General features: G+C 57.4%; 52 protein-coding genes and 1 tRNA gene. 35 read left to right on the top strand and 18 right to left on the bottom strand.

Annotation, left to right across the window (positions count from 1 at the left end; genetic code table 11):
- Positions 1-4 precede the first annotated feature (4 nt).
- Positions 5-766 (top strand): ParA family protein, encoded by a 762-nt coding sequence (locus JW885_03255; protein ID MBN1881167.1) that lies wholly within the window; start codon positions 5-7, stop codon positions 764-766.
- Positions 767-1,093: 327 nt separating this feature from the next.
- Here JW885_03255 and JW885_03250 read toward each other — a convergent pair whose 3' ends face one another.
- A complete protein-coding gene (locus JW885_03250) occupies positions 1,094-2,959 on the bottom strand; it encodes an acyl-CoA dehydrogenase (GenBank protein ID MBN1881166.1) in 1,866 nt (621 codons plus the stop codon).
- A gap of 313 nt (positions 2,960-3,272) precedes the next feature.
- The gene (locus tag JW885_03245; protein ID MBN1881165.1) at positions 3,273-3,752 is read right to left on the bottom strand and encodes a GNAT family N-acetyltransferase; all 480 of its coding nucleotides are present in this window, start codon (positions 3,750-3,752) and stop codon (positions 3,273-3,275) included.
- 187 nt (positions 3,753-3,939) lie between these two features.
- Here JW885_03245 and JW885_03240 point away from each other — a divergent pair, with 187 nt between their 5' ends.
- Complete coding sequence (locus tag JW885_03240) at positions 3,940-4,704, top strand: MBL fold metallo-hydrolase (protein ID MBN1881164.1); 765 nt, start codon at positions 3,940-3,942, stop codon at positions 4,702-4,704.
- A gap of 193 nt (positions 4,705-4,897) precedes the next feature.
- Here the strand turns inward: JW885_03240 and ptsP are convergent, their stop codons facing one another.
- The 3 genes from ptsP to JW885_03225 all read right to left on the bottom strand — a co-directional run bounded on the left by ptsP (position 4,898) and on the right by JW885_03225 (position 8,553).
- Entirely contained in the window at positions 4,898-6,685 is a 1,788-nt protein-coding gene (ptsP, locus tag JW885_03235; protein ID MBN1881163.1) for a phosphoenolpyruvate--protein phosphotransferase, read from the bottom strand.
- A complete protein-coding gene (locus JW885_03230) occupies positions 6,685-7,668 on the bottom strand; it encodes an ABC transporter substrate-binding protein (protein MBN1881162.1) in 984 nt (327 codons plus the stop codon). Before JW885_03230 ends, ptsP begins: the two co-directional genes overlap by 1 nt.
- A gap of 135 nt (positions 7,669-7,803) precedes the next feature.
- Positions 7,804-8,553, bottom strand: a complete 750-nt coding sequence (locus JW885_03225) for a DUF169 domain-containing protein (protein ID MBN1881161.1) — start codon at positions 8,551-8,553, stop codon at positions 7,804-7,806.
- 1,115 nt (positions 8,554-9,668) lie between these two features.
- On the opposite strand from JW885_03225, the gene JW885_03220 reads away from it, so the two are divergent.
- Positions 9,669-10,760, top strand: a complete 1,092-nt coding sequence (locus JW885_03220; protein ID MBN1881160.1) for a PAS domain S-box protein — start codon at positions 9,669-9,671, stop codon at positions 10,758-10,760.
- Positions 10,757-11,401, top strand: coding sequence for a response regulator transcription factor (locus JW885_03215; protein MBN1881159.1), 645 nt, complete (start codon positions 10,757-10,759; stop codon positions 11,399-11,401). The genes JW885_03220 and JW885_03215 overlap by 4 nt, the downstream gene beginning before the upstream one ends.
- Before the next feature lie 71 nt (positions 11,402-11,472).
- Here the strand turns inward: JW885_03215 and JW885_03210 are convergent, their stop codons facing one another.
- Complete coding sequence (locus JW885_03210) at positions 11,473-12,132, bottom strand: 3-oxoacid CoA-transferase subunit B (protein ID MBN1881158.1); 660 nt, start codon at positions 12,130-12,132, stop codon at positions 11,473-11,475.
- 4 nt (positions 12,133-12,136) lie between these two features.
- Positions 12,137-13,090, bottom strand: a complete 954-nt coding sequence (locus tag JW885_03205) for a 3-oxoacid CoA-transferase subunit A (GenBank protein MBN1881157.1) — start codon at positions 13,088-13,090, stop codon at positions 12,137-12,139.
- A gap of 310 nt (positions 13,091-13,400) precedes the next feature.
- Here JW885_03205 and JW885_03200 point away from each other — a divergent pair.
- The 4 genes from JW885_03200 (at position 13,401) to JW885_03185 (ending at position 14,253) form a co-directional block, all read left to right on the top strand.
- Positions 13,401-13,476, top strand: a tRNA-Arg gene (locus JW885_03200).
- A gap of 24 nt (positions 13,477-13,500) precedes the next feature.
- Positions 13,501-13,794, top strand: coding sequence for a hypothetical protein (locus tag JW885_03195; GenBank protein MBN1881156.1), 294 nt, complete (start codon positions 13,501-13,503; stop codon positions 13,792-13,794).
- A gap of 22 nt (positions 13,795-13,816) precedes the next feature.
- Positions 13,817-14,008 carry a hypothetical protein gene (locus JW885_03190; GenBank protein MBN1881155.1) on the top strand — a complete coding sequence of 64 codons (192 nt, stop codon included), beginning with the start codon at positions 13,817-13,819 and terminating at the stop codon, positions 14,006-14,008.
- Complete coding sequence (locus JW885_03185; GenBank protein MBN1881154.1) at positions 14,008-14,253, top strand: hypothetical protein; 246 nt, start codon at positions 14,008-14,010, stop codon at positions 14,251-14,253. Before JW885_03190 ends, JW885_03185 begins: the two co-directional genes overlap by 1 nt.
- A 79-nt stretch (positions 14,254-14,332) precedes the next feature.
- Here the strand turns inward: JW885_03185 and JW885_03180 are convergent, their stop codons facing one another.
- The 4 genes from JW885_03180 to JW885_03165 all read right to left on the bottom strand — a co-directional run bounded on the left by JW885_03180 (position 14,333) and on the right by JW885_03165 (position 19,291).
- Positions 14,333-16,147, bottom strand: coding sequence for an SIR2 family protein (locus JW885_03180; GenBank protein MBN1881153.1), 1,815 nt, complete (start codon positions 16,145-16,147; stop codon positions 14,333-14,335).
- 45 nt (positions 16,148-16,192) lie between these two features.
- Positions 16,193-17,626 carry a sulfatase gene (locus JW885_03175; protein MBN1881152.1) on the bottom strand — a complete coding sequence of 478 codons (1,434 nt, stop codon included), beginning with the start codon at positions 17,624-17,626 and terminating at the stop codon, positions 16,193-16,195.
- Between the two features lie 61 nt (positions 17,627-17,687).
- The gene (locus JW885_03170; GenBank protein MBN1881151.1) at positions 17,688-18,911 is read right to left on the bottom strand and encodes an aspartate kinase; all 1,224 of its coding nucleotides are present in this window, start codon (positions 18,909-18,911) and stop codon (positions 17,688-17,690) included.
- Positions 18,912-18,940: 29 nt separating this feature from the next.
- Positions 18,941-19,291: a histidine triad nucleotide-binding protein gene (locus JW885_03165; protein ID MBN1881150.1), complete on the bottom strand. Its 351-nt coding sequence runs from the start codon at positions 19,289-19,291 to the stop codon at positions 18,941-18,943.
- 232 nt (positions 19,292-19,523) lie between these two features.
- Here JW885_03165 and JW885_03160 point away from each other — a divergent pair, with 232 nt between their 5' ends.
- Both JW885_03160 and JW885_03155 read left to right on the top strand, forming a co-directional pair.
- Positions 19,524-21,884 (top strand): hypothetical protein, encoded by a 2,361-nt coding sequence (locus JW885_03160; protein ID MBN1881149.1) that lies wholly within the window; start codon positions 19,524-19,526, stop codon positions 21,882-21,884.
- Between the two features lie 6 nt (positions 21,885-21,890).
- Complete coding sequence (locus JW885_03155) at positions 21,891-23,900, top strand: hypothetical protein (protein MBN1881148.1); 2,010 nt, start codon at positions 21,891-21,893, stop codon at positions 23,898-23,900.
- Positions 23,901-24,062: 162 nt separating this feature from the next.
- Here the strand turns inward: JW885_03155 and JW885_03150 are convergent, their stop codons facing one another.
- Entirely contained in the window at positions 24,063-24,827 is a 765-nt protein-coding gene (locus JW885_03150) for an SUMF1/EgtB/PvdO family nonheme iron enzyme (protein ID MBN1881147.1), read from the bottom strand.
- A gap of 127 nt (positions 24,828-24,954) precedes the next feature.
- Positions 24,955-25,884, bottom strand: coding sequence for a PrsW family intramembrane metalloprotease (locus JW885_03145; GenBank protein MBN1881146.1), 930 nt, complete (start codon positions 25,882-25,884; stop codon positions 24,955-24,957).
- 101 nt (positions 25,885-25,985) lie between these two features.
- Between JW885_03145 and JW885_03140 the strand changes: the two genes are divergently transcribed.
- The 9 genes from JW885_03140 (at position 25,986) to mdh (ending at position 33,439) form a co-directional block, all read left to right on the top strand.
- On the top strand, positions 25,986-26,768 hold the full coding sequence (locus JW885_03140; GenBank protein MBN1881145.1) for an MBL fold metallo-hydrolase: 783 nt from the start codon (positions 25,986-25,988) through the stop codon (positions 26,766-26,768).
- 89 nt (positions 26,769-26,857) lie between these two features.
- Positions 26,858-27,448 (top strand): PrsW family intramembrane metalloprotease, encoded by a 591-nt coding sequence (locus JW885_03135; GenBank protein MBN1881144.1) that lies wholly within the window; start codon positions 26,858-26,860, stop codon positions 27,446-27,448.
- 75 nt (positions 27,449-27,523) lie between these two features.
- The gene (locus JW885_03130) at positions 27,524-28,150 is read left to right on the top strand and encodes a hypothetical protein (protein MBN1881143.1); all 627 of its coding nucleotides are present in this window, start codon (positions 27,524-27,526) and stop codon (positions 28,148-28,150) included.
- A 3-nt stretch (positions 28,151-28,153) separates the two neighbouring features.
- Positions 28,154-28,939: an ABC transporter permease gene (locus tag JW885_03125; GenBank protein ID MBN1881142.1), complete on the top strand. Its 786-nt coding sequence runs from the start codon at positions 28,154-28,156 to the stop codon at positions 28,937-28,939.
- Positions 28,940-28,942: 3 nt separating this feature from the next.
- Positions 28,943-29,683: an ABC transporter ATP-binding protein gene (locus JW885_03120; GenBank protein ID MBN1881141.1), complete on the top strand. Its 741-nt coding sequence runs from the start codon at positions 28,943-28,945 to the stop codon at positions 29,681-29,683.
- 12 nt (positions 29,684-29,695) lie between these two features.
- Positions 29,696-30,565, top strand: coding sequence for an MCE family protein (locus JW885_03115; protein ID MBN1881140.1), 870 nt, complete (start codon positions 29,696-29,698; stop codon positions 30,563-30,565).
- 22 nt (positions 30,566-30,587) lie between these two features.
- Positions 30,588-31,097 (top strand): 3-isopropylmalate dehydratase small subunit, encoded by a 510-nt coding sequence (locus tag JW885_03110; protein MBN1881139.1) that lies wholly within the window; start codon positions 30,588-30,590, stop codon positions 31,095-31,097.
- A 159-nt stretch (positions 31,098-31,256) separates the two neighbouring features.
- Positions 31,257-32,495, top strand: a complete 1,239-nt coding sequence (gene icd, locus JW885_03105) for an isocitrate dehydrogenase (NADP(+)) (protein MBN1881138.1) — start codon at positions 31,257-31,259, stop codon at positions 32,493-32,495.
- An 11-nt stretch (positions 32,496-32,506) separates the two neighbouring features.
- On the top strand, positions 32,507-33,439 hold the full coding sequence (mdh, locus tag JW885_03100; protein MBN1881137.1) for a malate dehydrogenase: 933 nt from the start codon (positions 32,507-32,509) through the stop codon (positions 33,437-33,439).
- 289 nt (positions 33,440-33,728) lie between these two features.
- Here mdh and JW885_03095 read toward each other — a convergent pair whose 3' ends face one another.
- Positions 33,729-35,147, bottom strand: a complete 1,419-nt coding sequence (locus tag JW885_03095) for a CoA-binding protein (GenBank protein ID MBN1881136.1) — start codon at positions 35,145-35,147, stop codon at positions 33,729-33,731.
- 304 nt (positions 35,148-35,451) lie between these two features.
- On the opposite strand from JW885_03095, the gene JW885_03090 reads away from it, so the two are divergent.
- The 7 genes from JW885_03090 (at position 35,452) to JW885_03060 (ending at position 42,654) form a co-directional block, all read left to right on the top strand.
- Positions 35,452-37,041, top strand: a complete 1,590-nt coding sequence (locus tag JW885_03090) for a peptide ABC transporter substrate-binding protein (GenBank protein ID MBN1881135.1) — start codon at positions 35,452-35,454, stop codon at positions 37,039-37,041.
- A 72-nt stretch (positions 37,042-37,113) separates the two neighbouring features.
- Positions 37,114-38,160: an ABC transporter permease gene (locus JW885_03085; GenBank protein ID MBN1881134.1), complete on the top strand. Its 1,047-nt coding sequence runs from the start codon at positions 37,114-37,116 to the stop codon at positions 38,158-38,160.
- Positions 38,161-38,172: 12 nt separating this feature from the next.
- Entirely contained in the window at positions 38,173-39,045 is an 873-nt protein-coding gene (locus JW885_03080) for an ABC transporter permease (GenBank protein MBN1881133.1), read from the top strand.
- An 11-nt stretch (positions 39,046-39,056) separates the two neighbouring features.
- Entirely contained in the window at positions 39,057-40,016 is a 960-nt protein-coding gene (locus JW885_03075) for an ABC transporter ATP-binding protein (GenBank protein ID MBN1881132.1), read from the top strand.
- Positions 40,013-41,002, top strand: coding sequence for an ABC transporter ATP-binding protein (locus JW885_03070; protein ID MBN1881131.1), 990 nt, complete (start codon positions 40,013-40,015; stop codon positions 41,000-41,002). The genes JW885_03075 and JW885_03070 overlap by 4 nt, the downstream gene beginning before the upstream one ends.
- A 313-nt stretch (positions 41,003-41,315) precedes the next feature.
- The gene (rph, locus tag JW885_03065; GenBank protein MBN1881130.1) at positions 41,316-42,047 is read left to right on the top strand and encodes a ribonuclease PH; all 732 of its coding nucleotides are present in this window, start codon (positions 41,316-41,318) and stop codon (positions 42,045-42,047) included.
- Complete coding sequence (locus tag JW885_03060) at positions 42,043-42,654, top strand: XTP/dITP diphosphatase (protein MBN1881129.1); 612 nt, start codon at positions 42,043-42,045, stop codon at positions 42,652-42,654. Before rph ends, JW885_03060 begins: the two co-directional genes overlap by 5 nt.
- A gap of 39 nt (positions 42,655-42,693) precedes the next feature.
- Here the strand turns inward: JW885_03060 and JW885_03055 are convergent, their stop codons facing one another.
- Positions 42,694-44,301 (bottom strand): MBL fold metallo-hydrolase, encoded by a 1,608-nt coding sequence (locus tag JW885_03055; GenBank protein ID MBN1881128.1) that lies wholly within the window; start codon positions 44,299-44,301, stop codon positions 42,694-42,696.
- 201 nt (positions 44,302-44,502) lie between these two features.
- Between JW885_03055 and amrB the strand changes: the two genes are divergently transcribed.
- From amrB to JW885_03025, 6 genes are all read left to right on the top strand, one after another.
- Positions 44,503-45,741 carry an AmmeMemoRadiSam system protein B gene (gene amrB, locus JW885_03050; protein ID MBN1881127.1) on the top strand — a complete coding sequence of 413 codons (1,239 nt, stop codon included), beginning with the start codon at positions 44,503-44,505 and terminating at the stop codon, positions 45,739-45,741.
- A 182-nt stretch (positions 45,742-45,923) separates the two neighbouring features.
- Complete coding sequence (locus tag JW885_03045) at positions 45,924-46,991, top strand: acetoin utilization protein AcuC (protein ID MBN1881126.1); 1,068 nt, start codon at positions 45,924-45,926, stop codon at positions 46,989-46,991.
- A 66-nt stretch (positions 46,992-47,057) separates the two neighbouring features.
- Positions 47,058-48,077: an adenosine kinase gene (locus JW885_03040; GenBank protein MBN1881125.1), complete on the top strand. Its 1,020-nt coding sequence runs from the start codon at positions 47,058-47,060 to the stop codon at positions 48,075-48,077.
- A 176-nt stretch (positions 48,078-48,253) separates the two neighbouring features.
- Entirely contained in the window at positions 48,254-49,852 is a 1,599-nt protein-coding gene (locus JW885_03035; protein ID MBN1881124.1) for an AAA family ATPase, read from the top strand.
- A gap of 29 nt (positions 49,853-49,881) precedes the next feature.
- Complete coding sequence (locus JW885_03030) at positions 49,882-50,622, top strand: hypothetical protein (GenBank protein MBN1881123.1); 741 nt, start codon at positions 49,882-49,884, stop codon at positions 50,620-50,622.
- 171 nt (positions 50,623-50,793) lie between these two features.
- Positions 50,794-51,963 (top strand): MFS transporter, encoded by a 1,170-nt coding sequence (locus tag JW885_03025; GenBank protein MBN1881122.1) that lies wholly within the window; start codon positions 50,794-50,796, stop codon positions 51,961-51,963.
- 31 nt (positions 51,964-51,994) lie between these two features.
- Here the strand turns inward: JW885_03025 and JW885_03020 are convergent, their stop codons facing one another.
- Entirely contained in the window at positions 51,995-52,834 is an 840-nt protein-coding gene (locus tag JW885_03020) for a M48 family metalloprotease (protein MBN1881121.1), read from the bottom strand.
- A 57-nt stretch (positions 52,835-52,891) separates the two neighbouring features.
- Positions 52,892-53,995 (bottom strand): hypothetical protein, encoded by a 1,104-nt coding sequence (locus tag JW885_03015; GenBank protein ID MBN1881120.1) that lies wholly within the window; start codon positions 53,993-53,995, stop codon positions 52,892-52,894.
- A 312-nt stretch (positions 53,996-54,307) separates the two neighbouring features.
- On the opposite strand from JW885_03015, the gene ttcA reads away from it, so the two are divergent.
- From ttcA to JW885_03000, 3 genes are read left to right on the top strand one after another with little or no spacing between them, the layout of a single operon-like run.
- Entirely contained in the window at positions 54,308-55,093 is a 786-nt protein-coding gene (ttcA, locus tag JW885_03010) for a tRNA 2-thiocytidine(32) synthetase TtcA (GenBank protein MBN1881119.1), read from the top strand.
- Positions 55,080-55,736, top strand: a complete 657-nt coding sequence (locus JW885_03005; GenBank protein MBN1881118.1) for a threonylcarbamoyl-AMP synthase — start codon at positions 55,080-55,082, stop codon at positions 55,734-55,736. Before ttcA ends, JW885_03005 begins: the two co-directional genes overlap by 14 nt.
- Positions 55,733-57,127 carry a M28 family peptidase gene (locus JW885_03000; protein ID MBN1881117.1) on the top strand — a complete coding sequence of 465 codons (1,395 nt, stop codon included), beginning with the start codon at positions 55,733-55,735 and terminating at the stop codon, positions 57,125-57,127. Before JW885_03005 ends, JW885_03000 begins: the two co-directional genes overlap by 4 nt.
- A gap of 202 nt (positions 57,128-57,329) precedes the next feature.
- Here JW885_03000 and JW885_02995 read toward each other — a convergent pair.
- Positions 57,330-57,671 (bottom strand): hypothetical protein (locus tag JW885_02995; protein ID MBN1881116.1); only part of this gene is annotated, 342 nt, incomplete at its 5' end.

The following is a 57,671-nucleotide window of genomic DNA, read 5'->3' as shown; positions in this document are numbered from 1 at the left end:
ATAGATGGCGCGAATCATCGCCGTAGTCAGTCAAAAGGGCGGGGTGGGCAAAACAACCACGTCGGTCAATCTGGCCGCAAGTCTGGCCGCCCTGGAAAAAAGGGTGCTCGTGGTGGGCATGGATCCCCAGTGCGGCATATCCCTGTCTTTTGGACTCACAAAAAACGATACTCTTTTCGGCATGTATGACGTGCTGTTTCTGAACGCGTCCCTCTCCGATGCCGTAAAACATACCGATATTCGCTTCCTTGACGTCATTCCGTCGAATGTTCGCACGTCCGACGAGGAGGATGTGATTCAGGGGGTGGCCAAAAAGGATAAATTCAGGCTCAAGCAGATATTCGACGACGTCCGATCCTACTATGAATATATTATCCTCGATTGTCCCCCATCTCTGGGAGCGCTTACCATCTCGAGCATGATAGCGGCGGACTCCATTCTTATACCGGTTCAGGCGGAGTATTTTTCCCGAGAGAGTATCGGCCGCTTGATAAAGACCGCCACAAAGGTCGCGAAGGAGAGCAACCCGGAACTCTCCATTGAGGGTGTACTGCTGACGATGGTGGACAGTCGCACCAAACTGGGCAGAAAAATCACCGAGGATATAAAAAACGCCCTGGGGAGCAAGGTCTTCAAAACGATGGTGCCCAGAACCGTGAAGCTCGCGGAGGCGCCCATGGAGAAAAAACCCGCCATCCTTTTGGATATCAACTCCCGGGGGGCCCAGGCCTATCTGAACCTTGCGCTGGAGATCGTGGGCGAATAGAGGCCGGCGGGGCTGACGTATGGTGTGAAGTGAGGGATGGAATGAAGGGGGAAAGGGGGGAGTAGGGAGGAGAGAACGGGCGCCGCGCCGACCGGTCGAACGATGTCACATTGCAGACAGACAATTACACATGAATACATCCATCTCTTCCGTCAGACCCTTCGGGGTTCCCGTGCGCCGGGATTGACCTGACACGCCGGGGAAACCGCCCCGTGCCGGACGCATCCGGTATCGAAAGAGAGCAGACAAAAAAACGCCCCCGTTTCAGATCGTGAAACGGGGGCGCGGTTTTTTAATACGGGCGACGAGTCGTATCGACTCCGCCGCTTAAAAGGCGAAGGAATTCGCGTTGATTTCCATGATGGACATATCTTCGCTCTTGATTGCCTCGGCGATGGCGCCGACCTCCGGCAGGACGTTGTAGATGAAGTACTTCGCCGCGGAGACCTTGCCTGAGTAAAATGCGGCGTCCGTGTTGTCGTTCATGAAGGCCGCCCATGCCCCCCAGTCCGAGGGATCGACGCCCTTATCCTTGGCGAGAGTGTCCAGCTTCTCGGACGCGATGACCGCCTGCCACGCGAGCATCCAGCCTGACAGCACCTTGGCGAAGAGATTCAAGAACGGATATGCATTGCCTACCGGCACCAGGAACTTGCCCTCCTTGCCGCACTTGGCGAAGAAACCTGCGATTTCCGATAATGTATCGACGGAGACCTTCATCTTGGCGACCAGGTCACCCACCTTCTTGTTCTTTTCGTTTTCGGCGATAAATGCGTATATCTCTCCCAGGAGGTTTGCGAAGTTCTGCCCCTTCCTCTGGGCGATCTTTCTGCCCACCAGGTCCAGAGACTGAATGCCGTTGGTGCCCTCGTAGATGGCGGCGATCTTGACATCCCTCAGAATCTGTTCCACCGGATATTCAGTGGTGTATCCGTAGCCGCCGTGCACCATGATGGCCTGATCCGCCACCTTGAAGCCGGTGTCCGAGCCGTAGGCCTTGATGATGGGGGTAAGGACCTCCAGCATACCGTGCCATTTTTCCCGCTCGGCTTCATCGGGAAGACAGAGCGCCTTGTCCTGACACATCGCGGTGTAATAGGACATCGCCCTGAGACCCTCCACATGGGACTTCATCCACAGAAGCATGCGGCGGACGTCCGGGTGATTGATGATGGGGACCCTCGGAGCATCGGGATCCCTGAAATTGGCCAGGTCCGATCCCTGGAGCCGCTCCTTGGCGTACTTCACCGCGTAGAGATAGGCCCGGGAGGCCGCCGCCAGTCCCTGTATCCCCACGCCCAGGCGGGCTTCGTTCATCAAGATGAACATGATTTTCATGCCCTGGTTTTCCTCACCCAGCAGTTCGCCGTAGCACTTCCCGTTGTCGCCGAAGTTTATTACGCATGTGGCGGACGCCTTGATGCCCATCTTCTTCTCGATGTTGCTCACTATCCAGTCGTTTCGTTCGCCCAGGCTGCCGTCGTCGTTGATGATAAACTTCGGAACCAGAAACAGCGAAATTCCCTTGGTGCCCGCCGGCGCCCCCTCGATCCGGGCCAGGACCGGGTGGATGACGTTCTCACCCAGGTTGCAGTCTCCGGCGGTGATAAACATCTTCGTGCCGGTGATGTAGTATGAGCCGTCGGGATTCCTTTTGGCGCTCGTTTTCAGCGCCCCCACGTCCGTGCCGGCTCCCGGCTCCGTCAGGACCATGGAGCCGGAGTATGTCCCGGCGAACATCGGCTCCATGTATTTCTTCTTCTGCTCGTCGGTGCCGGCCGAGGCGATAAGGTGGGCGGCGCCTTCGGTGAGACCCACGTATGACAGAAACGGGAAATTACAGTTGAAGTACTCCCGGGCGGCGGCGTTCAGGGTCTGAGGCATTCCCTGACCCCCCACTTCCGGGGGATGGCCCATGGTCATCCAGCCGCCCTCGTTATAGAGGCGATAGGCCTCCTCGAAACATTTCGGAACAAAGACCTGCCCGTCTTCCAGGCGACATCCCTCTTTTTCCCCCTCGGCTACCGCCGGTTCGAGAATATCGACGGTGTATTTTCTGGCTTCCTCCATCACCATTTCGAAGACGTCTTTTGAAAAATCCGCGTACATTTCGTTTTCGGTCAGTTTCTCGATTTCCAGCTGCTCGTGCAGGACAAACTTCTGGTCTCGTTCGTCAACAACGTAATTGCTCATGTCGTCTCCTCACTTTCAGGTAATAAACGATATATGTTGTTGTTTGTTTCCTGAGTGTTTATTTTGAAATCGAATAAAAGTAAGCCGCCGGGATCAACCTTCCCGAATTAAAGTGAGATTGTAGCAAGTCGCGACGGGGAATTCCAGAAGAAAATAAAAGAAAAAAATATTGATGTTCATTTGTGATATCGCCTGTCTGTGGGGTGAAGAGGTCGGTCGTCACGGCCGTACGGCGTCGTGTCTCGACGTCGAAGGGATCACGGATTCTGTATTTGGCTCATGGTGCACAGATGTGTGGGTGTCGTTTCGGCGGTCACGCTTCGGCGGGGCTCTTTTCCGCCGTGCCGTCGGCGCTCGGTTTCGCCTCTTCCCGTAGATCCCGGGTGAAAAAACAGAGCTCCATGTCCATCTCCCAGACGGTGTCCCTTCGTCGGTCGGTTTCGATGAATCCCTGGTGGCGGTAAAACTCCCGTGCATGCGTTAATCTGTCGACGGTGACAAGGTCCAGGGAGTCATAGCCGGCATGCCGGGAAAATCCGACGGCGCACTCAATAAGGGCCTTCCCCAGGCCGCGGTTTCTGACCTCCCGGGTGACGGTCAGCCACCGAAGGAACGCGATGCGGTCTGATTTTCTCTTCAAAAACATGACACCCACAGGCCCGATGTCTGTTTCCGCCAGCAGGAACAGCTCACGCTTCGGATCGTAGGTCAGGAGCATGTCTCTGAGGGTCTTTACCGCCCCGCGAAGAAAGGCGTATTGCCAGCCAAATTCGTCGATGTACACCCGTTTCATCACAGACAGCACATTATTGCCGTCGCCGGGCGTGTACCGTCGGATGCTGATCGACGAACTGTTCCCCGGGTCTTTTGGGATCTGTGAGAAAACAGTCTTGTCGGGGCGATTGAACATGGTCGTTTTTTAAAAAAAGATTTGTGAAACGTCTTTACATCGTCCGGTCGCTAGTATACCATATTCTATTATGCCGCACGCGTACTTTATTATCACATCGATGCCGATCCTCTTCGAAGGGCGCTCCGTTCGCCTGCCGTGTCTGAGCACCCTCGTCAGGCACCGGGACAACCTGATACTCTTCGATACGGGGCTGTACGGGGGCGACGAACTGGTGGGCGCGCTCGCGCGTCTCGGACATACGCCCTCAGATGTCACCCATGTCTTCAACACCCACTTCCACGGCGACCATGCCGGGGCCAACGACCGATTCCCCGCCGCGGTGAAGATCGCACGGAAGGATGAGTTCCTGTTTTCCCGGGACTGGCTGACCCGCTTCGCCGAGGCGACGGACCGAATGGAATTTGTCAGAGGCGACTTTCCCCATCTGCCCGATGATATCGTCTCCGACCGGACCCGGGGCCTGGAGGATCATGTGGATGACGTGCTGGGTCAATGGTGGAACGATTTCGAGAAGGACTTTACCTGGCTGGAGGATAATCCCGTCCTCCCCGGTGAGATAACCGTGCTGGAGACGCCGGGGCACACGCCGTACCATACGTCATACGTTTTTCACGGCGAGACGACTCGTCTGGTCATCGCCGGAGACGCTCTGAGCCAGAGAAAGGTTATCAACGGGGACGCCGTGGGCTTCGAGCCGCATCTCGATCTCGACGCCCACCGTCGAAGCGTCGACCTCCTCCTCTCGGAGGACGGCGTCATCGTTCCGGGACACGACCGCCCCTTTGCTCACGGAGACATCGGCATCAAGGTGGGTAAACAGGTCGTCTTCTAACATCGACAAGCGTCGGCGTTTTCCCCCACCTTTCCCGCTTCCGACGGCGTTATCGAACGGGGACCGGCGAAGACCCTAAAGAGAAACTGTTGTCGTTCACCCCGAACGCCCCATCCCGTCGTGTCAGAATGAGTATGGTGACCGGTTCTTTTCGAAAGGGGTGTAATGAAGGGCGCCCCGACGGGGCCGTGTGTCAGCGGGGCGCATCGATATCCAACTCCCGTTCGAGATACTCCTGCACCTCCCGGGCGCTATCCAGGGTCATCGCTTCCTCGACGATCCTGCCCGCCTCCGAGAGATCCACGGCCCGCACGGCCCGCTTCACCCCGGCGATCGATATCGGCTCCATGGAGAGAATCGAGATGCCGAAGGATGCGAAGACGACGGCGGAGAGCGGGTCGGCGGCGGCCTCGCCGCATATCGACAGCTCGGTATTGGTCTCCTGTGCCGCCCGCGCCACATCCCGGATCGTTGTGAGCACCGCCGGGTCGAAGGGAGAGTAGAGGTGGCTGACGTCACGGTTTGTCCGGTCGACGGCCAGGAGGTACTGGATGAGATCGTTCGTGCCGATACTGGCGAACTGCACCCGGGAAAAGAGCTTTTCCGAAAGGATAGCGGCGCTCGGCACCTCGATCATCACGCCCATGCGGGGAGTCCTTTCGGGAACGATGCCTTTCCGGGCCAGGTCGTCCGTGACCTGGTGAAAGAATTCCGAGAGTCGATCCATCTCACCCGTGGTCGTCACCATGGGAAACATCACGTCCACCGGACCGAATGCTGCGGCCCGGATGATCGCTCGGAGCTGTGCGGTCAGCAGGGCCGGGTGTTTTAAGGAAAAGCGGACGGAGCGGAGCCCTAAAAACGGGTTTGCCTCGAGCTCGCTAATAGTCCCCGGTATGATTTTATCTCCCCCGATATCCAGGGTGCGAAAGGTCACCGGGAGACCATTCATGCCCTTCACCACCCGTCGGTAGAGTTCATACTGCTCATCCTCCGAGACGAAATGCTCCCCCATCAGGAAGGGAAGCTCCGTGCGGAACAGACCGATGCCCCCGGCGCCCGATTTCAGGACGCTCCTGACGTCGTCGGGTCTTCCGGCGTTGGCGAGGAGCGAAACGGTCACTCCATCTTTACTGACCGCCGGGAGCGTGGCGAACGTTTTTTCATCGTCCCGCCTGGTCCGGTCCCGGACGATTTGCTGTGTATATGTATCGAGCTCATCGCTGTTCGGATGTATCAGCACCCTGCCCCGGGATCCATCGACGACGACCTGATCTCCAGACTGAATGATTTCCATCGCGTTCGGCACCCCCATCACCGCCGGAATTCCCAGGGAGCGGGCCATGATGGCCGCGTGGGAGTAGGGGCCTCCCTTTTCCGTGATCAGGCCGACCACGACGTCCCCATTGATGAGAATCATGTCGGACGGCAAGAGCTCGTCGGCCAGTATCACCGAGTTCTCCTCGAGAATCAGGCAGTGGGGATTGTCGTGAATCAAGGCAAAAGAGATCTGCCGGAGGATATCCGTGATATCCGACATGCCGGGAGGCGGCGATCCGTCGGGCTGTGTGTGGTTTTTTTCCTCGAGGAGCCGTATCTCCTCCCGGATGACGGCTTCTGAGTTTATTCCCTTTTCAAGAATGGTATCCGGGATGCCCGTTTGAAACAGCGTGGCGGATAGCAGCTCCGCCTGGGCATGGTATATTCGGGCCTCGTCGCCGCCGAATCGCGCCTCCGCCTCGGCGGCGGTGGCGCTCAGCTGCTCGCCGACCCGGTTAATCGCCGCCAGGTACCGCTCCCTTTCAGTGGCTCTGTCGTCCACGGAAAAGACGCCGACGGCGGCGGGTTTCCTCTCGAGAAGCCGGGCGGTGCCGATCCCGACGCCGGACGAGGCGGCGAGACCGACGAGCTCGATGTGCGCGGATATGGTCTTCTCCTCCGGTGCTCCCGGCGGGTTCGGGGGGATGTGTGGCCGTTCCATTACGATTCGGGCGCCGTAATCAGGGAAAAATTCATGAAATCCTCCGGGTCGGGATTCCAGGAGAGCTCCCCGCGGTCCTTCCAGTAGTCGATCACGTCGTCCAGGGTGTCCTCGAACGCCCCCGGATCGTCCTCGGTGCCGAAGTATCGGATGTTGTCGTCCCTGCCGTAGAATGAGACGGCGTTGAACGTGTTGTCGAAATCGGCGCGTACCTTATAGTGCTCGCCCAGGTACTTTTTGATGATGGTCTTGGATGCCGTGGGATTGTCCTCCATCCAGCGGACCGCCCGGTACACGCCCCGGACCACCGCCGCCAGGTCGTCCCCCCGCCGCTCGATGGTGTCTGCCTGGGTGAACAGCACGTCCACCACCATCCCGGGGGTCTCATTACTTGTGGCCAGGATCTCCGCATTGAGCTCCCGGCGGGCGCCGGAGAGAAACGGCTCCCTTCCCACCAGCGCCGTGACGTCTCCCCGCCGCATGGCGTCAAGCGCGTCGAGGCCCTCCAGATTGACGAACTCCATCTCGTCTTTCAACTTTTCCAGGTCCCGCTCCTCGAGGAGCATGTCCAGCCAGAACTCGCTGGGAGAAAAAAGCTCCATCGCCACCTTCTTCCCCTCGAGGTTTCTGATGGACCCGCACCCGGGCACCGCGACGATGCCGTCGCCGCCGTTGGATTCGTCGATGACCATGAACGCCCGGAAATCGAGCTCCTTTCTGCTCTTTCTGACCATGGCACCCGCCGGAGCGGCGACGATCTGGGCGTATCGCCCCATGAGCCGGGCGATGCGGGTGTCGGTATCGGCGATGATGGATATCTCCACATCGACGTCGTCGAAAAAGCCCTTTTCTTCGGCGATATACAGCGGTCCGTAGCCGATCCACGGGGACACGACGACGTTGACCGGGTGATGTTCCTGGGCGTGGACGACCGCCGGGAGAAGGACGGCGGCGACGATAAGGCAGAACACGGCCTTTTTCACGGCAAATGCTCCTGATCGGGGTGTTGAGAGGGTGAATCCTTCGGGGATTATCTCTGTCATCCTTCCCCGACGGGTTCGTTTATTCCGATTATTGTAGCACACGGACGTTCGGTGGACAATCGCCTTCGGTATCTACTACCGATCGATCCTCCTTTGTACCTTCCGCCACGAGTCGGTGATCAGAAAGCTCTCGTCCATGTTCGCTATCATGGTCTCAAATTTCTTCATGGGCACCGCGAACGAAAGGGTATCTTTCGGAACCGAGGGCCGGGCCGAAACATCGAACATGCCGATGACCGCCCGGGGGCTCTCCGACTCCGTCTCCAGGTATGGAAAGGACACGATGGAGCCGCAGCCCGCCGCGAAGGGGGTAAACACCCTGTTGTTGTCCACCTCGTCGAAGCCGGTCAGCGTAAACAGCCCCGAGAGCACATCGGGGACCGCGAAAAATACCACCACCGAAGGATTGTCATCATCGTCAACGGCGTCCCACCGTTTAAAGACGATGTACTTCGCCGGGGCGGTGAACTCCCGGGAATTCTCCATTATCTCCCTGACGATCTCCGGCGATTTTTTGTATCGCTCCCCCTCCATCTCTCCGGGAATGCCGCAGGACAGAAAATATTCGAAGTTGGGCATGATCGTGCGGGAGAAGCCGAGATAGCGCTTTGCTCCGTAGCAGACGACGGATTCCTCATCGAACGCCAGGGGCGTGCCCTTCCTGACATTGGCGAGGTCGGAGATGAGGCATCGATGTCCCGAAGAGGTCTTGGCCTTTTTGATATCTTTGATGTCGTCGGTATAGAAGAAGATCATCGGGAGCTCCGCTTTGTTGAAGTACTTCTTCCATCGGGCGGTGAACTCCGCATGCAGGGTCATATCCATGATATTCCTCCATAAAACCAAACGTGAAAAGCGCTGTCCGTCGTCCGCTATTGTAGACCGTTTCTGTTCATTTTGCCATAACTCTTTCGGGCATCGGTGAAGACGTCCGGGGGAGCTGGGAAGGGGGATGGGGGGGGGTAAGGGGGGTGAGGAAACACCTGTCGGGCGATCGGCCGGGTGTAGACCGGGGACACACGACGACGGCGTTCGGGCCTGTGGCGGGAGAACAGTGGGGAAGCACCCTCGACTCGGTATGTCCCGGGAAAAAACGGCGATGACTCTCTCTTTTCGTCGGGATCATTCGTATATTGACACACGGCCTGAAATGTGTTATCAAAATAACGACATGTCTTCGTCGTCGGTACTGAAGGGAACCCCGTTCAAGCCGCTCTAAATGCCTCTTTTCAGGGGCGCACTATCGAACGGGGTTGTGATATTCCAGATCGTGGATGTTTCGTCTCGCATCCAAGCGGGCGGGGCCGCCCCGTCGATGGAAATCGAGAGAGGGAGGAGAAGAAGGGGCGGCGGCGGCCTTATGAAGGTATGCTAATCTATTTATGGCACAAATTCTCGGCAAGACCAGAAGAAGAGAGCGCGAAAAGTTGGTAACGATAATTACCGGATTTAGGTGGTTTTCTGGCTACTGAAGAGGGCGGGAAAATAGAAAAACAGGCTGTTGCATACGTCATAACCGTCTGTTTCCATCAGGGTCGTTGGTAGCGGGAAACCGCTTTTCTCAGACATTCACATATTTTCCGCCACTATTTGAGCAGCGTTCAGGTAATACCTCACTGATACTCCTGAAGCTTGGCAGTTTCGTTCCGATCGTTGATGAACATCCGAAAGAGGACGATCCCTCAATCTTCAGGCGCCCTGACAACGATCGCGTCCTTTCTATCCGGAACCATATCGTCCGGACCGATGAACAACTTCTTTACGAATGAGGCGAGCGCCGGCCGGATTATGTTCGGTGTGACGGATAGGATATATAAAAACTAAAGAGGCAACATCCAAAAAACCAATTGCAACAATGTGATTGACATGACCATACATCTCTCCCAAAAAAGGAAGTTCTTATCACTAACAATCGCTCGTCGATAAAACCAAAATAATCCATGTATATTGAAGAATTAATAAAGGCGCGCAGTGAAATCGCCGAGATGGAGGCATTAGAGGCATCCATCCTGGAAGCGATACCTCACGCCGTCATCGGGTTGCAGGACAGGAGGATTATTTTTGTCAATCAGGGGGTCACGTCTGTATTCGGCTGGATATCCGATGAACTGATCGGCAAAAACACCCGGCTTTTGTACCGAACGGAAAAGGACTATGAAAGGATCGCCGGTAAACTCTATTCCGTTCTCGAAAAGAAGCCTGTTGCCAGCATGGAGTTCCCCTGTGTACGGAAAGACGGTACGAAAATAGAGTGCATGATCAACGCTGCGCGAATCGGCAAAAAATTAAAAGAAAAACGAGTGGTTATTACATATGAGGATATTACGGACCGGAAACGTGCGGTACAAGAACTTGAGCTGTCAAGGCAGCAGCTGCGAAAATTATCGGCGCACCTTCAATCTATCCGGGAAAAAGAAAGAACCCGCATCGCACGTGAGTTGCACGATGAGTTGGGGCAGCTTCTGACGGCGATGAATACGGACATCATCCTGCTGAAAAACAAGCTCCCGGCCGAGCAGACGGTGCTGTCGGACAGAGTTCATAGCCTCTCCTCCCTCGTTGATCTGACAATGAAGACCGTCAAGCAGATTTATATGGGGTTGCGTCCGGGCATGCTCGATCATCTCGGCCTGACAGCGGCCATCGCCTGGCAAGCTGAGGAGTTTTCCAGACGCACCGGCATCGACTGTAAAGTATCCTTCAGTCCGGAAGATATAGAAATCGATCCGGATTTGACGACGACGGTATTTCGCATTTTTCAAGAAACCTTGACGAACGTGCAGCGTCACGCCGAGGCTACGAAAGTAACCGTCCGCCTGAAGACAACCAACGACCGTCTCGAGCTTGTTGTCAAGGATAACGGCAAGGGCATCACACATCATCAGATGGAAAAACCAAATTCATTTGGTTTGCTGGGAATAAAAGAACGGGTCTATCACTGGGGAGGAAAGGAGGCCATTGTCGGGAAAAGCGGACGGGGCACCACCATAACGATCAGCATCCCCTTGCCAAAGACAGGAGAAACATCATGACAGGGAAAAAGATCAAGATTCTTATTGCCGACGATCACCCCATTGTCCGCGCAGGTTTCAAGCAGGTTCTTTCAGAGACGCCCGATCTCGTTGTTGAGGATGAAGTGGGAAACGGGCAGGAAGTCCTCGCATGTATTAAAAAGAAACAATACGATGTTGTACTGCTGGATATTTCAATGCCCGGAAAGAACGGCCTGGAAGTCCTCCGGGAGTTGAAAGCCTACTGTCCAAAACTCCCCGTGCTTATTCTCAGCATCTACCCCGAAGAGCAATATGCCATCCGGGCATTGCGGGCGGGAGCGGCCGGCTATCTGACAAAGGAAAGCGCACCCCATGAATTGATTTCCGCCATTCGGAAGATTTCCGAAGGCGCACGCTACATCACCGCGTCCCTTGGCGAAAAGCTGGCCAACTATCTGGACACGGACATAACGAAGTTGCCCCACGAAACCCTATCCGATCGCGAACATCACGTCATGCAGCTTATCGCATCCGGAAAGACCGTTTCGGAAATCGCCGAGATTCTGCATCTGAGCGTCAAAACCATCAGCACCTACCGCTCCCACATTTTGGAAAAGATGAAGATGAAAAGCAACGCCGAGATTATCCTGTATGCAGTGAAGAACAAACTGATAGAGTAATCGTCGTATGTCCCTTCATCGACATCGGGAATTTCTCCATCCGGAAAAAGAATTTACCGCCGTTTCATCCCTTAGGCAGCCCATTCAATAGCCGCATCTGTAATGAGACGCGGGCCGGTAATCTCCTGGACATCTTCTATTGTCCATCCCGGGGCCGTTTCCCGAAGGAGCAATCCTTTTTCCGTAATTTCGATGACCGCCACATCGGTCACAACCATCGATACGCACCGCCGGGCGGTGAGCGGGTATGTACATTCGGTCACAATCTTCGCTTCTCCTTGCGGGGTCGTGTGTTTCATCATGATGATGACTTTTTTGGCGCCGGAGGCGAGATCCATCCCCCCGCCGTAGCTTCCAACCTTCCTGTTGGGAAGCTTCCAGTTGGCGAGATCTCCTTTTTCAGAGACCTGGAACCCGCCGAGCACTGAAACGTCGAGATGTTCTCCCCGAATCATGGCGAATGATTCCGCGCTGTCGAAAAATGATGCGCCTGGAATCACCATGATGTCTTCGTCCCCTGCATTTCCGAGGTCTTTGTCTTCCATTCCCTGAGGAGCATGAGAGCCGACCCCCAGCACCCCGTTTTCGGCTTGGAAAAGGACCTGTGCTCCGGGAGGTAAATACGATGAAACCAGCATGGGCATTCCGATGCCGAGATTGACACAAAATCCATCTTTCAGCTCCCGCGCCACGCGTCTGGCCATCTGTTCTTTTGACATTCTTTCCTTCATGGTCTTAATTATACCTCCCTTCTCGAACGTGAACAACACGATCTACGTATACACATGGTGTTATAATATTATCCGGGTCAAGGGCAGCCGGTTCGACGAGGTTCTCGGTTTCCACTACGGTCGTCTGTGCCGCCATGGCCATTATCGGGTTGAAATTGCGTGCTGATTTTCTGTATACGAGGTTTCCCAGCGTATCGGAAGTATATGCCTTGATCAGTGCAAAATCCGCTTTGAGCGGATATTCGAGCAGCATTTCACGACCGTTAATTTCACGGGTTTCCTTTTCTACGGAAGCTTCCGTACCGACCCCCGTAGGAGTATAAAACGCGCCGATGCCGGCACCGCCTGCCCGGATTCGTTCCGCGAGAGTTCCCTGGGGCACGAGATCGACAATGACTTGGCCCTCCATTGCCGCGCTCTCAAGCACGCTCACTTTTTTGGGCGACCCGAACACGGCGAAGCAGGTGACAACCTTTTTGACCATCCCCGCCTGAATGAGAATACCCACGTCTATGGGGTTTTTCCATCCTCCGCTTGCGTCGTTTAGGATGACGGTAAGATCCTTCGGCCCCATATCACGCAGGGCAAGGAGAAGATTTGACGGCATCCCCCTTCCTGTGAATCCTCCGATCATGATAATTGCGCCGTCACGTATCCCGGCCAGCGCATCTTTGCACGTTGCATATAATTTTTTTCCGTTGCTTCGCGCCTTTTCCCTTTCAACGTATACCCGTTTGTTTGAGACAGCCGTTTTCTTGCTGTCCGTGTTACTGAAAGCCCCCCACGGATTGACATCCGGATCCTCTTTGCAGGTCGGACAAAAATAGCGGGCGGTCAAATCTTCTGCACCGCAGCCCCATACCTCCAGCTTGCAGCAGTCGCCGCATATTTCCGCTCCGCAGTTGTCACATACCGTTCTTGCCTGTTTTTTTCCACAGACTGTACATTTTGTTTTCATAATCCCACTCCTTATTTGGTCGTCAGAGGAGACAATTTGTCTCCAATCCCTATACTTTTTCGCGCTCATACTCTACTCTCTGACGCCTTTTTCGACAATCAGGCGGGGTCTGATTTTTCTTTGAGAAATTGGATGATATTTATATCAGACAAAAGGTAACTTTATGATAGGTGTTTGTCTGATAGTAACAGGCTGGTTTTATCAAAATCAAAACGGCATGCACTCACGGATCGCTTGATAAATATCAAAGAAAGTTTGACTAACCGAAAAGGGTATGATAATTTAAGTACCTTAAAGGGAGTTTTGTATTGCGCCCGTAGCTCAGGGGATAGAGCACAGCGCTCCGGACGCTGGTGCCGCAGGTTCAAGTCCTGCCGGGCGCACCATTTCCTTGACCGGCACATCTGACTATGAGCACGAAAGCCGTCGTAGACGATTCAAACGTTCCCCTCAATCCCTTCATCGAAGAGTATATCGCGGCGGTCTTTTACGCGGCGGCCTCAACTCTTAGGGGTGTGGACGATCCAAAAAGGCTGGAATTCATCATACACAAGGACGATCTCCAGATCATATCGGACGGCGCGCCGGTGGAGTTTACCGGATTCGCGAAAGTAATTGTCGCCGATACACTGAAAGCGACCCTCAAGCACCTCAAGGGTGTCGACACCGACCGAGAAACAAGGGTCGTGGTGACGAGATCATAGAACACTTCTTCGGGACAAAAACATGGAAATGTACAAGTTATTGGGCATTGTTCTTGTGTGTACCGGCGTGTTCGATATGGTGGTGCTGCCGCGCATCATCGCACAGCGCATGACCGAAAACACACAGATCGTCAAAGCGGCCATCTGGGTTGCTGCGCTCCTGACGATGGCGGCGGGGGCTGCCTGTTTTTTCGGCGTGTTTGGTGAGTTCTGATGACCTACCGAGAAGAGGAAAAGAGGGCGTGTCCCGCATGCGGCGGCGCCGTGGAGGAGGGAATGAGCCGCTGTCCGTACTGCGGCGAAAACCTGGTGTTTGCCGGTGAAAGATCCGAAGACGTGGACCCCCCGGCCATGAACCCGATCGGGGTGGGCCCCCGGGCCTGCGCGATCATCATCATCCTGATGGGGGTGGTGCTGCTCTTGTATTTTCTGCTGGGGAATGGAAACGTGCAGCCGTAATAGTGGAGGGAGATTCTATAACGCCTCTGCCCGCCGATAACGTTTCTTGATTTTCTATTATTTAGTATGTTTTAATATGTCAATTTCGATGTCCCGTTGTGTGTCTCTCATGAAGAGATTTTAGGATCGTTATTGCCTTCTCAACATCTACTTCATGTCCGGGAATCGATTCGGCCAACTCTTTTGTGCGCTTCGCATAGTACTCTGCCGTACCGAAATCATTCATTCCCCCTGCAAACTCTGCCATATCGCGCAGGACATTGATAGTTCCGGTTTCAGCCCCCATGACCGACAACTCTATCTCTAAATCGCTCATATTTTCCAAGATACTTCCATATTCTTCTTCGAGATCGTCTTGTCGGCGGCTCAGTTTTTTCTTTTGAAGGATATGATGAGATTTCATCTTCAAGGCTTCCCTTCTTGTATATGAAGATTCCCTCAGATATCCTTTTTCTCGAATCTGTTTTTCCAGTGTATATTGTACCCGAGAAAAGAACTTCAAACATGGTTTTATCGGGGACGGAAGTACGAGAATGATTCGCTGGATATTGTGATAAAGAATCCTTTTCGCAATCAAATGATAGATTTCATAGGGTTTTTTAGATAACCGGTGCCGTAATAGCATCAATCCAAGGAAAAAGTGCGAGATTAAAAAATAGCCAAGAAGAAATCCCAGGGTGCTTGAGAGAGACGATTGTGTGAGCAGTTCAATCTTTTGTTTTTCGTCCAATGAATTATTCAAAAGACACCTGAAAGCATGAGAAACAAATTTTTTATATTCTCCGTTATGCATAAAGCCGTTGAGGGAGAGCAGTTCCAACGGTATCTTCTTTTCAGCATCATATAATCTTGAAGCAGTTAATAAGACTTCTCTGCTTTGAGGTGCCTGAAGGTATTCAAGAATTCTTCCCAACAATTCCCACGAATCTCTTTTTGTGAAAGGAAGCGACGGTACGTTATCTTCTGAGAATGCAAGTTCTCCGCTGTTTTTAATATCAGCCCAGTTTAAAACAGCGTTTTGTCCATCTCTCAAATTTATATATTCAGTTTTCGCCTTTATTAGATTTTTTGTCTTTTCCTTCAATCGTTCTGTAGCTAATGACGGATCACGGATGTAGCCATTTTCTTCTACCCTATCAAACCAGATGTGTGTATCATCCGTAATGCTGTTTCTGTTGATGTTTTTAAGGGCCAAGTTTATATCAAAATCGACGCCACCGTATCCAATGAATCTGAACGGGTACATATTCAGATCGTTATGCAGTTCTCTTTGAACTGTTTCAGGGAGGCTTTTCGCAATGTCTTTGTATTGAGCGGCCAGTTCTCCGATACTTTCTTGATCATTGAGCCGCGATGCGGTTCCATGAAGCTTGATCATTCTAAAATCTTCAATATCAGGGAATGTAATTTTTACCGCTGAATGATTCCCGATGATTTTTGTTATCTTTCTCACACATTTCAAATCGCTTTCTATGGCGCATTCAATGCATTCATCAAAATTGGTTTTATAAATCACCGGTACGGTCCCGTTTCTCACAATTTTTGCTATTGCTTGATGGAGTGTATTGAACCGTGGTGTTTTTGTTGACCTTCCCACATTCACATCTTGGGAATAGAGTTGCAGGAGTTTCACTGAGAGTTCTGGATTTGTTTCATATACGACTTCTACCAAAGCCTCAAAAGCCATGCTTTGATACATGGTATAAAGCTGAGACTCTGTTGTCTTTAGATCGTCGACCATCGATTTTATGTTTTTTGGAGGTACATGTAAGAAGGATTCCTCGATACTTGACAATATGCCTTTTTTGACAGATGGGACTGTCGGCATATTTGCCGTCTCAAATCCTGATATTGCCGAACCGATGAAAAGGGCATATTGTGTTTTTTTGACCATTATAAGGGTTTTTCTTTTATTTCACCGTGTCACAAACCGCAGACCTCATCCCTTCGCTCCCCTCATGATATTTCTTCCCTCGATCCAGTGTTTTCGATACCAGCTTGACGTCTCGAAGGTGTCGTTGAGCTCGGCCATTTTGTTGTACATACATTCTTTGAGACGAACTTTTTCTTTCGAATATGCGGGGTCATCCGCCAGGTTGGTCGTCTGGAAGGGGTCCTCGATGTTGTCGTAGAGGTGCTCCGCGCCGTCTCTCCGGTAGACGGCGTAGGTGAATCGCGTGTCCCTGGCACCCCGCCACTCGTACCCGTCCCTGAAAATCGCGCAGGCCCCCAGGTTCTGCATCAGGGCGGCCTCCGGCTCCGGCCCGGGCTGTCCAAAAACACAGTGTGAGAGGTCAATCCCCTCGACCTCCGAAGGAATGGAGAGATCGAGAAGGGAGAGCAGCGTCGGCATGATGTCCGGCGTTCCGAGGCAGGCGGCGCTCGTGTGTCCCGCCGGGATCGAGCCGGGTCGTCTGATGATGAAGGGGACCCGGCAGGCTTCCTCATAGAATGTGTTCTTGTTTCTCCTCCCCTGGGCGCCGAGCATCTCCCCGTGGTCCGAGGTGAACACCACGACGGTGTCTTCTGTACGGCCCGCATCATCCAGCGCCGAGAGGAGCCGCCCGAGGTTCCAGTCGAGATTGGCGTTCATCGCGTAGTAGACCCGCCGCCAGTCGAGGAGGTGTCTCCTTGCGCCGGGAAGAAACCGCCCCCATAGATCGGCGTATGGGTCGTTTTTTGCGCGGTAGTTGGGAGGATTTGGAAAATCGAGATCCAGAAACGGTTCGAGGAACTCCCTCGGCGGCGCGTTCTTCGCCCGCCAGGGATCGTGGGGCACACCAAATGAGAGAAATAGGGCGAAGGGGGCGTCCCTCCGTGCGGCCCTTCGGATGAAATCGACGGCGAGATCCGTCTGGCCCGTGGGCTCATAGACGCGAGATTTCGGGTCTTCTGTGTAGTACAATTTCTCGGGGGTGTCCGTGTAATAGTACGCGTTCCAGTAGGTGTGGTTGAAGTTATAGGCGGCCCAGTAGCCGTCGAATCCGAGCCGATGGGGACCCGGCGGAACGAAGCTGTTCTCCGCCCTGTGGTGCCGGGCGAATTGGTTGGCGTAGAGGTGCCATTTCCCGATGTACCCGGTTTCATAGCCGGCATCGGTCAGCACATGTCCGATTGCCCGGTGGTTCGGGTTCATCCTCAGCTCGTTGATGACCATGCCGGTGGTGGTCGGGTATTTCCCGGTGAAAAGGGACGCCCGGTACGCCGAGCAGACCGGCATGGTGGAGACGGCGTGTGTGAAATCTACCCCTTCTTGTGCCATGCGGTCGATGTGGGGGGTGCGGGCGTTCCGCGCCCCGGCATAGCCCAGGTGGTTTCTTCCCAGTTGATCTGCGAAGATGTATATCAGGTTGGGTCGAGGCTGTTCGGTCATGATCGCTTCCAGAATGTGTTCCGATCGGTGCCGGAGGTGTAGGGTCGTGAAAGCCGGCCCGCTATTCCTGGTCGGGGAAGGCTGCGTGGAGGAGCCGTACCGCTTCGTCGAGGCGATCCCGCTCCACCACCACGCTGATGCGAAACCGGGAGGTGTGGATGTCGTGGATGTCTATGCCTGCGTTGGTCAGGACCGTCACCGCCCGCTTCAGGTTGGTCCCGTCGTTGATGATGCCCTCGCCGATGAGGGATACCGTCCCCCTCCCTTCGAAGAACGTGATTCCGTCCGGATACCTTCGGGACAGCTCATCCCTGATGTTTTCATAGCCGTGGAGGTTTTCCAGAGGCAGAATGAAGGTAAACTCGTAGCCGTCGTCGGTCTGTATTCCCAGGTCGAACTGCTTGTAGGCCACGTGCCTGCCGTCGAGATAATCGAGGGCGGCGGTGATCTCGTCCATGGAAAATCGCCGCTTCGATGCGACGAAGATAATATTCCGCTCGTACACCACGCCCCGAACCCGGCCTGTGCGGTGATCGTTCTCGAAATCCGCCACCGCCGTGCCGGTGCCGCCCCCGAAGGTGGAGACCGAGTGGATGGTGATACCCGCCTGTTTCGCGTACGCCACGGCGGCGGAGTTGAGAACCTTGGCCCCGGCCTCGGCCATCTCCTGCATCTCCTCGAAGGTGAGGCGTTCGATCTTGCGTGCGTCGTCCACGATGCGGGGGTCGGCCGACAGCACCCCGTCCACATCCGAGCAGATTTCCAGGAACTCCGCCTCCAGCGCCGCCGCCAGGGCCACCGCCGAGGTGTCCGAGCCGCCCCTCCCCAGGGTGGTCACCTCCCGCTCCAGGCTCACCCCCTGGAATCCTGCGACAATGGCGATGAGGCCGGCATCCAGGGCCTCCAGGATGCGCTGGGGGCGCACCTCGATGATCCGGGCGTTGGAGTGGGTGGTGTCGGTGATGATGCCGCTCTGGGAGCCGGTGAACGATTTTGCGGGGTGCCCCGCCTCGTTCAGGGCCATCGAGAGGAGTGTCATGGAGATGCGCTCTCCCACCGACAGCAGCATGTCCAGCTCCCGGGCGGTGGGGGTGGTGACTACCTCCTTCGCAAGATCGAGGAGTTTATTTGTAGTGTCGCCCATGGCGCTGACCACCACCACCACGCGAAATCCCTTTTCCTTCGTTTCTATGATGCGCCGGGCGACGGCCTTTAACTTTTCCGGATCGGCCACCGACGAGCCGCCGTACTTCTGGACGACCACCCGGTATGTCTCGCTTGTCATGACGCGCCCTTTAATGTGTTCTCTCCGCCTCAGCCGGCCATGCCGTCGCCGATCTGCCTCCCCCCCAGCACGTGCATGTGCAGATGCCAGATGACCTGTCCCGCCTCTTTTCCGTTATTGATGACCGTTCGAAACCCCTTCTTGTCGATACCCTTTATCCTGGCCACCTCCAGCGCCCCGGCGTACATCTCACCAATGAGCGACAGTTTCTTCGCCTCCGCCAGCTCGTTGAGGTCCTGAAAGTGCTCTTTCGGCACAACCAGCACGTGCACCGGCGTCTGGGGGTTGATATCCTCAAAACAGAACACCGAGTCGTTTTCGTACACGACCTGGGTGTCCCTTTCTCCCGCTATCAGGCTGCAAAACAGGCATCCCGCCATTGAAAGTCCCTCCTTTTATTTTCCGTTCCTGGAAAAAACCTTTTTGTCGGCGCCAATTATAGCCGGATATCCGTGCCGTTTCAACCGCAATCTGTATCGTCCTTGAATACGGCGTGTAAACATGATACAAATGGTGTACACACCCGGAAAACTCACTTTTTAACGAACAATCCCACGGTTTTTTTGTCGTAAGAGAAAGCAATCCTTTTATTTATTGCATGTGAGGTCGGCAATGAAAAAGAATAAAATATGTATCATTTCAGCGATCATCCTCGCACTGGTCGTGCCGATGTCTGTTTTAGCCCAGGAGACGCTTCCCGACCTTCCGGACAGCGCCGTCTCCATACCCTGGAGCGATTTCAAGGAGCTCATCAAGGAGCTGGTAGCTCCGCCGCCGGTGCCGCCCGGGCCTCCCGCCCCGCCCATGAACTTCACCCTGTCGGAAGCCGAGTATACGGGCCGGGTGGTGGGAGACAACGCGGTGTTCGACGTGACGCTGGCCCTCAACGTTCTGGCGGAGGACGAGTGGGTGGAGGTGCCGCTGTTTCCGTCTGATACGGCCATCGGTGATGTGACCATGGACGGAAGGCCGGTGACGCTGACGGTTGCCGACTGGTACTACACCCTCATCACCGACGAGCCGGGGTCGCACATATTGTCTTTGACGCTCTACGCGCCGATCTACGAGGGGTACGGCAACGACTCGGTGGAGATCTCCGTGCCGGAAGTGGCCACATCAAAGGTGCGGTTTTCCGTGGGGGAGCCCGATCTTGAGTTCGAAGTCTCGCCCGCAAGCTACCTGACCACAAGCCCGACCGGGACGTCCACCACCGTGGACGCGGTCCTGCCTGCGGGCACATGGGTGTCGATATCCTGGCGGTCGGAGTTCGAGGAGGGCACCTCCGGAGAGCTTCGGGTTCAGGCCCAGGTCGATACCCTCATCTCCGTGGGAGAGGGATTCCTGGTGGGGGTATCCACCATCAACTACGAGATCCTCCACGATTCTTTGACATCCTTTTCGTTTCTCGTGCCCACCGATATCGACATCATCGATGTCCAGGGCGAGGGGGTCCGGGAGTGGAACACCGAAAAGGAAGGCGACCGGGTGAAGGTGACCGTCGCCGCCGGCTACGAGGTGACCGGCGACTTCAGCCTGGCGGTGCTCTATGAAAAAAACATGGAAGACACCACGGCGGAGGTCTCCGTTCCCCAGATAGAGGTGCTGGACGTGGTGCGGGAGAAGGGCTATCTTGCCGTGACCGCCGCCACCCGGGTGGGCGTTGAGGAGGTACGTCTGGAGAACCTGGCGATGCTGGACGTCACGGAGCTGCCGGGCGGTCTCGTCAGCGCGTCGGACACCCCGATTTTCTATTCATACAAGTACATCACGCATCCCTATTCCCTGATACTGGCGGTGAGCACGTTTGAGGACATCGAGGTCATCGACGCCAATGTCAGCCGGGCCGAGCTGAAGTCATTGCTGACCCGCCGGGGCGATTTCGTCACCCGGGCGGTGTTTGAGGTGGCCAACAACGCCCGACAGTTCATGAAGCTTGAGCTTCCGGAAAACACCACCATATGGAGCACCTACGTCTCCGGCCGCCCGGTGAAGCCGGCCATGGACGAGGACGGCACCATCCTCATCCCTCTCGATCGCTCCGAGCGCACGGGCTACGGCAACGGGGGGCTCTCCTCGTTCGACGTTGAGGTCATCTACTTCACCGAGACGAAGGATTTAAGCAGCGTGTTCGGACGCCGGGGATTCACCGCACCCCTGGTGAATATGAAGGTGGACGAGCTGATCTGGACCCTCTATCTGCCGGAGAAATATGTATACAAGGACACCGGCGACGACATGGACTACTACGGCGGTCCCGGCCCGACGCCGATCAGGGAGGACAAGGAATTCGGCATGGTCGGCGGCGCCATGCGCAGCGTGGAGGAGGCCCCCTCCATCTATGCCGACGAGATGATGGATTATTCCGGTGTCGAAGGGGAATGGGACGCCGATATGCCCGCAGAGATGCCCGAATCACAGGTATACATGGAAAAGAACATCTACACCGAGGGTCTGGAATCCCTGGGCGGCGAGACCGGCCGGGGGATGAAGGGGGTGCTGCCGGTTCGGTTTGACATCCCGTTTACCGGCCACAGCATGTCCTATCGAAAGGTCATCGTCAATCCGGACGACGTCTCCTCCGTCAAGATCCGCTATCAGAGCAGGGACCTTATTCACTGGGTGGAAATGCTGGAGGTCATCGCCTGGGCGGTCGTCTTCGGCGTGATCATCGTGGGGATCAGGTCTATGGTCAGGAAACGAAAACTCTATCTGAACAAAGACAAGACCATCGCTTTAGCGAGTGCCGTGGGAGTGATTGTGCTCTTACATATCGTCTTCATCCTCAGGGGCGGTCTCCCCGGCTGGGGCGTGTTCTGGGGACTGGTTGGAGGCTCGGTATTTCTGGCGAGAGACGCAGTCGTCGCCGCGAAGCGCTCCATCGCCCTTCATCGCGAGAAGCGGGATCAGCAGAATAAGGAGGCTGTTGCCGCGAAGTCCAAAAAGACGAAAAAGGCCGACGAGACGGGGGAGTAGGCGCCCATGAAACGGATATGTATCGCTGTTCTCGCAGCAATTCTGGTGTCGGTGTTGTCCATGACGACCCCGGCCCGGGAGAGTGATGTGCCGGTGCTGTCCGACACGGACATCACCATTCCCTGGGAGGAGTTCAAAAAGTTCATCGACGAACTGACGGTCACCCCGCCTCCGCCCGAGCCGCCTCCTCCGGTGACGGTTACGGTCAAGGACGCCGCCTACGACATGAGGCTTGTGCCGGGATTATTGACGGTGACGGCGGACATAACCGCCGTCACCTACGGGGATGAGTGGCACGAGGTCTTCGTCTGCGGCGAGGGTGTCTCCCCCACGGATCTTGTCGTCAACGGGAAGGACGCCCCCACCCTGGTGAAATCCGACGGCATATACGCCCTGGTGAGGGGAGAGGGGACGTGGACCGTCAGGGCGACCCTCTATGTTTCGGCGCCGGACGACCCGGGCATGCATTCGATCTTTTTTAATGTGCCGGTGTCGGCGTCGGCCTCGGGTCTCTTGAGCTTCGACACGGGGCTTACCAACGTCACCGTCGGCGGCGTGACCCTGTCTGAATCCGAAGGAAAGGTTGAGACCGCCCTGGGCAGCTTTAACCGCGTTGATATTTCCTACACCGTTGCCGCACCCCGGCCCGAGGAGGCGGTCGGCGATGGCGGGGAGGACGAGATCACCGTGGAGCCGACCCTTCTCGCCCAGACCTACATGCTGTTGGATGTGGCCGACGAGGCGCTGTACCTGACGGCCTCGGTCGTATTCGAGGTGCGGGACGCCCCGGAGACATCGTTCACCGTCGAGCTCCCCGGGGAGTTCGACTTGGTGGACGTCGTCGGCGAGGGGATCCGTGCGTGGAGCGAGGACGAGGGTGAAGGGGACGGCGCGCCGATGTTATCGGTCACCACCGCGTTTGAGATCGAGGGCACGTTCGCCCTGACGATCCTGATGGAGCGGGCGTATGTCGATGGGGAGGAGATAGTCTCCGTCCCGGCGGTCAGGCCTCGGGGTACGAAGCGAAACACGGGGTTCGTCTCCATCGTCTCCGACGCCGGGTTCGAGATTTCCGAGCACGAGGCACAGAATTTGAGGCCCCAGGACCCGTCGGAACTGCCGGATATCCTGCTTGTCCTCTCGGATCTTCCGCCCATTCTCGGATACCGTCACACCGACGACGAGTGGGAGCTTGCGGTCTCCGTCACCAGGGGGGAGTTCCTGCCGGTCATCGTGGGATTCATCGATTCGGCGAACACGGTGGGCATCGTCACCGATGACGGAAAGCTGGTCATGCGCACCCATTATTATGTCCGAAACAGGGGGCTTCAGTATCTCAGGATGACCCTGCCCGAGGGGGGGGATTTCTGGTCGGCGGCGGTCTCCGGTCGCCCCACCAACGTCTCCAAAGACCCGGACGGCACGGTGCTGATCCCCCTTCCCTTGGAACGGACCGCTTTCGATGAACCGATAGTGGTGGAGACGGTCATCTTTGTTCCGGTTCACGAGATCGGCGTCGTCGGGAAGGTGACGCTTCCCATGCCGGTGTTGAACGTCCCGGTGGCGGAGATGATGGCCACCCTCTATCTTCCTGAAAACAGGAAGTATGTGCGTTTCGGCGGGGACATGGAGCCCATCAAGCATTTCGAGAAGATCGTCGCTCCGGACACCTCGTCGGAGTTCGTTCAGGAAAACCTGAAGCTCAGGAAGGAGGTCTACGAGCGCCAATCCGAGCTTGAGGAATACGTGAACAAAAAGCAGGTGCTCACCGGCGACGAGCTGTCCGCGCTGCCTGAGGAGACGGCCATGTTCGAGCTGCCCCTCCGGGGGGATTCCTACCGCTTTGTGAAGCTGATCGTGCTGTCCGAGGAGAGCCGCGTGACGGCAACCTACCTGAAAACCGGGATATATCGCCTGTGCGTATTGTTTGTGATACTGCTTCTCTTTTTTGGTGTGCTGAAGGGCGTTCAGATGGCTTTCAGGAGCGTGCGCGCCGCCGTGAAGCGGGAGACGTGACGCACATCGATGTATGAGGTGAAATGAAAACGGCGATGGACGGTCGAGGCCGCCATCGCCGTTTTTTATATATCCCGAGGGTCCCTCGGGAAAGGTCCCGCAGCGCACCGCCCGTACGGCGGGATCACCCCGGATATGTAGGCATCGCCCGGGCGTGGAGGATCAGTCCGTCTCCCGAACGCAGCGAAAGCCGATATTCCCGAATCGGGACGTGGGACTGGCCGCCGCCGCGGGGTATTCGGTAATGTCACCGGGATCAAGCAGAAAGCCGCCCCCCCTGACCACAGACAGCGAGGGTCCGGCGGCGGGGGAGAGGCCCAGGGTCGGCATGAAGGAGAGATATTCGGTTTCGTACTCGTCCGTCGTCCACTCCCACACGTTGCCGATCATGTCGAAAAGGCCCAGATCATCCGGGGAGTAGCTTCCCACAGGCACGGGGCCGGGCTCCTCCGGGTCACAAGGGGATTCGGTGGACCCTTCGGAATTCGCCTCCAGCCAGGAGGTGAGGGAGTCGCCGAGTATCGCCGCCGCATCCCACTGTGCATTTGTGGGAAGGCTTTTTCCCGCCCACTCGGCGTACCGGGCGGCGCCCTCGAGCGTCACCGTCACCACAGGGAAGGTATCGAATCCCACCATTACGTCGAAGGATTCGGATTCGACGTCGATTTTAAAGTTCGGGTCCTCTCCGTTTATCCACGTGCGCCATGGCTCCTCGGTATTCGGCGCGACATCCCGAAGGAATGCGGCGAACTCGGCGTTGGTAACCTCATACCGATCGATGAAGAAGGGAGCGGGGATGTCGCCGGGATCATCGACGATAACCGCGAGATCCTCCACCGGCACCAAAACCATGTCGTCGGCCGCGGCCGCTATCGGAATGCAGATGATGACGATCAAAAGCACAGGAATGTATCGAAAAAACTTCATGAATTGTCTTCTCCCTGAATGAGGTGTGTCGTAATTACAGTTGCAACCATATTATATATGTACGCAACATGCCGGGATTCTTCCGGCGGTCTTCGCATGCCTCTCCCGACGTGGAGGGTCTCTTTCGTCAGGCGGAAAGGGTGTCCTTTTTCGCCGACCATGCCAGTATGACGCCGACCACAACCGGGACGACCGTCGTGGAGAGAAAGAGCACGGTATATCGGGCCTGCCAGACGCCTCCGTCTTTGAGGTACGTCACGGCGCCCACGGCGATCATCACCGCCGCAAGGAAGAGGACAAACGCCGCCGACACTTTCATGATCCCCCGGGGAGAATAGCGATCCGGTATGTTCTCGTACCGGGATGTGTCCCGCCCGTTCCGGAAGGGGGATGATTTCTGGGCCGAACGAAGTCTTTTCTTGTAGACGAAGTAGAGCCAGATGATGATTGGAACGATCAGGAATCCCAGGGGAGACGCGGTGAACAGGACGAAGTCATATACGCCGTGAAAGAGGACGGCGACGATGAATCCGGCCAGAATGTATCGGTGGGAGGCTTCGGGATGCATTTTCTTCATTCCTAGATAAAAGCCGATGATCGCCCCCCACATGGCGTGGCCGGGCACGGCGAAAAGCGCCCGTAAAACGCCCACGCCCGCCCCCATGCTCAAGACATAGAAGATGTTCTCTATCGTGGCGAATCCGATGGCCGCCGCAACACCGTAGACGATGCCGTCCATCACTTCGTTGAATTCATGGGAGCGATATGTGGAAACATACGTGGCGGACATCTTGCAGAGCTCCTCGATGGGAGCGACGATGATGAACGCCTCCACGAAGGCCCCCAGGAGAGTTGCGGTTCCGGAAACGGGCAGCGCCTTTTCCAAGAGTAACTCGACGATGATGGCCGGGACGGTTGAAGCAGCCCCCCACAGGAACACCTTGAAGATGAGCTTTTTCGGTTCCGGCTCGTATCGATCCTGTATGTATATATACCACAGGATGAAGAAGCCGGGGGCCACCGCCAGAACCAGAAGAGGCAGGTACACGTGTTTCATTCTCCGTTCTGTGAGCCGGATGTGGATTCACCATAGCTTTTTTTCCGCTGTTACACAAGTTTTTTATTGTACTTGCGCCCATAACGCCATACAATGCGTGTATGAAGCTCGTTATCCTCGGCTCCGGCACCATCGTCCCGTCTCCCGCGCGATCATCTCCCTCCTACCTGGTAGAAACACGAGACGCCACGATTCTTTTAGACATGGGTACGGACCCGCTCAGAAGAATCACCGAGGTCGGCGTGGGCGTTCGGGATATCGATGCGGTGCTGATGTCTCACTTTCACCCGGATCACTCCGCCGGGCTCGTGCCCTATCTCTTTGCGTCGAAATACGCGATGGGATCCATCCGGGAGCACGACCTGACGGTGATCGGCGGTGTGGGACTTAATGCGTTTTATGAGAATCTCAAGACCGCGTACGACGGATGGATCGTCCCGGAGCAATACGCACTGGAGCTGATTGAAGCTTTACCCGGAGAGGAGTATCGGATCGGTGATGTGACCGTCGGCTTTTCTTCGGTGTCTCATAATCCGGAGAGCCTGGCCTTTCGTCTGGAGGCGGACGGGGCGTCGCTGGTCTATTCCGGCGATACCGACTGGTCCGAAGACCTTATCTCTCTTGCGTCCGAGGCCGACGCCCTGATTCTGGAGTGCTCCTTCCCGGACGACATGAAGGTTCCCGGACACCTGACTCCCCTCGAGGCCGCCGAGCTGGCGGAGCGATCCGGCGTCGGAACGCTCATTCTGACCCACTTTTATCCCCCGGTAGAGTCGGTGAATCTGGATGCCGTGGTGGCGTCGCGCTTTTCCGGCTCTCTCATCGTTGCCAGGGACCTCGTGACCGTCGAGATCGGAACGGACATGGTCGCCCTGGTCCACTGAGGATCGATTCCCGAAAATCGACTCGTTTATTGCAGACCAAATAAAACCTGTTATAATAATACGGTTTTATGTAGTAAAAGGCGTGGGAAGTGGCCTTGTTTGTCGAGCTGTTTGTCGTCTCCACGGCGCCCGGTTTTTTCATCCTCTGGTTCGTGTATCATGTTTTAAGCGCCGGGAGGCGGGAAGCGACTCTGCCGATTCTATTGACGTTTCTTTTGGGATGTGCGGTGGTTGTGCCGGCCGCCCTCATCGAGGGGATCGCGGTGCCGCATATTCAGAACATCGTGGCCGGAACGATCCCCCGGGCGCTGGCGATCGCCTTCTGTGTGGTGGCGCCCACCGAGGAGCTTTCCCGGTTCCTGGCCTTGGTGCCCGACCTCAGGCGGCCGAACAGTATCTCGACATCCCGGGACGGGGTGATGTACGGCGTGGCGGCGGCGATGGGATTCGCCACGGCCGAGAATATCCTGTTCGTCATGGAGCTTGGATTCACCGCGGGGCTCTTCCGGGCGTTTCTCTCCGTTCCGGTGCACGGAATATGCGGGGCCGCCATCGGCTACGCCCTGGGGGTGGGCGCAAAAAGGCGGGAGGGGCGTGTGTGCATCACCCTCGCGGGACTCGGGGCGGCGATGCTCTTTCACGGTATTTTCGACGGCATATTACTGATACAGGCGGGCTGACCGGGAACAGATACCGGTATATTCGGGTCTTATAGTCCGGCTGGTTGTATTTATACCGATAATATGTTATATGCTATGTCCGATCATACGAAAGATGGTGACAACGTGATACCGAACGTCAAGACCGCCTCGCACGAAGAATCGGGGCGGAACAGCCGTCGCCGAAGGGTGAGGGGGGGCTTCGTCTTCCTCCTGTCGTTCCTCTTGTGTGTCGGCTGCGCCGTGACGACCATGATCGTGACCGATGGGGGGACCTTCACCTCCGAACGATACCGCTTTACTCTGACGATTCCCGAGGATGATTTCGAGCGGGTTTCGGCGTCGGATACGATTCTCACGCTGACCGACCGGGGAACCGGCGTTTCCATGATGATTCGCGCCTCGAAGGACCGATACGCCCACATGGACGAGCCGCCGACCCTGGAGTATATCGCCCGTCACCTCTTTTTTTACGTGGAGGACAAGGTCATCGAATCCCTCACATCCGCCACACTGGCGGGAGAGTCGGGTGGAGTCCCGGCGGTGTTCATCAGGCTTCGCGGCACCTTCGAGGAGACGCCCCTGGTGTTCTTCGCCTCTGTGTCCCGATATGGGGGATATGTGTATGATCTGGTGTTGTGGAGCCCCCCCCGGTATGCCGAGGAGAGCCGGTCGGTTTTCGAGGCGGTGGTTGACGGTTTCATGTTTCTCGATGGAAGGTGACACATGCGGGCGTTTTTTGAAAGGCTCGGACACTGGGCGCTGATGAGCATCACCTATATAGATGGGACATCCCGCATGTTCTTTCGGGCGTGCGCCGCTCTGGTGACCCCGCCGTTTCGGCCGCATGTCGTCATCGCCCAGATCGAATACACCGGAATTCAGTCGATCCTCGTGGCCACGATCACGGCCCTCTTTACAGGCGCCGTCATGGCCCTGCAGATGGCCTTTTCGCTGGAGCGGTTCGGTGCGGAGTCCTTCGCCGCGAACGTGCTTGCCGTATCTCTCGTCAGGGAGCTGGGCCCGGTGCTCACGGGTCTTCTTGTGGGAGGGCGCGTGGGCGCAGGAATAACAGCGGAGGTGGGCTCCATGCAGGTGACCGAGCAGGTGGACGCCATCCGCTCCCTGGGGGCGGACCCGATCCGCGAGCTGGTGACGCCGAAAATCCTGGCATGCGCCATCGTGCTCCCGATCCTCACGGTATTCGCAATTGAAGTGGGGATCATCTCCGGCATGGTGGTGAGCATGCTGGAGCTGGACGTGACTCCGGTATTCTATCTGCGCCAGGTCAACGACATCCTCGAGATCAGTGATTTTCTGGGGGGGCTGGGGAAATCCGCCTTTTTCGGCATCATCATCGGCATCGTGGGGTGTTACAAGGGATTCAATACCCGCGGCGGGACGGTGGGCGTGGGAAAAGCCACCACAGAATCGGTGGTGAACATCTGCCTGTCGATACTGGTGGCGGACCTCTTTCTGACGAAGATATTTATGATTCTCTTTCAGGCGTAAGCAATGGCCTATATATCATATAAGAACATAGTAAAGGCCTTTGACGATAACGTGATATATAAGGGATTGTCCCTTGACATTAAAAAGGGCGAGACGATTACCATCATCGGCGGCAGCGGCACCGGTAAAAGCGTCATGCTCAAGATGCTCTTGGGTCTCATCAAGCCGGACGAGGGTTCCATCACAATAGACGGGACAAATATCGTTCCCCTTGCGGAAAAGGAGCTGGTGGAAGTCAGGAAAAGCGTCGGGATGCTCTTTCAAGGCGCGGCCCTTTTCGACTCCATCACCGTGGGCGAGAACGTGGCATACGGCCTTCGCCAGCATACGGACCTCGAGGATGAACAGATCGCCGAAAAGGTGGCCCGGTGCCTTGAGATGGTGGGACTGCCGGATATCGAACAGATGATGCCCGCGGACCTCTCCGGCGGGATGAAAAAGAGGGTGGGGCTGGCCCGGGCCATCGCCTACGACCCGGATATCATCCTCTACGACGAGCCGACCACCGGCCTCGATCCCACGAACGCGAAGCGAATCAACAATCTGATTATCGAGCTGCAGAAGCTCTTATCGGTCACGTCCATCGTGGTCACCCACGATATGGATTCGGCGTTCATGGTGTCCAACCGGATGGCGATGCTCTACCGGGGACAAATCGCTGCGGTGGGAACCATCGATGAGATGAACGCGTCGGACAACCCGCTGGTGCAGGATTTCATACAGGGAAATATCGGGGAGTTGTAACAGGAGGATTTCATGGCGAAGAAGACCTTTCAGGAAATACGGGTGGGGATATTTATCTTCATCGGCATCGTGCTGGCGTTTGTGATGATATTCTCCATCGGCGGCCAGGAGCAGCTTTTTCAGTCCCAGTACGACCTGTATGCAAACTTCACCGACGTCGCGGGCCTCAGGGAGGGGGCGCCGGTGAGGCTGTCGGGTGTGGATGTTGGCACCGTATCGAGGATATGGTTTCTGTCGGACATCGACGCGAAGATGCTGGGGGTGGAGCTGCGCCTCGATTCCCGGGTCCAGGAGCGCATTCGGAAAGACAGCGTGGCCAGCATCAAGACGATGGGCGTTCTGGGGGATAAATACATCTCCATCACCATGGGCAGCTCCCACGAGTCGGTTTTGGGCGACGGCGACTATATTGAATCGACGGACCCGATTGAGATGTACGCGTTTCTGGACCGGGGCGATAAGATCGTGAAAAACATCGAGAGCATCACCGAATCCCTGGACTCCCTTCTGGTGTTCATGAAGGAGGAGGAGTCGGGGGAAAACGTGGCGTCGATCCTTACGAACATCGATGAGATCGTCTCCGAGGTCCGGGAGGGCGAGGGGACGCTCCACGCCCTGATCTACGGCGGAAAGAGCACCACCGAGGAATCCCTGAGCAGCCTGGATTCGTCTCTCTCCCGTCTGGACAGTATCCTCACCAAGATAGACGAGGGTGAGGGAACCCTGGGCGCCCTGGTCAACGATCCGTCGGCCTATGAAGATTTGAAGATCATCCTGGGTGGGGCGAAACGGAGCAAGGCGCTGAAGGCGGTGGTGAACATCACCACGAAAAAGGGGGAGGAGGCCCTGGAGGAGACGGAGATCGAGGAAAACGAAGAGTAAAAAAGGAGTCAGCGAAAAAACCATGAGCAGCACACCATTACAGGGGAAGGCCTTTCTGTTCGGAGACGACATCTCCACCGATCACATCGCCCCGGGGCGGTATTTCCACCTCCGCTCCAACCTGCCGGAGCTGGCGAAACACGTGCTGGAGGATGCACGGAGCGACTTCGCCGGGGCCGTGGCCCCCGGGGATTTCGTGGTGGCGGGCGGAAACTTCGGCCTCGGCTCGTCCCGGGAGCACGCCCCCCGGATTATCAGGATGGCGGGGGTAGGGGCGGTGATCGCCAAATCGTTCGCCCGGATATTTTTCAGAAACGCCATCAACGTGGGACTTCCGGTCATCATGCTCGATACCGACGGCATAGAGGAGGGGGACGCCCTCGAGATCGACCTCGAGCGGGGGGTTCTTACGGACGTCACCCGGGGATTCGAGCGCACCTTTCCGCCGCTTCCCGCCTCGATGCAGAAAATCCTCAGTGATGGGGGGCTGGTGGATCATGTGAAAAAGCACGGGGACCTGTCTGTGGGGTGAAATCCCGGGACGGGACCGGACCCCGGGCCGACCGAGCGGGACCCTGAAAGGGCCGAAAGCGGCGCGGGCCCCATCACGGCGTTCCCGGTCGATTCAGGGCCGCACGCAGTCTCAAACACACATCTCTCAATCAGCAGCACAAAAGGAGAAAGAGATTATATGAGCGCACACGACTATGCACCTCCCTCAGGCGGGGGAAAAATCACCATACAAAAAGACGGCGCCCTCGTCGTCCCCGATAATCCGATCATCCCCTTCATCCGGGGCGACGGCATCGGCCCGGATATCTGGAACGCCACAGAGATTGTGGTGGACGCGGCGGTGAGACTGGCGTATGACCAAAAGCGGACAATCGTCTGGTTTGAGGTGCCCGCGGGCGAGAAGGCGAAAGAGGACCTCGGTGAATGGCTGCCGAAGGAAACATTCGACGCCATCCGGGAATACCGGGTGGCCATCAAGGGTCCCCTGACCACGCCGGTGGGTGGGGGCATCAGGAGTCTCAACGTGACCCTTCGCCATGTGTTGGATCTCTACGCCTGTGTGCGGCCGGTGAAATACATCCCCGGAGTCCCCTCCCCGGTCAAGCGCCCCGAGTTGGTGGACATGGTGATCTTTCGGGAGAACATGGAGGACGTCTATTCCGGCATCGAGTGGGAGAGGGGGAGCGTTGATGCGAAAAAAATGATCGATCTTCTGGATACGGAGTTCAATGTTACCATTCCGCAGGATGCGGGAATCGGCATCAAGCCCATCAGCACAAGCCGCACAAAAAACCTGGTCCGCCGGGCGATTCGCTACGCCCTGGCCCACGGTCGGGATTCCGTTACCCTGGTGCACAAGGGAAACATCATGAAGTTCACCGAGGGGGCCTTCAAGGAGTGGGGATTTGAGCTGGCAAAAGAAGAGTTCGGTGATGTGACGATTCAGGAATCGGAGCTTTCGGGTGATGTCCCCAAGGGAAAGGTATTGATCAAGGACCGTATCGCCGATGCCATGTTCCAGCAGGTCCTGCTGCGCCCGGCGGAGTACTCCATCATCGCCACCCCAAACCTCAACGGAGATTACCTCTCCGACGCCCTGGCGGCCCAGATCGGCGGCCTGGGGATGGCTCCGGGCGCCAACATCGGCGACGAGGCGGCGCTCTTCGAGGCCACCCACGGCACGGCGCCGAAATACACCGGCCAGGACAAGGTCAACCCCAGCTCCCTGATTCTCTCGGCGGCCATGATGCTCGATCACATGGGATGGACCGAAGCCGCGGACCTGATACGGCGGGGCATCGAAGGGGCCGTGGCCGAAAAGCGGGTGACCTATGACCTGGAGCGGCAGATGGAGGGGGCCGTGAAGGTCTCCTGCTCCGGATTTGCGAACGCCATCGTGGAAAACATGGATAAGTAACCGGGGAGGAGATGATGCCCAAACGGAATAAGATAGCGGTGGTGGGGGCCGGGCACGTGGGGGAATCCTGCGCGTTGTTTTCCGCCACAAAGGAATTGGGGGACGTCGTCCTCATCGATATCATGGAGGATATGCCGAAGGGCAAGGCGTTGGATATCCTGGAGGGATCCCCGGTGGGAGGCTTCGACGTGTCTGTCACCGGCGGCGGGAGCGCCGCGTCTCTTTCCGGGGCGGACGTGGTGATCATCACCGCCGGCTCCGCCCGAAAGCCCGGAATGAGCCGGGACGATCTTCTGAACGTCAATGCCAAAATCGTCGGCTCCGTGGCGGAAGATATAAAGAAGTACGCACTCGACGCCTTCGTCATCGTGGTGACCAACCCCCTGGATGTGATGGCGTGGCTGGTGAAGGAGACCACTGGGTTCGATCGACGGCGGATCGTCGGCATGGCCGGCGCCCTGGACAGCGCCCGGTTCCGGGCCTTCATCGCGATGGAGCTCGATGTCTCGGTGAAAGACGTACATGCCCTGGTTCTGGGAGGACACGGGGACGGCATGGTGCCGCTCGTCCGGTGCGCCTCGGTCTCCGGCGTGCCGATTTCCAGTCTGATGGAGAAAAGCACCATAGACCGGCTGGTGGAGCGGACCCGGAAGGCCGGTGGTGAGATCGTGGGGCTGTTGGGGGACGGCAGCGCCTATGTCTCTCCGGCGGCGTCGGCGGTGATGATGGCCGAAGCCTACCTCAAAGACCAAAAGCGGGTCATGGGGGCGTCGGCCTGTCTCCAAGGTGAATACGGCATCGAGGATATCTACCTGGGGGTGCCGGTGAAGCTGTCCGGCCGGGGGCTGGAGGAGATCATAGAAATCGACCTCTCCCGCGAGGAGCGGGCGATGCTCGTCGCCTCCGCCGAGGAGGTCAGAAAGCAGATCGACCTTATTCGATGATACCCCGAAGGAGGGGAAGCCGCCGGAATATTCTTGTTTTCTTATTCTGAAGAGATATGGGGGAGCGGTTTCCCGGGGCGGCCCGGAAGTGTGACGGCGACATGAATATAAACAGGAAACAGGGGCGTGGAAAGCGCCCCTTACCTTTTGAGGATACATACATTGGGGCGTGTGGCGTTTCACGCTCACCCGCCCCGATTTCGTTATGATACGAAGTATATGAAAGAACAGCGCCGCCTCGCCCGCCCCCCTTCCCTCTCTTACGATCTTTCTTCCCTCATGCCTCCCCTTAGTCCCTGTTACGATTGAGACAGGCGGAGACGTTCGCCACCACGTGAGCGGCGGGGATGATGGCGGGCGATACCGGCACCCCCCGCCCGGTCAGGTACATAAATGACTCGAGCCACTCCTCACCGGAATAGTAGAGCGGCAGCACCACGTACAGCGCCTTTCTCGACCGGTCGTTGAAGTCGGCGATCGCCTCCATCAGGTAGCGGTTGTATCCTTCGCGAAAGAGGTGGGCGAACTCGATGTGATGCTGGTATATGATCGCGTCGGTGGCCTCGTCCTCGTCGATGATGTCGAGCATCTTCTCGAATATCCCCGGATATCCCCCCACCGCCGAGAAGTCCAGCGGGTTCTTGAATCCGGTTCCTGCGTCCGGGATGAGATCGGCGATCCTCTTGACGGTCTTATCCGTGTACGACGGGACGTGAATCCCCATGCGCGGCAGCACATCCGCGGCGATCACCCCCTCACCGCCGCCCCGGTTGATCAGAGCGACCCGGATGCCCGGGGGGACGGTCTTCGGCCTTCCGGTGAGCTTGTCCAGGGCCGAGAGGGTCTCCGTCAGCTCGTCGAAGGTCGCCACCGTCACCGACCCGCTCTGGGAGAGCGCCGCCTCCCACAGGTGGCCGGATCCCGCCATGATGCCGGTGTGCGAGCTCACCGCCCGTTCCCCGGCCTCGGTCAGCCCCACCTTCAGCACCACCACCGGTTTCTTCTTCGACGCCCGGGATAAAAGCTCGGCCAAGCGCCGTCCGTTCGCCGTCCCCTCCAGGTACAGGGCGATGATCTCCGTTTCGTCATCGTCGATGAGATAGGCCAGAAAGTCCTCAACGGAGAGGTCGACGGAGTTGCCGAGGCTCACCGCCTTGCTGACAAACATCTTGTGGTGCTTCCCGGACCATGCCAGGGACTGGGCGCTCCCGCCGCTCTGGGAGACGAATCCGATACGCCCCTTTTCCTGTGGGAACACGCCGGGGGGATAGGTGAGCCGTGATGTGGGGGAGAACACGCCCAGGCAGTTGGGGCCGATGATCCGGACGCCTGTCTCACGGGCGGCGGTCATGAGGGCATCGGTTCTTTTTTTACCTTCAGCATTCTCCAGGTCCGAAAAGCCGGAGGAAAAAACATGGACGATCCGCACCCCTTTCGCCGCCAGCCCCCGGACGGCGTCGGGCACCTGGATCGCCGGCACCGCAAGTATCGCATAGTCGATGCCGTTCGGCAGATCATCAATGCGGTCATAGGTGTCGTATCCCAGGCCTCCCTCATTGTCGGTGGAGACCACATAGAGCGTTCCGGTGAACCCGAACGTCCTCAGGGCGCTGACGAACATATAGCCGCCCTTCATGGAGCCGGTTTTCCCGACAACCGCCGCTGTTTTCGGTGTGAAGACCGCGTCCCAGAAATCCTGTGTGCTCATATTTCCGCTCGAAGAACAGATATGAAAGAAAAACAGAGTATCATACCATTAAACTGTCGAGGGCTTGTGTGTGTCAAGGATAATCTGATGGGGAGAAGCGAAAAATTTTAACAAAACACGTGGGAACCATGTAATTGTCGTCTGTTGTGTGTAATAAGTATAAAATTTTATTGACAAAAAGGGTTAAAACTCAATATACTCAATCATCAAAGAGCATTCTGGGATTTTCCGTGGCAATCGTCGCAGGCGTGAGTTTTTACATGCGGCGGTATTGCAGGGGAACTCAATACTACAAGGAGGCTTTATGAAACGCATTTCTTCAAAATGTACGATTCTCGCCCTGATCCTTGGGCTGGCCCTCTTCGGCGCCCTGTTGGCAGGCTGCGAGAAGCCGGCTCCTGTTGATGGGCCCGATGAGCCGATGGAGGAGTCGGTTATCATCATCGGTACCACCGACAAGGTGACCGACTTGGACCCGGGTGAAGCCTATGACTTCTACACCTGGGAGATTTTTCAGAACATCGCATCTGGACTTTTGACCTACGAACCCGGCACCACCGAGCTGGTTCCGGGACTCGCCGCAGAGTGGCCCGAAGTCTCCGATGACGGCACAGAGTATACCTTCAAGCTTCGCGAGGGCCTGACCTTTTCCGACGGCACGCCCTTCAACGCCGAAGCGGTGAAGTACTCCATCGACAGGGTCATCACCACCAAGGGAGATCCCTCCTGGCTGGTGGATGACTTCGTCGAGAGCGTGGAAGTGGTCGACGAATATACCGTCAAGTTCATACTGAAAGGCACCTTCGCATATTTTCCGGCTCTGGTCGCGTCCGTTCCCTATTTTCCCGTGAGCCCCAATATCTATCCGGCCGACGAGGTGGTCACCGATCCCTCCGAGCTGGTTGCCATCGGACCCTACAAGGTAGAGAGCTTCGTGCGGGAGGTGGAGCTGGTCTTGGTGAAAAATCCTGACTACTACGGCGAACCGGCCAAGAACGACAAGATCATCATGAAATACTACAAGGACGCCACCACCATGCGGCTCGCCGTCGAAAAGGGCGAAATCGATATCGCGTGGAAGTCCCTCAATCCCACCGACATCGCGGATCTCAAGCAGAATCCGGAGCTGAAGGTGGTTGAGGCCGCGGGCGCCTACATTCGCTACCTCTGCTTTGTCTGCAACGGCGATCCCTTCAGCGACAAGATCCTCCGGGAAGCGGTGGCGTGCGCTCTGGATCGGACATCCGTCGCCGAAAAGATTTTCCTCAATACCGTCGAGCCGCTCTATTCCATGGTGCCCATTGGCATGTGGGGTCACAAGGATTCCTTCAAGGAGACCTGGGGCGAGTACAACGTCGAGAAGGCCAAGGAGCTCCTGGCGGAATTGGGATACAACGAGGAAAATCCCTTCTCCTTCGAGCTGTGGTACACTCCCACCCATTACGGTGACACCGAATCCGACATGGCCCTTATCCTGAAGCAGGGTCTGGAGGCCACAGGCGTGATGAAGGTGGAACTCAAGAGCGCCGAGTGGGGAACCTATGTCGACAACTTCGACATCGGGAACATGGGCGCCTTCCTGTTGGGATGGTATCCGGACTACATCGACCCGGATGATTATACATCCCCCTTCGCCCTGTCCACGGCGTCTGACAGCATGGGCATCTTCTATCAGGATCCGGTCATGGACGAGTACCTCCTGGGCGCTCAGGTGGCCCCCAAGGAAAAAGACAGGGTCGCTTTGTACGAGGACGCTCAGGATTACTGGGCGCTGGAAGTGCCGACCGCCCCGATTTTCCAGGGCAAACTCTTCCTGGTGACCCAGCCGGATATCGCCGGCATCAAGGTCGCCCCGACCATGATTTTCAACTACAAGACCGTCTATCGTGAATAGCTGCATCTATTGAATCCACAGGGGGAAGGCGTCCTGCCTTCCCCCTTTCTTCCAACCCGCAAGGTTTTCATCATGAGATCTCTCTTGGCATATATCATCACGCGCCTTTTCCTCACAATCCCGATGATCCTCATACTGCTGACGATTGTATTCTTCATCGTCCGGGTGATGCCCGGAGATCCGGTCATCGCCATGCTGGGACCCAAGGGGACCCCGGAGATGATCGAGGAGATGCGCCACCAGCTGGGTCTGGACAAACCCGTCATCAGCTTCGGGCTGGACAACCAGTATGTCGACTACCTGAGCGACCTCCTGCACGGCGACCTGGGAGTCTCCACCTACTACAAGGTCCCGGTCTGGGAAAAGCTCAAACTCTACTTTCCGGCAACGTTGGAGCTGACGATTTTCGGGCTTTTTATCGCCTTCGGGGTGGGTATATTTTCGGGGGCATTCGCCGCCGAAAAAAGGAAGACCGTCGCGGATTATTCCATTCGATTATACGGCATCGCAATATATTCCATACCGATCTTCTGGCTGGGGCTGATGCTCCAGATCATTTTCGGGGTGTGGCTGAACGACATCACCGGGGGGCGGTTCGCCTTTCCCATCGCGGGGCGTATCAGTGCCCGAATATCTCCTGAGGTGATCACGGGGCTCTTCGTTTTGGACGGCATCATCACCGGGAGCTGGAAGCAGGTGGTGAACTCTCTGTTTCACCTCACCCTTCCCGCCATGACCCTGGGGCTTGTCCTGTCGGGGATTTTCGTCCGCCTGACACGGGCCAACATGCTCGATGTCCTCAAGCAGGACTATATCCTCTCCGCCGACGCCCGGGGCGTCAGGAGAAGAAAGGTCGTCTATCGTCACGCCCTCAAAAACGCCTTCGTCCCGGTGCTGACCATGATGGGGTTGCAGTTCGCCTATCTCATGGCCGGGGCCGTACTGACCGAAACCACCTTTTCCTGGCCAGGCATGGGGAGCTATCTGGTGGAGGCGGTCAACTACCGGGATTTCCCGGCCATACAGGGTACGATCATCTTCATCGCGCTCTTGGTGGCGTCCATATCTCTGGTCGTCGATATCATCTACGCATTCATCGACCCCCGGGTCCGGTATTGAGGGGAGGCGGCCATGTTCACTCACATTCTCAGAAAACCGTTTCGTTTCTTCATCACGATGGGCAAAAAGCACCGGGCCGAATGGTATATTGTCGTCGTGGGCGGGATCATTCTCTCGGTGATCATCTTCATGTCGGTCTTCGCGCCGTTTTTGGCGCCCTACGACCCCCTAGCCAGCGTGGGCGATCCCTTTACCCCCCCCGGTAAAGACTTCATCATGGGGACCAACAACCTGGGATTCGACGTCTATTCCCGGATACTCCACGGTTCCCGGACGATCCTTCTGGTCTCCATCACCGCGGCGCTCTTTTCCGCTTTTGTGGGGATTCCCATCGGGCTGGTGTCCGGCTACTACGGCGGCAAGCTGGACCGGATACTCGCCCTGGTGATGGACTCCATTTATTCCTTTCCGGGGCTGATCCTGGCCATCGTCATGGCGGCCATGCTGGGGCCCGGCGTCATCAACATCTCTCTCGCCATCGCCGTCATCTACATCCCCACCTACTTTCGGATGGTCCGGGGGCAGGTTCTCTCCGTCAAAGAGGAGATCTATGTGGAGGCGGCGAGGTCCATCGGCGCCCGTGCGATTACCATCATGGTGCGGTACATTTTTCCAAACGTCATCGCCTCGCTGGCGGTGGTGTTCTCCCTGAACGTGGCGGACGCGATCCTCACAGAGGCCGGCCTGTCGTATCTGGGGCTTGGCCTGCCGCCGGATCTGCCGGACTGGGGTATCGACCTCTCCAAGGGGAAGGTCTTTGTGCCCCTGGGCACCTGGTGGATTGTCACCTTTCCCGGCCTGATGATTACCCTGGTAGCCCTGTCGTTCACCATGATCGGCGAGGGCCTCAACGAGATACTCAACCCGCGGCTGAAGGAGCACTAGTGAACGAACCGATTCTTTCTCTAAAAGAGCTGTCCATACATTATTCCACGTTCGATGGAACCGTGAAGGCCGTCGACCGGGCGAGCCTCGACCTCCCCACCGGGCAGGTGGTGGGACTGGTCGGCGAGAGCGGCTGCGGCAAATCGACCCTTGGCCTTTCGATTCTCCGGTTGGTTCGTCCTCCCGGCGGCATCGCCGGCGGGAAGATCGTCTTCGAGGGTGAGGACCTGGTGACGAAAAAGGAAAGCGAGATGCGCGCAATCAGGGGATCCCGCATCGCGATGGTCTTCCAGGACCCCATGACGTCTCTCAATCCCCTCGTTCGTATCGACCGCCATTTCCTGGAAACCATCGCCTCCCACGAAAACGGGGTGAGTGAAAGCCTCGCTCTCAAGCGCATCGAGACCCTCGTGGAGCATTTGGGCATCTCCCGCTCCCGGCTCCACGAATATCCCCACCAGCTCTCCGGCGGCATGCGACAGCGCATCATGATCGGCCTGGGGCTGATTCTCAACCCGAGGCTTATCATCGCCGACGAGCCGACGAATTCCCTGGACGTCATCGTCGAGGCGCATTTCCTGGACCTCCTCAACGACCTGAAGGAGGAATTCAACCTGACGATTCTTCTGATCACTCACAATATGGGTATCGTCGCGGAGCTGGCTGATCGCGTTGCGGTGATGTATGCCGGCACCATCGTCGAGGAGGGGGATGTGTTCAACCTCTTCAAGAATCCCCTGCACCCCTACACCCGGGGGCTGTTGGCGTCGATACCGAACATCAAGATCGACCAGACGAAACTCTTTACCATGTCCGGCTCGCCGCCGAACCTCATCGATCCCCCCACCGGCTGCTCATTCCATCCCCGGTGTCCGGAAGTGATGGATATCTGTCGGATCAAAGAGCCGAGGGGCATCACCAACAACGGCAGGCGTGTGGAGTGTTTCCTGTACGGGGAGGGGACGGCATGAGCGAAAAGAACCTGGTGGAAGTTCAGAATCTGAAAAAATACTTCCCCCTTTCGACGAGTATTATCGAGGGACTGCTCACCCGGGAGAAGCTTTTCGTCCGGGCGGTGGATGACGTCTCGTTTCGGATACAAAAGGGCGAGGTGATGGGCCTGTGCGGCGAGAGCGGCTGCGGCAAGACGACCACCGGGCGGATGATCATGCGTCTGTTGGACGCCACGGATGGAACGATCACGTTCGACGGCCTGGATATCACCGGGCTTTCCGGGAGAAAACTCAGGCGGTTTCGTCCCAACATGCAGATGGTCTTTCAGGATCCCCATGCCTCCCTCAATCCGCGGATGACCGTGGCGGAGAATATCGGTCACAGCCTGGCGGTGCAGCACTTTGGGACCAAAAAGCAGCGCCGGGAGCGCATCGCCGAGGTCATGGAGAGCGTCGCCCTCACCCCGGTGCACGACATTGCCCGGCGATACCCGCATCTCCTCTCCGGGGGGCAAAAACAGCGGGTGGTGCTGGCCCGGGCGCTGGCGGTGAATCCGAAACTGGTCGTGGCCGACGAGCCCATCGCCATGGCCGATGTGTCCGTTCGGGCGCTGATCCTGGAGCTGATGCTCAAGCTCAAGGAGGAGTACAACCTTACCTATCTCTTCGTCACCCACGATCTCGCCACCGCCAAGTATGTCTGCGATCGGGTTGCGATCATGTACCTCGGGGTCATCGTGGAGATCGGTACTATAAACGAGGTGTTCGGAAATCCCAAACACCCCTACACCCAGGCGCTGCTAACTGCTGTGCCGGTGCCGGACCCGGCGGCGAGGAGACAACACGCCATTCCCCGGGGCGAAATCCCCTCGGCGGTGAATCCACCCCCGGGATGCCGTTTTCATACCCGGTGTCCCATCGCGGATGAGCAGTGCAGCAGTATCCTCCCGGACATGGTGGAGATCTCGCCCACGCACCGGGCGGCCTGCCGGCTGATCCGATAGGGCAACCTTACAACGCCGGGGAATCCATCCACCCGGGGCGGCCGCGTCCCGTTTCGATAACAGGAATCGATCGTTCTTCGATCACCGGTCCGTGTATGAACGGGGGACCGTGTCCGTCCCCCGTTTTTTCATCCATCGATTCCACGGATTGGTGCGGGGGATGGAAAAAAAGCGGGATTCCCCGATTTTCACCCTTGACAACGCTTCACGATCTTTTTTATCATACATATTTATCGACGGAACGGATTGAATCGTGAAATACAAGTTTCTGAAAGTCGATTCCCACGGCCCCGCCGCCCCCTCCGGAACGGGTGTGCGGGCCGACGGTCGTCAGCCCCACGTCATCAGGCCCATTGTCATCCAGAGAAACTACATCCCCCACGCCGAGGGGAGCGCCCTGATCGAGATGGGCAAGACCCGGGTTATTACCACCGCTTCGGTGGAGGAGCGAGTGCCGCCGTTTTTGAAGGGAAGCGGTGAGGGATGGGTGACCGCCGAATACGGGATGCTGCCCCGCTCCACCGACAGCCGAATGACCCGGGAGGTGACCCAGGGGCGGGCCGGGGGCAGGACCATGGAGATACAGCGGCTCATCGGCCGGGCGCTCAGGGCTGTGGTGGACATGAAGGCCCTGGGGGAGCGAACCATCTGGGTCGATTGCGATGTGATCAGCGCCGACGGCGGGACCCGCACGGCGGCCATCACCGGCGGATTCGTCGCCCTTGCCGACGCCCTGATGACCCTCAAGAAAGAGCGAATCATCTCCAGGTTTCCCCTGAAAGACTACGTGGCGGCCGTCAGCGCCGGCGTGGTGAACGGTCGCATCCTCCTCGATCTCGATTACGGAGAGGATTCATCGGCTGAGGTGGACATGAACTTCGTCATGACGGGATCCGGCCTCTTTGTGGAGGTACAGGGTACCGCCGAGGAGACGCCGTTCGATAGAAAGACCTTTGACGAGATGCTTTCCATCGCCGAGACCGGCATCAAGAATCTCATCGAAAAGCAGCGGGAGGCGCTGGGGGGGATCATTGTCGAAGATTGAGGTGGTGCTTGCCACGAAAAACAGGGGCAAGGTCCGGGATTTCGCCGATATATTCGATCAGATGGGGCTTTCGGACCGGATCACCCTCCTCGACCTGTCTCACTTTCCCGGCTTTCCCGACGTGCCTGAAGACGGGGCGACCTTTTCGGAGAACGCCCTGATAAAGGCGAGGGCCGCGGCGGCACATACGGGCAAAATCTCCGTCGCCGACGACTCCGGCATCGTCGTCGACGCGCTGGGCGGCGCCCCGGGCATCTACTCCGCCCGGTTCGCGGGCGTGTCTGCGGATGACCGCGCCAATAACGAAAAGCTCCTTCAGATGATGAAGGACGTCCCCGAGGCCGAAAGGAGGGCCTCCTTCCGGGCGGCCGTCGCGATCGTCTCTCCGGAAGGTAAAGAGGAGGTGGTCGTAGGTGAGTGTCACGGATACGTCGCCGCCGCGCCGCTGGGGACGAACGGCTTCGGGTACGACCCGCTCTTCTTTTATCTCCCCCTAAACAAGACCTACGGCCAGATGACGGATGAACAGAAGAACCGGATCAGCCATCGCCGCAGGGCCATTGAGGCGTGTGCCGCCAGGCTTGTGACATTCATCGACAATACGTGAGATACCCCCTGTCCTGGGCGATGTGACGGGACATCCCGGTTATTCTACCCCGGAAAAGCCCTCCAGGTCCTGAACGAGCTTCTTGATCTGGCGGACCCGCTCGTAGAAGGCGGTCTTGTCTGTGTATGCCCCCTCCTCCAGCAGCCGATCGATGCGGTCCCGGATGAAGAAGAGGTCCTTTTCCGTCCTGCTTCCCTCCAGGGCGATCCGCTCTCCCGGCTCGGTGACGGAGAGAGACTCCACCTTCCCGTCGGGGGCGATCGAGACGCTCTCCCCCCACCGGGGCACAAGGGCCGTGAAATTGAGCTCGCTCTCCAATGCGTCTCGAAACGCTAACGATGCCCGCTCTTCCCCGTGAATCACAAAGCAATGGGGGGCGCTTCCCCGAAAGTAGGACGCCCAGGAGATCAGCCCGTCTCTGTCCGCATGGGCGGAAAATCCTCCGATGGTGTGTATCTTCGCGTTTACCTGGACGTCTTCACCGAGGATGCGCACCCTCTCCGCGCCGCCGACGATCAATCGCCCCAGGGTCCCCTCGGCCTGGTAGCCCACGAAGATCACCGACGCCTCCGGCCGCCACAGGTTATGGCGCAGGTGATGCTTGATGCGCCCCGCGGTGCACATGCCGCTGGCGGAGATGACAATGGCGGGGCCCGGTTTCCTGTTGATGGCGATGGACTCCTCGGTGCTCCGGGTAAAGATGAGGTTCGGCGGCGTAAGCGGCGTTTCCCCGGCGGTGAGGAGGGCATGGGTTTCATCGTCGAAGCACTGGGGATTTTCCTTGACGATCTGCGTCGCCGAGGTGGCCATGGGGCTGTCGACGTAGATCGGGATGTCCGGGAGCACCCCTTCCCTGGCGAATTCCCCCAGGTAGTAAAGCATCTCCTGGGTGCGGCCCACCGCGAAGGATGGAATGACGACCTTCCCGCCCCGGACGGTGGTTTCCAGGATCGCCTCCTTGAATTCGTCCCTGCTTTCATCCTTGGTTCGGTGCAGTCGGTTGCCGTAGGTGGATTCAATGAAGAGATAGTCGGCGCTCGTGACCACGCTGGGGTCTTTGATGATGGGCTGGTCGACCACCCCCAGGTCTCCGGAGAAGACGAGCTTTTTCTCGGTCTCTTCCTCGGTCACCCACATCTCCACAATGGCCGATCCGATGATGTGCCCGGCGTCCCGAAAGATCACCCGGAATCCGGGAATCGGCTCGAATTCCTCGTCATAGTAGACCCGGGAGAACGACCCCAGACATCGTTTCGCATCCTGGACCGTGTAGACGGGAGCAACCGGTTCTTCCCCCATTCTGAGGTTCTTCTTGGTCATCCAATCCGATTCCATCTCCTGGATATGGGCGGAATCCAGAAGCATCAGCTCGCAGAGATCGGCCGTGGCCTTGGTGGCCCAGATCGATCCCCGAAATCCCTCCCGAACCAGTTTCGGGATCAGGCCGCTGTGGTCGATATGGGCGTGGGTCAAGACAACGGCGTCGACCTCCCGGGGGTCGTACATGGCCTCGAGGTAATTACGCCGTACGAGGTCCCGTCTTCCCTGGAACATCCCGCAATCGACCATGAGGTTCCCATGATTGGTGCTGATGAGAAACGACGAGCCGGTGACGGTTCTGGCGCCTCCGAGAAACGTGATACGCACTGGTACATCTCCCTTTTGTGAGTCGTTTTTGTTTGAAAGACCATCATAGCAGAGCACAAACTCCCGCGCAAGAACAACCACAGGTATTTCCGTCCCCTCTTTTCGCCTTGACCCTCTCAGATTCGTGTGATACATAGATACGTTAGCGGTTTTACTATATTATACCGCCGGGAGCGTTTCCCCGGTGTGTCCAGGATGGGCATGTCAAAATACGAATACCCGAAAATCAGAAGCGTCGATATGTTCGCCGTGGATCTCTCCGGCCAGCCCGGCGTTGCCCTCAGGGATCCTCATCTCTACGCCAGAGAGATTATCGCCCTGCCCCGGGACGCCCTGGCGGTCATCCAGCATTTTACCGGCACGAATACCATTGAGGATATCAGAGCCAAGCTCTTGGAGCAGTACGGAGGAGACGTTCCCGCGGAGAATATCCGCTTTATCGCAGAGGAGCTGGACGAGCACCACTTTCTTTTGAGCGAGCGGTTTCTTCGGCACAAGCGCACCGTGGATGAGGAATTCTATGCCTCTCGCGTGAGGCACCCGGTTCATGCCGGCAGCGGATACAGCGAAGACCCGAAGGAGCTTGTCCGTGAATTCGACGGGTACTTTTCCCGGGCGGCGGTGGATCTGGAGTCTTTGAAAAAGAATGCGGACGAGACGGTCGCAATCGTCGCCCCCCACATCAGCATCAACGCCGGCGGCCCCAGCTTCGCTCATGCCTACGGCGCACTTGTGGAGGACGAACCGGCGGACCTCTACGTGATTCTCGGCATCGGGCATGAGGGACTTGAGCGTTTCTTCGCCGGCACCTCCAAGGATTTTATTACGCCCCTGGGAACGGTCGAAACCCATCAGGAGTTCATGAGTGATCTGAACAAGAGATACGATGATGCGCTGTTCGACGGGGAGGCGCTGCACCGCACCGAGCATACCATTGAATTTCAGACGGTGTTTTTGAAATACGTATTGAAGGATCGGCGGTTTTTCATCGCCCCGATACTGGCGTCTTTCCCCCACCAGGTGCTGTCGTCGGATCAATTTCCCGAGGTCCGGGAGAGGATCGATCGCTTTATCGACGCGTTGAGGGGTGCGATAACGGATTTCAACGGCCGGGTTGTGTTGATCGCATCGGTGGATTTTGCCCACGTGGGCGTCAAGTATGGAGACGACAAGCCGCTGTCCCCCGAGGACCTTGAGGTCATACAGAAAAGGGATCGTATGATGATAGAGATTCTCGAAGCGGGGGACGGCGAACGGTTCCTGGACCACATCGCATCCGATGACGACGCCCGGCGCATCTGCGGTTTTTCGGCACTGTATGTGATGCTCAGGGTGCTGGAAAAGGCCAGGGGGGTGCTGCTCAACTACGACCTGACGAGCATGGATGAATATAACTCCACGGTGACCTTTGCGGGTATGAAGTTTACACGTCGGGAATAAATTCCGTTTGCGTACGGCGTAGAAAAAACCCCGATACAAAAGATCACACGGGGCATTATAGGGAGGTTCCCATCGCAAAGAAAAAAATAAAAACGGCCCTCATTCTCCCCGACGGCTTCCATCGGTTCAACTACGGCCCCGGTCATCCCATCAAGTGGGAGCGGGTCAGCTACGCCCTGGATTTGATCAAGGCCTTCAAGCTTGATGCCCTGGAAAACGCCGTGTACGAGGCGCCCACCCAAGCCGACGAGGAAGAGGCGAGAGCGTTTCATACCGACGAGTATCTAGCCGTCCTCAGGGAGGCCAACAACGGAGTTTTCAAGGAGCGCTATACACCATACGGAATGGGACCCGGAGACAACCCGGTATTTCCGGGCCTGTATGATTTTTCACTGACGGTGCTGGGCTGCACCATGACCGCCGCCCGGCTCGTCGGCGAAAGAAAGGTCAAGCGGGCGTTCAACATGGCCGGCGGCATGCACCATGCCATGAAAGACAAGGCTTCCGGTTTTTGCTTCATCAACGACGTCGTGGTGGCCATCGAGTATTTTCTGTCAAAGAAACTCAAGGTCATGTACGTGGACATCGACGCCCATCACGGAGACGGGGTCCAGGCCGCCTTTTACGACACGAATAAGGTCATGACCCTTTCATTTCACGAAAGCGGCAGGTCTCTGTTTCCCGGCACCGGATTTGCCGAAGAAATCGGAGAGGACAAGGGAAAGGGCTTTTCCGTCAACATACCGCTCAGGTACGGCACGGACGACGCCACATTCATCTGGGCCTTCGACCAGGTATTCGAGCCCCTGATCGACAAGTACAACCCGGACGTGCTGGTCAGCCTCGTGGCCTGCGATATGATGCACACCGATCCTTTGGCGAACATGAACCTGACCAGCGAGGGATTCCTCCACGCCGTCAGAAAAATGCGCGAAAAGGCGCCGCGATGGCTCTGCCTGGGGGGCGGCGGTTATAACGAGTTCAACACCGCCCGGCTCTGGACGCTGGTGTGGGCGCTTCTGAACGACATCGACCTGCCCGACGAGCTGCCCGAGGATTTTCTAAAAAAGGCCCAGGTCGAGGGCTTTCAGCTTTCCGGCCTCCTGGACGATCCCTATCGCATGGGGGAATGGCGAAAGCAGGAGGTGATGACCGCGGCCCAGAACAGCGTCAGGGACATTAGAAGAACGATTTTCCCCATGCACAAGATCAAGGTGAAGAGGGGATTCTTCGACGAACTGTTTTACTGAGAGCGATACGCCCGGGCGGATGAAAGGGTCTTGCCTTCCGTCTTCGGGAACGCATATGTGAGCACCATGAGCACAGCAAACAGCAGCACCGCCGAATCGGCGAAGACCTTTGACGTGGCGGGCATCGGCAGCCCGCTGTTGGATTTCATCTTCGAGGTACACGACGGGGTGCTGGCGGAGATAGACCTGAAAAAGGGGGAGATGCACCTGATCGACGAGGAGCAGAGCAAAAAAATCCTCGAGATGATGCGCTCCTATTCTGTCAAAACCGCCCCCGGCGGCAGCAGCGCCAACACGCTGGCGGGGATATGCGCCCTGGGCGGTACGGCCGTCATGCTGGGGACCGTGGGAAACGACGAGCACGGCGGCATCTACGAGCAGAAGACCGTGGAGCACGGGGTGGTGTCGCGCCTGTCTCGGGATGACACAAAAACCACCGGCCACGCAATCACGTTCATCACACCCGATTCGGAGCGGACCTTCGCCACGCACCTGGGGGCGGCGCTGTCGTTTCGTCGCGATCATGTCTTCGAGGAAGACATAAAGAGAAGCCGCATCCTGCACATCGAGGGGTACCAGCTCGAAGACCCGGCCCTGAAGGACACCTGTATTCATGCGATGGAGATCGCGATAGAGAACTCAACGAAGGTATCGATAGACCTCGCCGATCCGGCCCTTGTGGGGAGAAATCTCGAATCGATTACGGATATCGTGAAGCGTTACGCCGATATTGTATTCGTCAACGAAATGGAGGCCCACGCATTTACCGGAAAACATGATCTGGAGGCCCTGCACGATATTTATGATATGTGCGAGGTCGCCGTTGTCAAGCTGGGAGAGAAGGGAAGTCTCGTCAAGGCCGATGACGACTACTGGGTCTTCGACGCCTACAAGACGTCGGTGGATAACACGAACGGCGCCGGAGACGCCTATGCCGCCGGAATACTCTTTTCCCTCGCCCGGGGCATCGAGATGGAGAAGGCGGGGAAAATCGCCTCGTATATCGCCGCCCAGGTGGTTGCCAGCCCCGGCGCCCGGGTCGAGAGGAGCCTCGTCGACGAAATCGCCCCGTTTCTGAAAGACTGACACAAAAAAAACCTCCCCCCTTCTCACAGACGCAAACACGGGATATAATATCAACACACGGAAAGCGAGCCGAGAGGCCCCATACCGGCTGGATGAATCGGACCGGGAGGCGCCGGGTGGGCATCGTGCGGCCGCCTTCCGGATACGCACCGAACAGGGGGGATTCGTACACACCCATGGATCCAACACATCGTCATATCCACATGCTTCTTTCGGGTCTCTCCGATCCCGGGGCCTATCCCCACTCACCTCCGGGCGTGGAGTCGGTGCAGACGCCGATTTCTCTTGTCTTTCTCGCGGGAGATCTGGCCTATAAGGTGAAGAAGCCGGTGAGTCGCGGTTTCCTTGATTTCTCGACGCTTTCAAAACGGAAGTTCTACTGCGAAGAAGAGGTGCGTCTGAACCGACGGCTCTGCCCGGATATATATCGGGGCGTGGTCGCGGTTACGAAGCGGGGAGAGGATATCAAGATAAACGGCGGGGGGGAGATTATCGATTACGCGGTCGAGATGAAACGACTTCCCGCCGGCGGCATGATGAACGTCATGCTGGACGCCGATCTCGTGACACCGGATCATATACGGCGCATCGCCGGCATCCTGGATCCGTTTTATCGGACCGCGCTCACAGGAAAGAGCGTGGATGAATACGGGAGCATTGACTCCATACGGGAAAACACCGACGAAAACTTCACCCAAACAGAAGCGTTCATAGGGAAAACCGTTACCCGCGAGCAATTCGAGGATATTCGGGAATACACCGACGCCTTTTTTAATGAAAACCGGGACGCGTTCGAAAGAAGGGTGGACGGCGGCTTCATCCGGGAGGGCCACGGGGACCTCCATTCGCGAAACATCTGCATTGATGGTGAATCGATACATATTTATGACTGTATCGAGTTCAATGAGCGTTTCCGCATGAAGGACGTGGCCGAAGACATGGCCTTTCTGGCGATGGACCTTGATTTTCATCTCCACCCGTCCCTCTCGAGCCTGTTTGTCTCGGAATACCGGAACCGCTCGGGCGACGATGAACTCCCGCGCCTCCTCCCCTTTTATACCTGTTATACCGCCTATGTTCGGGGTAAGGTGGAAAGCTTCATCTGGGCGGATACCGATGAGCCGACCGAAGAGAGAGAAAGGGCAAAACAAGACGCCGCCGCCTACTTTTCCCTGGCACATCATTACGCCGTCTGGCCCCGCATGCCCTTCGTGATCGTGATGACCGGTCTTTCCGGGACGGGTAAAAGCGCATTGGCACGGGCTGTGGCAGAGGAACTGGGGTGGGATGTGATATCCACCGACGAGGTCAGAAAAGAGATCGCCGGTATCGATCCCTCGTCCCACCAGTACAGCGATTTCAACCAGGGCATCTATACACCCCGCATGCACGAGGAGACGTATCGGGAGATGCTGGTGAGAACCGAGGAGCGCCTGCTTAAAAAACAATCCGTTATCCTGGACGGGGCGTACCTGAAACAAGACGAACGGGAGCGGGTCCGGTGCATGACCGAAGACCTGGGGGCGCGGTTTCTCATCGTCCACGCCGTGTGCACGGACGACCTGGTGGAGAAGCGTATCGAGGGGCGGATGTGGTCGAAAAACGCATCCGACGCCACCGTGGAGGTGTTCAGGCGGCAGAAGACCTTCGTCCAGGCGCCGAACGAGGGTGAGCGGCCGCACACCGTCAGGATCGACACATCCGAATCCCTTCGGGACGGAGTGAAGCGCATTATCGCCCGCGTCCTTCTGGGTGACGGGCGGGCGGGAATATAACACACATTCTTTTCACTGAGGAGGTATATATGAAACCGTTTGTTTGTATGAAAACCGTCGCGAAGGTGATTCTTTCGGCCTTCGCCGTTCTGTGTGTGGGGATGCTGTCGGTCGTTCCGGCCAACGCCCAGACCACCGGTCCGTCGCTGTGGATGGACAAGCTCGAATTCGCCCCGGGGGAGGCCATCTCGCTTCATTTTACCGCGCCGGCGGGGCTTCCCACAAATGCGTGGATCGGCATTATTCCCTCCAATATCCCCCACGGAGACGAATCGGTGAACGACCAGCACGATATCTCCTATCGATACCTCGACGGGCTGACATCGGGAACCCTGACATTTTCCGCGCCCACCACACCCGGCACCTATGATTTTCGCATGCATAATACCGATTCCGATGGTGTGGAGCTGAAATCCGCCACGTTTACTGTCGTCACTCCAGGGGGCGGAGGGGGAGGAACAGGAGTAGGTGGTGTGTCGATCTCCCTCGCTAAGACTGTCTTCTCTCCCGGAGAGAGCATCACCGTCACCTTTACCGCGCCCCCGGGGCTTCCCGACAGCGGGTGGATCGGGATTGTTCCCTCAAGCGTGTCCCACGGCGATGAATCGACGAACGACATGAACGACATTGAATACCACTACATGAAGGGAATGACCTCGGGCACCTTGACATTCACCGCCCCGGCCATGATCGGCAGCTATGATTTTCGGATGAACGATAACGATTCGAACGGAAGAGAGTTGACCTCGATTACATTTATGGTACAGTAGAAAAGAGGGTCTGCACGGCGCATGCGCCGATGCGAATCGGCCGTCCGTGACTATCGGAACGGAGATGGTCCTGATCCTGTGGAAACAAACGGCGCCCTTGAGAGGGGGCGCCGTTTGTCGAGGACACTCAATACGGGACGTGCGACTGAACGAAGCGGGTAACACAAGACGATGACACGGGAACGAACATCACTCTTGCCGGCATTTCTCTCCATCGGCATCATGGGGCTTTCCATGGGCGTCAGCATGCCGATTCTCGCCCTGGCGATGGAGAAGATCGGCGCCACGGTGACGTTGGTGGGCCTGTCCATTCTGGTGGCCAACAGCGCGGCCTTGGTTTCTTCCCTACTGACTCCTCCGGCCATCGATCGCGTCGGCGGTAAAAACGTGCTGATCTGGTGCATGATGTTTCTGTGCATCATCATTTTTCTGTACGCCGCCGCCCGAAGCATCGGGCATTTCTTTTTTCTCAGGGCTATATACGGCCTGCTCATGGGTTTTATCTTCGTGACCACCGAAGCGTACATCATCGCCCTGAGCGACCCGGAAAGACGGGTGCGCAACATGGGCATTTACGGCGTGGCCATCGCCGCAGGCAGCGCCCTGGGGCCGATCATGGGGTTTCGACTCTACGAGATGGGGGAGAAGCTCCCCTTTTACATTGGGGCCGCGGTATGCGCCCTGCCCCTTTTGACGATCATCATCCTGCTGAAGCCCTACACCCCGCCGAAACGGGAGGGTCGTCGTCCCCTGTCTCCTCTGGCCATCATCATCCCCATCATCTCCGCGATGATCTTCGGCCTGATTTATGACGGGATCCTGGGGCTGATCGCCCTCTACCTGGAAAACGGCGGATTTCTCCTGTCCCAGATGGGCCTGATCGTGACCTCCTTTCTCGTGGGAGGGATTATCCTGCAGTATCCGCTGTGCATGGTCGCCGACCGCACCAACAAGCATCTCTTCCTGACGGTAACGGCCATAACGGGGGCGATAGGGTTCTTCCTCTGTCCCTGGTTTCAGGGCCCCGTGCCGCTGATGATCGCCACGTTTTTTGCAGGTGGCATCGTCAGCACCACGTATCCCGTGGGCATGGCCGTCCTCGGAGACGACATCTCCGAGGAATATGTCACCCAGGGGGCGGCGTACATGTCCGTGGGATTTTCCATAGGAGCCATCGCGGGGCCCTATTTTCTGTCGGTGATGATGGACTGGTTTGACTATCGCTACCTCTTCTTTTCCATCTCCGCGGCCCTGGTCGTCTACGGGGCGGCGACGGCGGCGTCTTTTTCCCGGGGAGGAGGGAGGGGACCCGAAGAAACCCCGGAACACGCCGACTCGTAACGGGAGGGATACACTAAAAAAGGCGTGTCACCTATCGTATCCGTCGTTTCATGGTGTCGAATGAGCGGGTGTTGACGATGGGTCGCGTGTTTTTCGAGTCGAGCTGGGAGATTTCCGCCTTGACGGTGGAAATCCGCTCGGACGTGGAGGGATGGGTGGAAAAAAGCTCGGTGAGGGCCGACGGCTCGGAGTCCTCCATCTCCTGGAGCTTGTACATGAAGGTGAGGTACTGGGCGGCGTCGTAACCTGCGGCGTGGGAAATCCTCACCGCAAGCCGATCCGCCTGCAGCTCGTTATCCCTGCCGTAGGCCAAAAGCCCCACGGAAGAAAAGAGATCCCCCACCAGGTACTGCCAGTCCGGTGCGTCGCTCCCCAGCAAGAGCCCCATGACGAGATTGATGCCCATGATTGTGGTCAGCTGCTCGGTGCCGTGACGCTTGACGGCGTGGCCCATCTCGTGGGCGATGACACCGGCCAATTCCGCCTCCGTGTCCACCCTTCTGATGAGGCCCGAGTTGACGTAGATGTAACCGCCCGGAATCGTAAAGGCGTTGACCTCGTCGTCTTTGATCACCTTGACGGACAGGGGGATGTTGTCGGTATTGGGTGCGTGCGGAGCGATCCGGGCGCCCAGTTCCCGGGCGTATCTCTGGACCTCGCTGTCGGGGTAGAGCTGATACTCCTTTTCGATCTCCCGGGACAGCTCCTTTCCTATCTCAATCTCCTCTTCAACGGAGACGAGGTTGAAGTCGTCGAAATCGAAACCGAAATCCTGACCGGCGGCGATCCGGACGCCCGATGCGGCGATCAAAAGAACCGTGATCATCAACGATATCGGTACGACGGATATCCGGGTGAATATGTGTTTCATGGTGTCTCGTTTCTTCCTTTCTTCATATTCTTTTGATACGGAAACGAACAAAAGGATTCAGTAGACGAGAAACGGGAGGTCGGCGAGCCGGATGAGCACCTCGATGTCGAAATCATCGATGGAAAAAAGACGCGCCGTGAGCATGCGGCCGGTCACGTCCACCTCCTCGACACTGAACAGCTCGCAAAACGGGGCGTTCCGGGAGACGCTGATCCCCTCGGTCAGCCCCCGGAAAAGCAGCTCCCGATCTTCGGCCGGGGAGGTTTCATCCTGGTAGTAGAGTATCAGTGTGATATCCTGGATCGTGTCGTTCCCCGTCTTTCTCGGACGTACGGCGAAGGCGTAGTAGGTGTACGGATGCAGGCGGTACTCCGGGAGTCCCCAATCCTCGGGCTCCCGGATGAAGAGCCGCTCCGCTTCATCGTACATCGAGGTCATGGTGATACTCGACCCGATGAAGAGGGCCGTGTAGGCCCCGTCTCGTTCCACCCGATCGGTGATGGTCGCGATGTCTTCATCTTCCGCCAGGGTGCGGATTTCCAGGCGATCCAGGTAGTCCATGAGGAGCCGTTCCGTCGGGGCGTGGGCGATGAGGTCTCTGTCCAGAAACACCAGGTTGGAAAAGGAGAGGGGGAGTCCGCCCATACCGATCGCCTCCGACCAGGGCAGGGAATAGACGACATGCCCCCGGTGTTCGGTGCCCTCGAAACCGGCATGAGAGAGATTCTCGACGATTCTATCCCGATCAAAGTCTCCCAGCACCACCGTCACCGCGAACGACTCGGTCCTGGCGAGCGATCGGGCTCGAAAATCCCCTGGGTCGAATCCCAGGGGCGCCTCTTCTCCCAGGAGGTACGAAAGCTCCGCCATGGAAAACGTGAACCTGCCGATGTTCGAGAAGAAATCAAGCTTGTCCCGGAGGGGTGACAGATGATCCACCGGAGCAATCCCCAAGAGCCGCTGGGCCGCCTCGATGTCCGATATCTCCACTGATTCGTAATACCTGGTCGGGACTGCGGAGAAGAGGCGATCGGTGCGGTCCGTGGACGGGGAGCAGCCGGGTGTGAGGATCAGGGCCGCAAGAAAAAGGGCAATCGGGAGTCTGCCGGGATGAAGGGACACTCTCCCTTTGGTTTCGCTCGATGCACGGGATGTCTCCATTGTTCGCGCCCTCACAGTCGGATATGCGGCGCACAGACGGTTCCCGCCCGAAATTGGATGGGAAGAAGAACCCCCGGCGCCGCCGCCGAGTGAAATATGCACTTACAATAAAAAGAGTATGCGATGCATGATGAAACGGTTGGACGTCCGGCGTTACACGCCGTACTGTATATATGGTACTCCACGTCACCCTTTCCGTCAATCCGTTTTTTCATCATGAATGTATATGAACCGGTATGATTCGGAAATATTTTTGACAAAACCGCACAATACGTATACCATGTCCGGGTACGTTTACTTCGGTTTTCTTCCGTGTCTCAGATAAAAAAGTGTGAACAGGCCCTTGACAGCACCGTGGGACGGGCGGTGATTGAATATTCAATGATCGAGGCGAACGATCGTGTGCTGGTGGCGGTTTCGGGCGGCAAGGACAGCTGGGCGCTGCTGACAACCCTGATGCGTCTGAAAAAGAAGGCGCCGATTCCCTTCTCGCTCTTCGCGGTGCACGTTGATGCGGCGTTTCCGGAGACCGAGGCCGATACAGAGCTGATCGAAGCCTGTCTCTCGGATCTCGGCGTCGAGCACGAAATCCTCCCCACGGGTATATATCAATTGATGCAGATGAAGGTGAAGCCGGGGTCGAATCCGTGCGGGTTCTGCTCCCGAATGCGCCGGGGGGCGCTCTATGGCAGGGCGAAGGCGGGCGGCTTTACCAAGATCGCCCTGGGCCATCATCGGGAGGACGCAATTGAGACGCTGCTGTTGAATCTTTTCTATGCGGGCCAGATCAGGTCGCTTTCGCCGAAATATATCACCGATGACGGCGCCCATACCGTCATCCGGCCGATGATACTCACGCCGGAATACAAGATCGAGGCATACGTGCGGGAGGCGGGCTTCCCGATTATTGATAATTGTCCCTTTCACGACAAGACGACCTCCCGGCGGGCCTCCATGCGCGCCCTTGTGAGTGATCTCAAGAGGGAGAATCCCCGGATCGTAAAAAGCATCATGCGGGCCCTCGCCAACGTGGACCCGAAACACCTGTTGGACAAGAGGTTGTTGGATACCGGATCGGATGTCGATGATGATCATTGACGCACACACGGAAAGACGACGGGCCGTCGCAAACGCCGCCGCAACGCTGCGGGAGGGGGGGATTATCGTCTATCCCACGGACACCCTCTACGGATTCGGCGCCGCCGCCCGGAACCGGCAGGCGGTGGCCCGCCTGATGAAAATAAAGGGGCGAAAAACGGGTCTCGTCTTTTCCGTCATGTGTGCGGACATCGACGATCTCGTCAGGTTCGTTCGTGTCCGGGCCGAGTACGCACCGGCGCTGGAACGGCTGCCGGGACCCTATACGTTCATCTTCCCCTCGAAAGAGCGGCTTCCCGACGGGGTGATCGGACCCGGAGTGGGGCTGGGCGTCCGGATACCGGATTGCGACCTGGCACGATCCATCGCGAGGGAGTTCGGCGCCCCGGTAATCACCACCAGCGTCAACCGTACCGGCGATGCGCCGCTCACCGCTCCGGAAGAGATCAAAAGGCGGTTTTCGAACGAGGTGGACCTGATCATCGACGCCGGGAATATCGTCGGCGAACCGTCGACGGTCATCTCCTTTATGACAACCCCCCCCTCCCTGATTCGTCGGGGCGCGGGGGATGTTGATTTCCTGGAGATGTTTCGGACCAATGACGCATCAATACGTCACACACAAAACAAGGAGCGGCCATGACGGGGGTATTCAACCTGGACGAGATGTTAGGCTGGGCGGCGGATCTCTATGACATGGGGATGAAGCGCCCCGGAACGGCTGCCGGCGCCCGGGCGGAGGCGTATCTTTTGGGCGTTCTGAAGGGTCTGGGGCTTCCCCGGGTTTGGGCGGAGGATGTGCCCTTTACCGGGTGGTTTCACGATCACGTAATGCTGACGGTCCAGGGACCGGGGGGAACCCGGGGCTTTTCACCCCAGCCCATATCCTACGGCGCCTTCACCCCGCCCGGGGGTATCACCGGGAAGATCCTTGACGCCGGGAGCGGCACCGACGAGGACTTCACCAAAGAAGACTTCACCGGTGCCGTGGCCCTTGTCACCTACGCCCACGGCGAGCTCCCCTACGATATGATGCGGGAAATCGCCCATTACGTTCACGACCCGGACGGCACCCTCGCCGGGAAATCCCAGATCATGAGCTGGCTGGTGGAGGAGGAACGTCGGGCCTATGACGCCGCCGCGGCGGCCGGGGCGGCGGGCATCATCAGCGTGTTTCCCTTCGATATCACCCCGTATCTCTGTTACGACGGCACTAATCCGTTTACGGGACGGATGGGGTCGATCCCCGGCGTGGGCCTGAAAAAGTCGGAGGGAGAGGCCTTACAGGAGTTGCTTTCGGCCGGGGAGGCGCGGGCCGTCCTGACCCTGACGGGACACACACGGTCGGCGCTGACCCGGAACATCATCAGCCTGGTGCCGGGAGAGAGCGACCGTATCCTCCAGGTGGCCTGTCACCACGATTCCATGTGGTCCGGCGCCACCGAGGACACCGCCGGTGTGGCCGCGGTGCTGGCCCTCGCAAAAAAATACGCCGCCGTAAAACCGAAGCTGACGCTGGCCTTCGTGCTGGACGCCGCCGAGTGCCTGGTGGTCATCGGCTCCCGGGCGTATATCGGGAGGCATGTAGATGACATGATTCATAATTTCGTGTGTGATCTGCACATCGAGCACTTCGCCCGTGAATACATCATAGACCCATCGGGAGCCCTGGTTCCCAACGGAGACATCCAGCCCCGGGGACTCTTCGTGACCGATACGGGTCCCCTGGTTGAGATCGCGAAAGACGCGGTGATAACCCACAACCTGAGACGGACCACGCTGCTTCCCACCGACACCCCCCTGGGAGTGCCCACCGACGCGTCGGCGTACAACCGGGCCGGACTGCCGGTGATCAGCCTCATCTCCGCCCCGATTTACTGGAACGCCGCCGAGGACACCTGGGACAAGATCGCCGCGGACGAGATCATCCCGGCCACAAGGGCGTATGACCAGATGATTCAGGCGATCATGGATCGGGACCCTGACGACATCAGAATCCCCGGACCGCCGCGGGATGGATATATCCTGACCTGAACGAGATCTCCTGTTGTTCCCGATGCGTCCCCGGTCATGTGCGGAGCCTGTACGCCCGGGCGAAAAGACGGCGAGGCTCCCGGGAGGCTGGGCGGCTCATGAATAACTCATCCGGCCGGTAAATGAACAGAATAACTTTCCGATATACACGAGCTCCCCTTCGTATGGATGGGGGCTCGTGTGGTTTTCAGGCGGGCGAAAATTAAAGCTCTGGGAAATCGAATTTATAAGAAAAATGATTCTCTCCAGAGTTTACTACAACCAAGTTGACCGTTTGTCCAGACATTTCTTCTGCTTCTTCAAGCGAGACGCTGCATGTGATCGTGTCACGTTTTTGCGGCCCCGGATAAGTTTCTCGTTGCTCATTGTCGTCCAATAATGCGGTAGATTCAGAACCGGCTGCGGAAAAGAATAGAACACCTTTTACAGTTAATGGTATCACATTATTTGTATTAAGATGTGACAAGATTAACTTGACTTGACAGTTGAAAAGAAAGGTGGTCAGATACCTCCTGGCAAACAACTCAAAAAGTTGAAGGAGGAT

Source organism: Candidatus Zymogenaceae bacterium (genome assembly GCA_016931225.1).
In the GTDB taxonomy this organism is placed as follows: domain Bacteria; phylum Desulfobacterota; class Zymogenia; order Zymogenales; family Zymogenaceae; genus JAFGFE01.
Note: the sequence above shows the minus strand (reverse complement) of the source record. Positions and strands in the feature narration are given on the sequence as shown.

What these genes read in the sequence shown, in the direction of transcription:
- JW885_03015 (MBN1881120.1), bottom strand. Translation starts at nt 53,995, where the DNA reads ATGGAGACATCCCGTGCATCGAGCGAAACCAAAGGGAGAGTGTCCCTT.
- JW885_03090 (MBN1881135.1), top strand. Translation starts at nt 35,452, where the DNA reads ATGAAACGCATTTCTTCAAAATGTACGATTCTCGCCCTGATCCTTGGG.
- JW885_03225 (MBN1881161.1), bottom strand. Translation starts at nt 8,553, where the DNA reads ATGGATATGACCCTGCATGCGGAGTTCACCGCCCGATGGAAGAAGTAC.
- JW885_03245 (MBN1881165.1), bottom strand. Translation starts at nt 3,752, where the DNA reads ATGAAACGGGTGTACATCGACGAATTTGGCTGGCAATACGCCTTTCTT.
- JW885_03250 (MBN1881166.1), bottom strand. Translation starts at nt 2,959, where the DNA reads ATGAGCAATTACGTTGTTGACGAACGAGACCAGAAGTTTGTCCTGCAC.
- JW885_03155 (MBN1881148.1), top strand. Translation starts at nt 21,891, where the DNA reads ATGAAACGGATATGTATCGCTGTTCTCGCAGCAATTCTGGTGTCGGTG.
- JW885_03165 (MBN1881150.1), bottom strand. Translation starts at nt 19,291, where the DNA reads ATGGCGGGATGCCTGTTTTGCAGCCTGATAGCGGGAGAAAGGGACACC.
- JW885_03185 (MBN1881154.1), top strand. Translation starts at nt 14,008, where the DNA reads ATGACCTACCGAGAAGAGGAAAAGAGGGCGTGTCCCGCATGCGGCGGC.
- JW885_03220 (MBN1881160.1), top strand. Translation starts at nt 9,669, where the DNA reads ATGTATATTGAAGAATTAATAAAGGCGCGCAGTGAAATCGCCGAGATG.
- JW885_03190 (MBN1881155.1), top strand. Translation starts at nt 13,817, where the DNA reads ATGGAAATGTACAAGTTATTGGGCATTGTTCTTGTGTGTACCGGCGTG.
- JW885_03170 (MBN1881151.1), bottom strand. Translation starts at nt 18,911, where the DNA reads ATGACAAGCGAGACATACCGGGTGGTCGTCCAGAAGTACGGCGGCTCG.
- JW885_03000 (MBN1881117.1), top strand. Translation starts at nt 55,733, where the DNA reads ATGACGGGGGTATTCAACCTGGACGAGATGTTAGGCTGGGCGGCGGAT.
- JW885_03005 (MBN1881118.1), top strand. Translation starts at nt 55,080, where the DNA reads ATGATGATCATTGACGCACACACGGAAAGACGACGGGCCGTCGCAAAC.
- JW885_03070 (MBN1881131.1), top strand. Translation starts at nt 40,013, where the DNA reads ATGAGCGAAAAGAACCTGGTGGAAGTTCAGAATCTGAAAAAATACTTC.
- JW885_03040 (MBN1881125.1), top strand. Translation starts at nt 47,058, where the DNA reads ATGAGCACAGCAAACAGCAGCACCGCCGAATCGGCGAAGACCTTTGAC.
- ptsP (MBN1881163.1), bottom strand. Translation starts at nt 6,685, where the DNA reads ATGGAACGGCCACACATCCCCCCGAACCCGCCGGGAGCACCGGAGGAG.
- JW885_03030 (MBN1881123.1), top strand. Translation starts at nt 49,882, where the DNA reads ATGAAACCGTTTGTTTGTATGAAAACCGTCGCGAAGGTGATTCTTTCG.
- JW885_03195 (MBN1881156.1), top strand. Translation starts at nt 13,501, where the DNA reads ATGAGCACGAAAGCCGTCGTAGACGATTCAAACGTTCCCCTCAATCCC.
- JW885_03110 (MBN1881139.1), top strand. Translation starts at nt 30,588, where the DNA reads ATGAGCAGCACACCATTACAGGGGAAGGCCTTTCTGTTCGGAGACGAC.
- JW885_03035 (MBN1881124.1), top strand. Translation starts at nt 48,254, where the DNA reads ATGGATCCAACACATCGTCATATCCACATGCTTCTTTCGGGTCTCTCC.
- JW885_03240 (MBN1881164.1), top strand. Translation starts at nt 3,940, where the DNA reads ATGCCGCACGCGTACTTTATTATCACATCGATGCCGATCCTCTTCGAA.
- JW885_03085 (MBN1881134.1), top strand. Translation starts at nt 37,114, where the DNA reads ATGAGATCTCTCTTGGCATATATCATCACGCGCCTTTTCCTCACAATC.
- JW885_03255 (MBN1881167.1), top strand. Translation starts at nt 5, where the DNA reads ATGGCGCGAATCATCGCCGTAGTCAGTCAAAAGGGCGGGGTGGGCAAA.
- JW885_03215 (MBN1881159.1), top strand. Translation starts at nt 10,757, where the DNA reads ATGACAGGGAAAAAGATCAAGATTCTTATTGCCGACGATCACCCCATT.
- icd (MBN1881138.1), top strand. Translation starts at nt 31,257, where the DNA reads ATGAGCGCACACGACTATGCACCTCCCTCAGGCGGGGGAAAAATCACC.
- JW885_03120 (MBN1881141.1), top strand. Translation starts at nt 28,943, where the DNA reads ATGGCCTATATATCATATAAGAACATAGTAAAGGCCTTTGACGATAAC.
- JW885_03175 (MBN1881152.1), bottom strand. Translation starts at nt 17,626, where the DNA reads ATGACCGAACAGCCTCGACCCAACCTGATATACATCTTCGCAGATCAA.
- JW885_03145 (MBN1881146.1), bottom strand. Translation starts at nt 25,884, where the DNA reads ATGAAACACGTGTACCTGCCTCTTCTGGTTCTGGCGGTGGCCCCCGGC.
- JW885_03180 (MBN1881153.1), bottom strand. Translation starts at nt 16,147, where the DNA reads ATGGTCAAAAAAACACAATATGCCCTTTTCATCGGTTCGGCAATATCA.
- JW885_03210 (MBN1881158.1), bottom strand. Translation starts at nt 12,132, where the DNA reads ATGAAGGAAAGAATGTCAAAAGAACAGATGGCCAGACGCGTGGCGCGG.
- JW885_03020 (MBN1881121.1), bottom strand. Translation starts at nt 52,834, where the DNA reads ATGAAACACATATTCACCCGGATATCCGTCGTACCGATATCGTTGATG.
- JW885_03115 (MBN1881140.1), top strand. Translation starts at nt 29,696, where the DNA reads ATGGCGAAGAAGACCTTTCAGGAAATACGGGTGGGGATATTTATCTTC.
- JW885_03080 (MBN1881133.1), top strand. Translation starts at nt 38,173, where the DNA reads ATGTTCACTCACATTCTCAGAAAACCGTTTCGTTTCTTCATCACGATG.
- JW885_03140 (MBN1881145.1), top strand. Translation starts at nt 25,986, where the DNA reads ATGAAGCTCGTTATCCTCGGCTCCGGCACCATCGTCCCGTCTCCCGCG.
- amrB (MBN1881127.1), top strand. Translation starts at nt 44,503, where the DNA reads ATGTCAAAATACGAATACCCGAAAATCAGAAGCGTCGATATGTTCGCC.
- JW885_03125 (MBN1881142.1), top strand. Translation starts at nt 28,154, where the DNA reads ATGCGGGCGTTTTTTGAAAGGCTCGGACACTGGGCGCTGATGAGCATC.
- JW885_03095 (MBN1881136.1), bottom strand. Translation starts at nt 35,147, where the DNA reads ATGAGCACACAGGATTTCTGGGACGCGGTCTTCACACCGAAAACAGCG.
- JW885_03150 (MBN1881147.1), bottom strand. Translation starts at nt 24,827, where the DNA reads ATGAAGTTTTTTCGATACATTCCTGTGCTTTTGATCGTCATCATCTGC.
- JW885_03160 (MBN1881149.1), top strand. Translation starts at nt 19,524, where the DNA reads ATGAAAAAGAATAAAATATGTATCATTTCAGCGATCATCCTCGCACTG.
- JW885_03205 (MBN1881157.1), bottom strand. Translation starts at nt 13,090, where the DNA reads ATGAAAACAAAATGTACAGTCTGTGGAAAAAAACAGGCAAGAACGGTA.
- JW885_03130 (MBN1881143.1), top strand. Translation starts at nt 27,524, where the DNA reads ATGTCCGATCATACGAAAGATGGTGACAACGTGATACCGAACGTCAAG.
- JW885_03025 (MBN1881122.1), top strand. Translation starts at nt 50,794, where the DNA reads ATGACACGGGAACGAACATCACTCTTGCCGGCATTTCTCTCCATCGGC.
- mdh (MBN1881137.1), top strand. Translation starts at nt 32,507, where the DNA reads ATGATGCCCAAACGGAATAAGATAGCGGTGGTGGGGGCCGGGCACGTG.